Source organism: Bradyrhizobium sp. LA6.8, assembly GCF_040547935.1.
In the GTDB taxonomy this organism is placed as follows: Bacteria; Pseudomonadota; Alphaproteobacteria; order Rhizobiales; family Xanthobacteraceae; genus Bradyrhizobium; species Bradyrhizobium barranii.
The window spans coordinates 57672-115342 of record NZ_JBEPQQ010000001.1 but is presented as its reverse complement, the minus strand read 5'-3'; the positions used below and the strand labels follow the sequence as shown (position 1 = coordinate 115342).

51 protein-coding genes (2 of these 51 cut by a window edge) are annotated in these 57671 nt (G+C 65.3%); 35 read left to right on the top strand and 16 right to left on the bottom strand.

The window, feature by feature from the left end; all coding sequences use genetic code 11:
- Together ABIA90_RS00490 and ABIA90_RS00485 are read right to left on the bottom strand one after the other, a co-directional pair.
- On the bottom strand, nt 1-637 hold the 5' portion of the coding sequence (locus tag ABIA90_RS00490; protein ID WP_354116897.1) for a glycosyltransferase family 87 protein. The gene continues 647 nt to the left of window position 1, outside the view; 637 of the gene's 1284 nt are visible here — the first part of the coding sequence; its start codon is at nt 635-637; its stop codon lies off the left edge, out of view.
- A 234-nt stretch (nt 638-871) separates the two neighbouring features.
- A complete protein-coding gene (locus ABIA90_RS00485) occupies nt 872-2497 on the bottom strand; it encodes a helicase HerA-like domain-containing protein (RefSeq protein WP_063984592.1) in 1626 nt (541 codons plus the stop codon).
- Nucleotides 2498-2845: 348 nt separating this feature from the next.
- Here ABIA90_RS00485 and ABIA90_RS00480 point away from each other — a divergent pair, with 348 nt between their 5' ends.
- The 16 genes from ABIA90_RS00480 to ABIA90_RS00405 all read left to right on the top strand — a co-directional run bounded on the left by ABIA90_RS00480 (nt 2846) and on the right by ABIA90_RS00405 (nt 17927).
- Nucleotides 2846-3211: a hypothetical protein gene (locus tag ABIA90_RS00480; RefSeq protein WP_063984593.1), complete on the top strand. Its 366-nt coding sequence runs from the start codon at nt 2846-2848 to the stop codon at nt 3209-3211.
- 24 nt (nt 3212-3235) lie between these two features.
- Nucleotides 3236-3643 carry a DUF4332 domain-containing protein gene (locus ABIA90_RS00475; RefSeq protein ID WP_071915663.1) on the top strand — a complete coding sequence of 136 codons (408 nt, stop codon included), beginning with the start codon at nt 3236-3238 and terminating at the stop codon, nt 3641-3643.
- 229 nt (nt 3644-3872) lie between these two features.
- Complete coding sequence (folP, locus tag ABIA90_RS00470; RefSeq protein WP_354116896.1) at nt 3873-4733, top strand: dihydropteroate synthase; 861 nt, start codon at nt 3873-3875, stop codon at nt 4731-4733.
- Nucleotides 4730-5098: a dihydroneopterin aldolase gene (gene folB, locus ABIA90_RS00465; protein WP_008553485.1), complete on the top strand. Its 369-nt coding sequence runs from the start codon at nt 4730-4732 to the stop codon at nt 5096-5098. The genes folP and folB overlap by 4 nt, the downstream gene beginning before the upstream one ends.
- A gap of 1 nt (nt 5099) precedes the next feature.
- A complete protein-coding gene (folK, locus tag ABIA90_RS00460) occupies nt 5100-5591 on the top strand; it encodes a 2-amino-4-hydroxy-6-hydroxymethyldihydropteridine diphosphokinase (protein ID WP_354116895.1) in 492 nt (163 codons plus the stop codon).
- An 85-nt stretch (nt 5592-5676) separates the two neighbouring features.
- Nucleotides 5677-7548, top strand: coding sequence for a methylmalonyl-CoA mutase family protein (locus ABIA90_RS00455; protein WP_354116894.1), 1872 nt, complete (start codon nt 5677-5679; stop codon nt 7546-7548).
- A complete protein-coding gene (locus ABIA90_RS00450; protein WP_063984598.1) occupies nt 7545-8009 on the top strand; it encodes a GFA family protein in 465 nt (154 codons plus the stop codon). The genes ABIA90_RS00455 and ABIA90_RS00450 overlap by 4 nt, the downstream gene beginning before the upstream one ends.
- 24 nt (nt 8010-8033) lie before the next feature.
- On the top strand, nt 8034-10190 hold the full coding sequence (scpA, locus tag ABIA90_RS00445; protein ID WP_354116893.1) for a methylmalonyl-CoA mutase: 2157 nt from the start codon (nt 8034-8036) through the stop codon (nt 10188-10190).
- Between the two features lie 37 nt (nt 10191-10227).
- Nucleotides 10228-10524 (top strand): nucleotidyltransferase family protein, encoded by a 297-nt coding sequence (locus tag ABIA90_RS00440; RefSeq protein ID WP_354116892.1) that lies wholly within the window; start codon nt 10228-10230, stop codon nt 10522-10524.
- Between the two features lie 32 nt (nt 10525-10556).
- On the top strand, nt 10557-11330 hold the full coding sequence (locus ABIA90_RS00435) for an RsiV family protein (RefSeq protein WP_354117605.1): 774 nt from the start codon (nt 10557-10559) through the stop codon (nt 11328-11330).
- A 131-nt stretch (nt 11331-11461) separates the two neighbouring features.
- Nucleotides 11462-12454 (top strand): tripartite tricarboxylate transporter substrate binding protein, encoded by a 993-nt coding sequence (locus tag ABIA90_RS00430; RefSeq protein WP_354116891.1) that lies wholly within the window; start codon nt 11462-11464, stop codon nt 12452-12454.
- A 198-nt stretch (nt 12455-12652) separates the two neighbouring features.
- Nucleotides 12653-13147, top strand: coding sequence for a tripartite tricarboxylate transporter TctB family protein (locus ABIA90_RS00425; protein WP_354116890.1), 495 nt, complete (start codon nt 12653-12655; stop codon nt 13145-13147).
- Between the two features lie 4 nt (nt 13148-13151).
- Nucleotides 13152-14663, top strand: coding sequence for a tripartite tricarboxylate transporter permease (locus ABIA90_RS00420; RefSeq protein ID WP_085403858.1), 1512 nt, complete (start codon nt 13152-13154; stop codon nt 14661-14663).
- A gap of 51 nt (nt 14664-14714) precedes the next feature.
- Nucleotides 14715-15704: a methylmalonyl Co-A mutase-associated GTPase MeaB gene (gene meaB / locus ABIA90_RS00415; protein WP_354116889.1), complete on the top strand. Its 990-nt coding sequence runs from the start codon at nt 14715-14717 to the stop codon at nt 15702-15704.
- Nucleotides 15701-16357 carry a pyroglutamyl-peptidase I gene (locus ABIA90_RS00410; protein WP_354116888.1) on the top strand — a complete coding sequence of 219 codons (657 nt, stop codon included), beginning with the start codon at nt 15701-15703 and terminating at the stop codon, nt 16355-16357. The genes meaB and ABIA90_RS00410 overlap by 4 nt, the downstream gene beginning before the upstream one ends.
- A gap of 199 nt (nt 16358-16556) precedes the next feature.
- Nucleotides 16557-17927: a TIGR03808 family TAT-translocated repetitive protein gene (locus tag ABIA90_RS00405; protein WP_354116887.1), complete on the top strand. Its 1371-nt coding sequence runs from the start codon at nt 16557-16559 to the stop codon at nt 17925-17927.
- Between the two features lie 28 nt (nt 17928-17955).
- Here ABIA90_RS00405 and ABIA90_RS00400 read toward each other — a convergent pair whose 3' ends face one another.
- From ABIA90_RS00400 to ABIA90_RS00385, 4 genes are all read right to left on the bottom strand, one after another.
- Entirely contained in the window at nt 17956-18681 is a 726-nt protein-coding gene (locus tag ABIA90_RS00400; protein WP_502916612.1) for a TIGR03809 family protein, read from the bottom strand.
- Nucleotides 18682-19162: 481 nt separating this feature from the next.
- A complete protein-coding gene (locus tag ABIA90_RS00395; protein WP_354116886.1) occupies nt 19163-20878 on the bottom strand; it encodes a S8 family serine peptidase in 1716 nt (571 codons plus the stop codon).
- A gap of 15 nt (nt 20879-20893) precedes the next feature.
- A complete protein-coding gene (locus ABIA90_RS00390) occupies nt 20894-21583 on the bottom strand; it encodes a hypothetical protein (protein WP_063984606.1) in 690 nt (229 codons plus the stop codon).
- A complete protein-coding gene (locus ABIA90_RS00385) occupies nt 21580-22149 on the bottom strand; it encodes a sigma-70 family RNA polymerase sigma factor (protein ID WP_008140099.1) in 570 nt (189 codons plus the stop codon). The genes ABIA90_RS00390 and ABIA90_RS00385 overlap by 4 nt, the downstream gene beginning before the upstream one ends.
- Before the next feature lie 433 nt (nt 22150-22582).
- Between ABIA90_RS00385 and ABIA90_RS00380 the strand changes: the two genes are divergently transcribed.
- Both ABIA90_RS00380 and ABIA90_RS00375 read left to right on the top strand, forming a co-directional pair.
- The gene (locus tag ABIA90_RS00380) at nt 22583-23740 is read left to right on the top strand and encodes a GGDEF domain-containing protein (protein ID WP_085403863.1); all 1158 of its coding nucleotides are present in this window, start codon (nt 22583-22585) and stop codon (nt 23738-23740) included.
- Between the two features lie 63 nt (nt 23741-23803).
- The gene (locus ABIA90_RS00375) at nt 23804-24907 is read left to right on the top strand and encodes a DUF2336 domain-containing protein (protein WP_354116885.1); all 1104 of its coding nucleotides are present in this window, start codon (nt 23804-23806) and stop codon (nt 24905-24907) included.
- 11 nt (nt 24908-24918) lie between these two features.
- On the opposite strand, the gene ABIA90_RS00370 is transcribed toward ABIA90_RS00375, so the two are convergent.
- Both ABIA90_RS00370 and ABIA90_RS00365 read right to left on the bottom strand, forming a co-directional pair.
- Entirely contained in the window at nt 24919-25557 is a 639-nt protein-coding gene (locus ABIA90_RS00370; protein WP_085403865.1) for an NrsF family protein, read from the bottom strand.
- Nucleotides 25558-25559: 2 nt separating this feature from the next.
- The gene (locus tag ABIA90_RS00365; protein ID WP_028146986.1) at nt 25560-26105 is read right to left on the bottom strand and encodes a sigma-70 family RNA polymerase sigma factor; all 546 of its coding nucleotides are present in this window, start codon (nt 26103-26105) and stop codon (nt 25560-25562) included.
- 289 nt (nt 26106-26394) lie between these two features.
- Between ABIA90_RS00365 and ABIA90_RS00360 the strand changes: the two genes are divergently transcribed.
- From ABIA90_RS00360 to ABIA90_RS00340, 5 genes are all read left to right on the top strand, one after another.
- A complete protein-coding gene (locus ABIA90_RS00360) occupies nt 26395-27030 on the top strand; it encodes a hypothetical protein (RefSeq protein WP_354116884.1) in 636 nt (211 codons plus the stop codon).
- Nucleotides 27031-27192: 162 nt separating this feature from the next.
- Entirely contained in the window at nt 27193-27972 is a 780-nt protein-coding gene (locus ABIA90_RS00355) for an enoyl-CoA hydratase (protein WP_354116883.1), read from the top strand.
- Nucleotides 27973-28160: 188 nt separating this feature from the next.
- Complete coding sequence (locus tag ABIA90_RS00350; protein ID WP_094184354.1) at nt 28161-29591, top strand: TolC family outer membrane protein; 1431 nt, start codon at nt 28161-28163, stop codon at nt 29589-29591.
- Nucleotides 29592-29616: 25 nt separating this feature from the next.
- Nucleotides 29617-30174: a P-loop NTPase family protein gene (locus ABIA90_RS00345; protein WP_354117603.1), complete on the top strand. Its 558-nt coding sequence runs from the start codon at nt 29617-29619 to the stop codon at nt 30172-30174.
- Nucleotides 30175-30225: 51 nt separating this feature from the next.
- On the top strand, nt 30226-31188 hold the full coding sequence (locus ABIA90_RS00340; protein WP_247308324.1) for an amidohydrolase family protein: 963 nt from the start codon (nt 30226-30228) through the stop codon (nt 31186-31188).
- Nucleotides 31189-31208: 20 nt separating this feature from the next.
- Here the strand turns inward: ABIA90_RS00340 and ABIA90_RS00335 are convergent, their stop codons facing one another.
- The 3 genes from ABIA90_RS00335 to ABIA90_RS00325 form a co-directional block, all read right to left on the bottom strand.
- Nucleotides 31209-34325 carry an efflux RND transporter permease subunit gene (locus ABIA90_RS00335; protein ID WP_354116882.1) on the bottom strand — a complete coding sequence of 1039 codons (3117 nt, stop codon included), beginning with the start codon at nt 34323-34325 and terminating at the stop codon, nt 31209-31211.
- Nucleotides 34326-34354: 29 nt separating this feature from the next.
- Nucleotides 34355-35599, bottom strand: a complete 1245-nt coding sequence (locus ABIA90_RS00330; protein ID WP_166098692.1) for an efflux RND transporter periplasmic adaptor subunit — start codon at nt 35597-35599, stop codon at nt 34355-34357.
- 151 nt (nt 35600-35750) lie between these two features.
- Nucleotides 35751-37157, bottom strand: coding sequence for a CoA transferase (locus tag ABIA90_RS00325; RefSeq protein ID WP_354116881.1), 1407 nt, complete (start codon nt 37155-37157; stop codon nt 35751-35753).
- Between the two features lie 113 nt (nt 37158-37270).
- On the opposite strand from ABIA90_RS00325, the gene ABIA90_RS00320 reads away from it, so the two are divergent.
- Both ABIA90_RS00320 and ABIA90_RS00315 read left to right on the top strand, forming a co-directional pair.
- Nucleotides 37271-37558, top strand: coding sequence for a hypothetical protein (locus ABIA90_RS00320; RefSeq protein ID WP_085403970.1), 288 nt, complete (start codon nt 37271-37273; stop codon nt 37556-37558).
- Between the two features lie 176 nt (nt 37559-37734).
- Entirely contained in the window at nt 37735-38505 is a 771-nt protein-coding gene (locus ABIA90_RS00315; protein WP_354116880.1) for an SDR family NAD(P)-dependent oxidoreductase, read from the top strand.
- Between the two features lie 320 nt (nt 38506-38825).
- Here ABIA90_RS00315 and ABIA90_RS00310 read toward each other — a convergent pair whose 3' ends face one another.
- From ABIA90_RS00310 to ABIA90_RS00300, 3 genes are read right to left on the bottom strand one after another with little or no spacing between them, the layout of a single operon-like run.
- The gene (locus ABIA90_RS00310; RefSeq protein ID WP_354116879.1) at nt 38826-42200 is read right to left on the bottom strand and encodes an error-prone DNA polymerase; all 3375 of its coding nucleotides are present in this window, start codon (nt 42198-42200) and stop codon (nt 38826-38828) included.
- A complete protein-coding gene (locus ABIA90_RS00305; protein WP_354116878.1) occupies nt 42197-43783 on the bottom strand; it encodes a Y-family DNA polymerase in 1587 nt (528 codons plus the stop codon). Before ABIA90_RS00305 ends, ABIA90_RS00310 begins: the two co-directional genes overlap by 4 nt.
- Nucleotides 43686-44468 carry an ImuA family protein gene (locus tag ABIA90_RS00300; RefSeq protein ID WP_354116877.1) on the bottom strand — a complete coding sequence of 261 codons (783 nt, stop codon included), beginning with the start codon at nt 44466-44468 and terminating at the stop codon, nt 43686-43688. The genes ABIA90_RS00305 and ABIA90_RS00300 overlap by 98 nt, the downstream gene beginning before the upstream one ends.
- 163 nt (nt 44469-44631) lie before the next feature.
- Between ABIA90_RS00300 and ABIA90_RS00295 the strand changes: the two genes are divergently transcribed.
- The 3 genes from ABIA90_RS00295 (at nt 44632) to ABIA90_RS00285 (ending at nt 49046) form a co-directional block, all read left to right on the top strand.
- Nucleotides 44632-45867 carry a putative DNA modification/repair radical SAM protein gene (locus tag ABIA90_RS00295; RefSeq protein WP_208085722.1) on the top strand — a complete coding sequence of 412 codons (1236 nt, stop codon included), beginning with the start codon at nt 44632-44634 and terminating at the stop codon, nt 45865-45867.
- Complete coding sequence (locus tag ABIA90_RS00290) at nt 45867-47309, top strand: UdgX family uracil-DNA binding protein (protein WP_354116876.1); 1443 nt, start codon at nt 45867-45869, stop codon at nt 47307-47309. Before ABIA90_RS00295 ends, ABIA90_RS00290 begins: the two co-directional genes overlap by 1 nt.
- Nucleotides 47310-47417: 108 nt before the next feature.
- A complete protein-coding gene (locus tag ABIA90_RS00285) occupies nt 47418-49046 on the top strand; it encodes an inorganic phosphate transporter (RefSeq protein ID WP_028146969.1) in 1629 nt (542 codons plus the stop codon).
- 73 nt (nt 49047-49119) lie between these two features.
- On the opposite strand, the gene ABIA90_RS00280 is transcribed toward ABIA90_RS00285, so the two are convergent.
- A complete protein-coding gene (locus ABIA90_RS00280; RefSeq protein WP_063984624.1) occupies nt 49120-50292 on the bottom strand; it encodes a M20 aminoacylase family protein in 1173 nt (390 codons plus the stop codon).
- 211 nt (nt 50293-50503) lie between these two features.
- Here ABIA90_RS00280 and ABIA90_RS00275 point away from each other — a divergent pair, with 211 nt between their 5' ends.
- The 6 genes from ABIA90_RS00275 to ABIA90_RS00250 all read left to right on the top strand — a co-directional run bounded on the left by ABIA90_RS00275 (nt 50504) and on the right by ABIA90_RS00250 (nt 56037).
- On the top strand, nt 50504-52123 hold the full coding sequence (locus tag ABIA90_RS00275) for a GMC family oxidoreductase (protein WP_354116875.1): 1620 nt from the start codon (nt 50504-50506) through the stop codon (nt 52121-52123).
- Nucleotides 52124-52135: 12 nt separating this feature from the next.
- A complete protein-coding gene (locus ABIA90_RS00270) occupies nt 52136-53017 on the top strand; it encodes an alpha/beta fold hydrolase (RefSeq protein ID WP_354116874.1) in 882 nt (293 codons plus the stop codon).
- Nucleotides 53018-53277: 260 nt separating this feature from the next.
- Nucleotides 53278-54219 carry a metallophosphoesterase family protein gene (locus ABIA90_RS00265; protein ID WP_063984627.1) on the top strand — a complete coding sequence of 314 codons (942 nt, stop codon included), beginning with the start codon at nt 53278-53280 and terminating at the stop codon, nt 54217-54219.
- 39 nt (nt 54220-54258) lie between these two features.
- Complete coding sequence (locus tag ABIA90_RS00260; RefSeq protein WP_028146964.1) at nt 54259-54582, top strand: cupredoxin domain-containing protein; 324 nt, start codon at nt 54259-54261, stop codon at nt 54580-54582.
- A 142-nt stretch (nt 54583-54724) separates the two neighbouring features.
- Nucleotides 54725-55273, top strand: coding sequence for a sigma-70 family RNA polymerase sigma factor (locus ABIA90_RS00255; protein WP_028146963.1), 549 nt, complete (start codon nt 54725-54727; stop codon nt 55271-55273).
- On the top strand, nt 55270-56037 hold the full coding sequence (locus tag ABIA90_RS00250; RefSeq protein ID WP_063984628.1) for an anti-sigma factor family protein: 768 nt from the start codon (nt 55270-55272) through the stop codon (nt 56035-56037). Before ABIA90_RS00255 ends, ABIA90_RS00250 begins: the two co-directional genes overlap by 4 nt.
- 95 nt (nt 56038-56132) lie before the next feature.
- Here the strand turns inward: ABIA90_RS00250 and hpnO are convergent, their stop codons facing one another.
- Nucleotides 56133-57524, bottom strand: a complete 1392-nt coding sequence (hpnO, locus tag ABIA90_RS00245; RefSeq protein ID WP_028146959.1) for an aminobacteriohopanetriol synthase HpnO — start codon at nt 57522-57524, stop codon at nt 56133-56135.
- Between the two features lie 141 nt (nt 57525-57665).
- Between hpnO and ABIA90_RS00240 the strand changes: the two genes are divergently transcribed.
- On the top strand, nt 57666-57671 hold the start of the coding sequence (locus ABIA90_RS00240) for a DUF2147 domain-containing protein (protein ID WP_354116873.1). It continues 657 nt past the right edge of the window; the window shows 6 of its 663 coding nt (coding positions 1-6); it begins with the start codon at nt 57666-57668; its stop codon lies off the right edge, out of view.

The window sequence follows — 57671 nt, the reverse complement described above, 5'->3', positions numbered from 1 at the left end:
CGAAGCCGCGGATCGGTGCAGGCACGACATAGAGAAGGATGCCGGTGAAAGCGACCGTCGCGACGGTGGCCGCCCACTTCCTGCGCCAGATCAGATAGGGCAGCACCGCGATCGGAAACACCTTGATGGCGGTGGCGAGCGCGAACAGGAAGCCTGCGAGCCAGGAGCGCTGATGCTGCAACGACCAGAAGCCCCACAGCATCATCGCCAGCAGCACGAGGTTCGGCTGGCCGAGGTCGAACATGTCGAACACGAAGGTCACGGTGACCATGGCCGGCAGCGCTTCGAGCCACGGGCCGGGCCTGCGGCCCGATCCCGTCATGGCATTGGAGAAGTTGCCCGTGTACCACCACGCCACCACGTTCAGGATCGACAGCACGACATAGAGCGGGATCTTGCCGAACCAGCTCGGGATCGCCAGCAGGATCGCCGGCAGCGGTGGATAGATGAATTCGAAATACTCGCCGATCTCGTCGGGATAGAGCGCCCCGCCGTGGAGGACCTGCTGTCCGGCCCAGTACCACAGCCCATAATCCTTGGTCTTGCCGTGGCCGAATATCTCGGGAACGAGCACGTCGGCGGTCAGGAGGACGCAGCAGATCAGGAAGAGCAGATCGAGCGGCGCACGTAGCGACAAGGCTCTGTGCGGGCCAAGTTTGTCTGATAGATTCGGTGATGTCACATTATGTCCCGTCGGCAACAAATAGCACGTAGCAGACCGACGGACGCTTGGAGAACCCCCCTCACCTGAATTTATGGTGTTCGGCCTCGCCCGGCGTGCGGGGCAATCGCATCCAAATACTCGCGAGATTTCGTCATGCCCGGGCTTGACGCAGTGGAGGCTTTAGTGCCTCAAATCCGGCTTCCCTGCCTACCTTCGCAGCAGCCCGCCGAGCGCGCCTCGCACCAGGGTGCGGCCGATCGAGCCACCGAGCTGGCCGGCGACCGATTTGCCGAGATTGGCCGCCATCCCCCCGATCACCTGGTTGGTGACCGATCGCGTCACGTCGCGCGCAATGACCTGGCCCGCGGACAGGCGGCCGCGCTTGACGTTGGTGCCGAAGATGGTGCCGACCATCGAGCCGATCTGGCCGAGGATGCCGCCACCACCTCCGTCGGCCGCACCGGCATCGGCAGTCGCGGCCGTGCCGGCAATCCGCTTCTGGATCATCTCGTAGGCGGATTCGGCATCGACAGCGGTGTCGTATTTGCCCTTCACCGGGCTCGCATCCATGATCGCCTTGCGCTCTTCCGGCGTGATCGATCCGATGCGGGCCGATGGCGGCCGAATCATGACACGCTCGACCATCGTCGGCGTGCCGTTGCCTTCGAGGAAGGACACCAGCGCCTCGCCCTTGCCGAGCTCCATGATCACCTTGGCGGTGTCGAGCTTCGGGTTGGGCCGGAAGGTCTGGGCCGCTGCGGCGACCGCCTTCTGGTCGCGCGGGGTGAACGCACGCAGCGCATGCTGCACGCGGTTGCCCAATTGCCCGAGCACGCGGTCGGGCACGTCGACGGGGTTTTGCGTCACGAAATAGACGCCGACGCCCTTGGATCGGATCAAACGCACCACCTGCTCGATCTTGTCCATCAACGCCTTCGGCGCGTCGTTGAACAACAGATGTGCCTCGTCGAAGAAGAACACCAGCTTCGGCTTCGGCAGGTCGCCGGCCTCGGGCAGCTCCTCGAACAATTCTGACAGCATCCACAGCAGGAATGTCGCGTAAAGCCGTGGACTCTGCAGCAGCTTGTCGGCAACAAGGATGTTGACCATGCCGCGGCCGTCGCGGTCGGTCTTCATGAAGTCCTTCAGCGTCAGCGCCGGCTCGCCGAAGAATTTGGTGCCGCCCTGGTTTTCCAGCACCAGAAGCTGGCGCTGGATGGTGCCGACGGTGGCCTTGGTGACGTTGCCAAAACCCTGAGCCTCCTTCTTGATGTCGGCAAGCGGGCTTTCCTCGGCGTCCGCCCCCTTCTTGCCGGCATCCGGCACGATGGCATCGAGCAGCGCGCGCAGATCCTTCATGTCGATGAGGGTCAGCCCGTTGTCGTCGGCGACGCGGAAGGCGACGTTGAGCACTCCTTCCTGCACGTCGTTCAGGTCGAGCATGCGCGCGAGCAGAAGCGGCCCCATCTCCGTGACGGTCGCCCGCACCGGATGGCCCTGTTCGCCGAACACGTCCCAGAACACCGTCGAGAACTGGTCGGGCTGGAACGTCAGCCCCATCTCGGTGGCACGCTTGACAATGAAATCCTTGGCCTCGCCGACCTCGGAGATGCCGGAGAGGTCGCCCTTGATGTCGGATGCGAAGACCGGAACGCCGGCGCGCGCAAATCCTTCCGCCATGACTTGCAGCGATACCGTCTTACCGGTCCCGGTTGCACCCGTGACGAGGCCGTGGCGATTGGCAAGCGCCAGCGTCAGCCATGCCTGCTCGTCTCCCTTGCCGACGAAGATCTTGTCGTCGGTGTCGCCGAGCTTGCTGTCCTGTGCGGTCATGCTTCTCTCTGATCTCTCTGCCGTGTTTCGCCTATTGAAACTCGAATGCACCTGCTCCGTAGTTTAACGCATGTCGCGTGCGGATTAAAACCGTTCAACGCGCCCCGAGCATGCGACATTGTCGGAAACATACCGCCGACATCAGCCGAAAGTAGGAATGACGCGTTCGCACCGCGGCAATTTTTCGCTGAATCCATCTCCACTCTTGCATCGTTGCAACACTTTTCGCGCCTTCGAGAGTGAATCGGAACCTTGCGTACGTTCATCGCTTGTATTTCACATCGCTCCGGATCAAGATCATTTCGGAAGCAATACTCGGGCATGCAAACCGGCTGAGGGGCGGGCCTTATGGACGAGCTGATCGGGCGGCTGGCGTCGAACGCCAGCATAGATGGTGCTGTGGCTGAAAAGACCGTCGGCATTATCCTGGGCTTCCTCCGCAGCGAAGGTCCTTCCGAGAACGTCGAAGCGCTGATCGATCAGATTCCCGGTGCAGAAGCGGCGATAGAAGCGTCCAGGAGCGGCGGCGGACTGTCGCGGCTGATGGGCGGCGGCCTGATGGCCGTCGGCACGCGCCTGATGGGCCTGGGACTTGGCATGTCCGAGATTCAGAACGTTGCCCGTGAACTTTTCCGCTACGGCCGAGACAAAATCGGAGCGGATCAGATGGGCAAGATCATCGCGGGGACGCCGGGCCTCAGCCAGTTCGCCTGAGCGACGCTTTTCATATCGAGTATCATGACATATCCGATCTCCGAGATTGAGGGCCTGCCAGCCTTTGCCGCCAACAAATTGAAGGCGCAAGGAATCCGCACGACCGACGCGCTGCTCGAGGCGGCCTCAACCGTGAAGGGTCGCAAGGCGCTCGCCGCCAAGACCGGCATCAGCGAGCAGCAGTTGCTGGAATGGGCCAACGTCTCCGACTACATGCGCATTCCCGGGATGGGCCGGGCCAAGGTCGGCCTCGTCCGCGCCGCCGGCGTCACCACCGTGCGCGAGCTCGCTTATCGGAATCCGGCACGGCTCGCCCAGAGCATGCGGGAAGCCAACGTGAAGAAGAAGCTCGTCCGCATCCTGCCCTCGGAAAAATCGGTCGGCGACATCATCGCCAAGGCGAAGAAGCTGCCGCCGAAGATTACGTATTAGGGCATCTCCCTCGGCATACGACCTGCCGCGTTAGCTCTCGGTGTCATACCCCGCGAAGGCGGGGTATCCAGTACGCTGCGGCTCCTCCGTATCACCGCACGGCCTCGGAGTACTGGATTGCCCGCTTTCGCGGGCAATGACAGTGGAGGCGATCGATGCTCCGCGAACACATCGACATTCGCCACCTCCCACCTTGAATCCCCCCTCCCCGACCGCTAAAGCGGGCCGCATGAATGCCTCGCCCTCCCCATCCGTCCGGCCGGCCGGCTCGGCCGGGCCCGACGTGCTGCGGACGCTGCTGGAGCGGCCGATTCCGGCAGTGATGGGCGTGCTCAACGTCACCCCGGATTCCTTCTCCGATGGCGGCGAGTTCATCGCGCCGGAGCTGGCGCTTGCGCGGGCGCGGGCGATGATCGAGGCCGGCGTCGACATCATCGACATCGGCGCCGAGTCCACCCGGCCCTACACGGGCGCCCGGCCGGTGACGGCGGCGGACGAGCTGGCGCGGCTGAAGCCGGTGTTGTCAGGCGTGGTGGCGCTGGGCGTGCCCGTGTCGATCGACAGCATGAAGGCTGAAGTCGTGGCCTTTGCGCTCGACCAGGGCGCTGCGATCGCCAACGACGTCTGGGGCCTGCAGCGCGACACCGGCATGGCACAGCTCATCGCCGCGCGCGGCGTCCCCGTCATCGTCATGCACAACCGCGAGACCGTCGATTCCGCCATCGACATCGTCGCAGACATGAAGGCGTTCTTCCTGCGCTCGCTCGATATCGCCGCCAAGGCCGGCATTGCGCGCGAAAAAATCGTGCTCGATCCCGGCATCGGCTTCGGCAAGACGGCCGAGCAGAGCATGATTGCGCTGGCGCGGCTGCGCGAATTCGACATGTTCGGCCTGCCGGTCCTGGTCGGCGCTTCGCGCAAGCGCTTCATCGCCTCGGCGTCGCCCTCGGAGCCGAAAGAACGGCTCGCCGGCTCGATCGCCGCGCATCTGATCGCCGCACAGCGCGGCGCCAAAATCATCCGCACGCATGACGTCGCCGAGACCTTGCAGGCCCTGCGGGTCGCGAACGCAATCGAGAGCAAGCAATGACCGATACGATCTTCGTCACCGGCCTGTCGATCCACGCCCGCCACGGCGTGATGGATCACGAGACCGAAGTCGGCCAGCGCTTCGTCATCGATCTCGAGCTCTATACCGATTTGTCGGAGCCGTCGCGTAGCGACCGGCTCGCCGATACGGTGTCCTACGCCGAAGTCGTGGCGACCACGACGGCGGCGTTCAAGAATACAAATTACAAGCTGCTGGAGCGGGCGGCCGGCGCGGTCGCCGATGCCATCCTGTCGCATTTCCCGCGCATCCGCGCCGTGAAGATCACCGTGCACAAGCCGCATGCGCCGATCGCCGCGATCTTCGACGACGTCGGCATCATGCTGACGCGCTCGCGGCATCCCTGAGATGGCGAGTGTGCTCATCGCCCTCGGCGGCAATGTCGGCGATGTCCGCGCGACGTTCCGGAAGGCGATCTCGCACATCTGCGGCATGGCGCAAGCCGCGCTGATCGCGCGCTCCTCGGACTATGCGACGCCGCCCTGGGGCGACGAGAACCAGGATCCCTTCATCAATGCCTGCGTCGAGATCGAGACCAGCCTCGATCCGCATGCGCTCCTGTTCGTGATGCAGAAGGTCGAGCAGAAATTCGGCCGCACACGGAACAAGGAGCGGCAATGGGGCCCGCGCACGCTCGATCTCGACATGATCGCCTATGACGATGTGTCGCTACACAAGCCCGACCTGACCTTGCCGCATCCACGCCTGTTCGAGCGCGCCTTCGTGCTGGTGCCGCTGGCTGAAATCGCGCCCGACCGCGTGATCTCAGGCATACGTGTGCGTGACGGGCTTGCCAGCGTCTCGACGCAAGGCATTGAGCGGCTTCCGGATACCGGTTAACCAAAAACAACCGTTTGCAGCGACGGCCGGCCGTGGCAATTTCGCCTGCGAACGAACAACAAGATTTTTGGGAGCCCTTGGCCGTATGACCTCCGTGACTGACGACCTGCCGCTGGCGGCCGATTTTCCCAAGGCGACCGTCGACGACTGGCGCAAGCTGGTCGACGGCGTGCTGAAGGGCGCGCCGTTCGAGAAGCTGGTCGGCAAGACTTATGACGGCCTCAAGATCGACCCGCTCTATCCGCGCGCCAGGGGCGTTGCGCCCGTGGTGGGACGGCCTGCCGCCGCGCCGTGGCAGATCATGCAGCGGATCGACCATCCCGATGCGGCGCTCGCGAATGCGCAGGCGCTGACCGATCTCGAAAATGGCGCGACGGGTCTCGCACTGGTGTTCGCCGGCGGCAGTGGCGCTCACGGGTTCGGGCTGGAACCTTCGGCCGATGCGGTCGCCAAGGTCTTCAAGGATATTCATCTCGATGCCGGCATCGGCATCGAGCTCCAGATCGGTCCGCAATCGCGGATGGCGGCGATCCATGTCGCGGAATATGTGAAGAGCAACGGCCTTGATCCCTCCGCCTGCAACATCCGCTTCGGGCTCGATCCGCTCGCGGCCGGCGCGGCGTGGGGTCACAGCCCCTACACATGGGACGAGATCGTTCCGGCCGTCACCGGCGCCATCAAGGGGCTCGCCGCGCTCGGCTTCACGGGACCGTTCGCATCCGCCGACGGGCGCGTGATCCACGATGCCGGCGGCTCCGAGGTGCAGGAGCTCGCGTTCGTGCTGGCCTGCGGCGTCGCCTATCTGCGCGCGATCGAAGGTGCCGGCGTTCCGCTGGAGCAGGCGCAGGGAATGATCTATGCGCGGCTCTCTGCGGATGCCGACCAGTTTTTGACCATGGCAAAATTCCGCGCGCTGCGGCTGCTGTGGGCGCGCATCGAGACGGCGTGCGGGCTGACGCCGAAGCCGCTGTTCATTGCCGCCGATACGGCCTGGCGCATGCTGACGCAGCGCGATCCTTACGTGAACATGCTGCGCGCGACCATCGCGACATTTGCGGCCGGGCTCGCCGGCGCCAATGCGATCACCGTGCTGCCGCATACGCTGGCGCTCGGGCTGCCCGATCCGTTCGCGCGGCGCGTAGCGCGCAACACGCAAGCCCTGCTGCTGGAGGAAAGCAACCTCGCCAAGGTCAGCGATCCCGCCGCCGGCGCAGGCGGCATCGAGACATTGACCGCACAGCTTTGCGACGCCGCCTGGGTGCTGTTCCAGGAGAGCGAGAAAGCCGGCGGCGCCTTCGCCGCGCTTCAGCAAGGTCTGTTCCAGAGCAAGGTCGCGGCCGCGCGAAAGGCGCGCGACGCCAACATCGCAAAGCGCCGCGACGTGCTGACAGGCGCCAGCGAGTTTCCCAACCTGCATGAGCGCGAGACGGCCGTGCTGACGGCAACGCCGGTCGCGCTCGCGCCTTACGGCGAGCAGAAATACAAGTTCGACGCGCTGCCGCCGATCCGGCTTGCGGAACCGTTCGAGGCGTTGCGCGACAAATCCGATGCGGCGCTGAAGGCGCGCGGTGCGCGGCCAAAGGTGTTTCTGGCCAATCTCGGCACGCCCGCCGATTTCACGGCGCGGGCGACCTTTGCCAAGAGCTTGTTCGAGGCCGGCGGCATCCAGGCAATCGACAGCGAGGGCTTTGCCGATCCGGCCAAACTGGGCGCCGCGTTCAAGGCCTCCGGCGCCGAGCTTGCCTGTCTTTGTTCCAGCGACAAGGTCTATCCGGAACACGCCGACGCCGCGGCGAAGGCCCTGCAAACGGCGGGCGCGCGACATATCTATCTGGCAGGCCGTCCGACCGATGCCGAGGCGGCGCTCCGTGCGGCCGGCGTCACGGGTTTTGTCTTCGCCGGAGGCGATGCGCTTGCGACACTGCAAGACGCCTACCGACGGATGGAGCAGGCATGAGCGAGGCGGGCAAACCAGTTTTCACCGGCGGCTGCCAATGCGGCGCGGTGCGCTTTGCGATTTCGGCAACCCCCAACAGGGTTTCGATCTGCCATTGCCGGATGTGCCAGAAGGCGAGCGGCGCGCCGTTCGCGTCCTTCGCCGACATCAACCGGACGGATTTCGCCTGGAGCAAGGGGCAGCCGGCGTTCTTCCGCTCCTCCTCGATCGCTGATCGCGGCTATTGCGCCGCCTGCGGCACGCCGCTGAGCTTTGGCCGCATCGACGGCGACCGGATCGAGATCATGACCGGCGCCTTCGACCGGCCCGACCAGTTGGTGCCGACGCGCCAATACGGAACTGAATCCCGCCTCGGCTGGGTGGTCGGAATCTCCAATTTGCCGAGCCAGACCACGCAACAGAATTACGGACCGGAGAAGATGGCGACCATCGTCAGCCATCAACATCCGGATCATGATTGAGCGTCTAATGATATGGTTGAAACCATGAGCCGCATTCCTGATTTCGCCGACGTCGCCTTCGAGCGCATCGCTACCGCCGCGCCGACCGGCAATGCTGAGCCGTGGCTGACGCCCGAGGGCATTCTGGTGAAGCCCGCTTACGGCGAGGCCGATCTCGCCGGGCTCGATTTCCTCGAGACCTATCCCGGCATCGCGCCTTACCTGCGCGGCCCCTACCCGACCATGTATGTCAACCAGCCCTGGACTGTCCGGCAATATGCCGGCTTCTCCACGGCGGAGGATTCCAACGCGTTCTACCGCCGCAATCTCGCGGCCGGACAGAAAGGCCTTTCGGTCGCCTTCGATCTCGCCACCCATCGCGGCTATGACTCAGATCATCCGCGCGTCGGCGGCGACGTCGGCATGGCCGGCGTTGCCATCGATTCCATCTACGACATGCGCACGCTGTTTGCAGGCATTCCGCTCGACCAGATGAGCGTGTCCATGACCATGAACGGCGCGGTGCTGCCGATCCTCGCGCTCTATGTCGCGGCCGCAGGCGAACAGGGCGTGGCGCCAGAAAAGCTCTCAGGGACGATTCAGAACGACATTCTGAAAGAGTTCATGGTGCGCAACACCTACATCTACCCGCCCGCGCCCTCGATGCGGATCATCTCGGACATCTTCGCCTACACCTCCTCGAAGATGCCAAAGTACAATTCGATCTCGATCTCCGGCTATCACATGCAGGAGGCCGGCGCGACGCAGGATCTCGAGCTCGCCTATACGCTGGCCGACGGCGTCGAATATCTGCGTGCCGGTCTTGCCGCCGGCCTCGACGTCGACCGCTTCGCGCCGCGCCTGTCGTTCTTCTGGGCGATCGGCATGAACTTCTTCATGGAAGTCGCCAAGATGCGCGCCGCGCGCCTGCTCTGGGCGAAGCTGCTGAAGCCCTTTAACCCGAAGGACCCGCGCTCGCTCTCGCTGCGCACGCATTGTCAGACCTCGGGCTGGTCTCTGACCGCGCAGGACGTCTTCAACAACGTGATGCGCACGACGGTGGAGGCGATGGCGGCCACCCAAGGCCACACCCAGTCGCTGCACACCAACGCGCTCGACGAGGCCCTCGCCTTGCCGACCGACTTCTCGGCGCGCATCGCCCGCAACACCCAGCTCTTCCTGCAGCAGGAGAGCGGCACCACCCGCATCATCGATCCCTGGGGCGGCTCGTATTATGTCGAGCGGCTGACGCGCGATCTCGCCGCGAAGGCGTGGGGCCACATCCAGGAGGTCGAGGAGCTTGGCGGCATGGCCAAGGCCATCGAGGCCGGCGTGCCAAAGCTGCGCATCGAGGAGGCCTCGGCCAAGACGCAAGCCCGGATCGATGCCGGCAAGCAGGCGGTGATCGGCGTCAACAAGTACAAGCCGACGGATGAGGCTCCCATCGACATCCTCAAGGTCGACAACACCAACGTCCGCCGCCTCCAGATCGACAAGCTGACGCGGCTGAAATCCGAGCGCAACCAGACCGACGTCGACGCGGCGCTTGCCGCGCTGACGCGCTCGGCCGGCGAAGGCAACGGCAATCTGCTCGCGCTCGCAATCGACGCGGCACGGGCGAAGGCGACCGTCGGCGAAATCTCGGACGCGATGGAAAAGGTGTTCGGCCGGCACCGCGCCGAGATCAAGTCCATCACCGGCGTCTACAAGCGGGAGGCGTCCAGCATGGGTAACCAGGTCGAGAAGGTTCAGGCGCTGATCGACGCCTTCGAGGAGGCGGAAGGCCGCCGGCCGCGCATCCTGGTCGCCAAGATCGGCCAGGACGGCCACGACCGCGGCCAGAAGGTGATTGCCTCGGCCTTCGCCGACATCGGCTTCGACGTCGACATCGGGCCGCTGTTTGCAACTGCCGACGAAGCTGCGCGGCAGGCGGTCGAGAACGACGTCCACATCCTCGGCGTCTCCTCGCTCGCCGCCGCCCATCTCACCGCAGTGCCTGAACTCAAGGCCGCGCTGAAGAAACAGGGCCGCGACGACATCATGATCATCATCGGCGGCGTGGTGCCGCCGCAGGATTACGACGCGCTTTACGCCGCCGGGGCCGAGGCGATCTTCCCGCCTGGCACGGTGATCGCGGAAGCCGCCGAGGAGCTGATCCGCAAGCTGAATGCCCGGCTCGGGCATAGCGAGGCGGCGGAGTAGATGGTACGCTGGCCGCATCACCGGCCGGATTGTCTCCATGACACGTGATGAGGTCATCGCTGCGATACGCCAGAACGCTGATGCCATCAAAGCCAAGGGCGTGTCCAAGCTCGCCATCCTGGGCGCGCGGGCCGGCGACGATTATCACCCGCACAGCGACATCGATGTCCTGGTCGAGGTCGAACCGGAGGCCTCTTTCTCGCTGCTCAACCTGATCGACGTCGAGCAGATCATCGAGGATGCGACCGGCTTGCAGGCGCAGGCGACCGTCCGGCGCTCCGCCTCCCCCCACTCTGCGCAGCAGATCGCAGACGATATCCTCGAAATATTCTGACGCTCACGTAAGGAGCACTCCCCTTGAAGTTCATGATCGGTTTGAGCGTCGCCATGGCGCTTAGCGCAACGTGCGTCATCTCCGCCCTCGCCGCGGACCCCAAGCCCGACGCCGTTGTCAAGACCAAGAGCATCGACGCCCGCGTCTTCCTCGACGACAGGATCAAGGCGGATGCAACGCTGGCGGCGGATTGCCTGGCCGAAGGCAGGAAGTGGCTCGAGAAGAACGCGGCCGAGGCCGCCGCCTCGCGCAAGGAAGATCCGCAGTTCTTCAAGGACGGCGGCTGGGATTTCGAGCGCAAATATGCGATCCGCTCCGTTGTTGCAGATCGCTATGTCAGCGTCCTGCGCAACGACTACATGGACACTCATGGCGCGCATCCCAACTCGGACGTGAACACGATCCTGTGGGACAAGAGCGAGCACAAGCGCATCTCGATCCGCCCGTTCTTCACCGAGACCGCCGACAACGGGGCGACCATGAAGGCGATGGTGAAGGCCGTGATCGCTTCGCTGAGAGTCGAGAAGAAGAAACGCGACACCAGCGAGACCGCGACCGACGAGTGGTTCAAGAGCGTCGAGCCGAGCCTGCTCAAGATCGGCGCGGTGACGCTCGCGCCTTCAACCGAAGCGGGCAAGAGTTCCGGGCTCACCTTCCACTATCCGCCTTACGCGGTCGGCCCCTACGCCGAGGGCGAATATATCGCCTTCGTGCCGTGGGAAGCGCTGAAGACCTATCTCACGGCGGAAGGCATGCGCATCTTCGGCGGTGCGCGACCGAAGGGCGACGCCGAGGAGCCGCAGTGATGATGTTTTGAGCAGCGACACGTTGCTCACAGCGCTGTGGTAGCGCTACCTTGCAGCGGCGCCGCAAAGCCGACTAGAATGCCTTCATTGACAAGAGCGCCCGGTGTCACGGGCGCCGCTGGGAGGCATTGATGTCCAAGATTTCGCGCCGCACTTTTGCGGCCTCTTCCGCCGCGATTGCCGCATCCGCCGCATTCGGTCTCACACCCGCGCGCGCACAGGCGTATCCGGCCCGGCCGGTCACCGTGATCGTGCCCTGGGGCGCCGGTGGCGGCACCGACGCGACTGCGCGCATTGTCGCAGCCCTTCTGGAAAAGGATCTCGGCCAGCCCTTCAACGTGGTCAACCGCACCGGCGGTTCAGGCGTGGTCGGCCATAGCGCGATCGCGACCGCGCAGCCGGACGGCTACACGATCGGCATGCTCACCGTCGAAATCTCGATGATGCACTGGCAGGGCCTCACCGAGCTGACGCCGAAGAGCTACACGCCGCTGGCGCTGATGAACGAGGACCCGCCCGGCATCCAGGTCTCCTCCTCCTCGCCCTACAAGACGGTGAAGGAGCTCGCCGAAGCCATCAAGGCGGCGCCTCCCGGCAAGTTCAAGGCGTCGGGCACCGGCCAGGGCGGCATCTGGCATCTCGCGCTGGTCGGCTGGATGCAGGCGATGGGCCTGCCCGCCAACCAGGTCGCCTGGGTGCCGTCGAATGGCGCTGCGCCCGCGATGCAGGATCTTGCCGCCGGCGGCCTCGACCTCACCACGTGCTCGGTGCCGGAGGCGCGCGCCATCATCGAGGCGGGCAAGGCAAGGAGCCTTGCCATCATGGCCCCGGCGCGCAACCCGATCTTCAAGGACGTGCCGACGCTGAAGGAGGCGATGGGCATCGACTACGCGACCGGCGCCTGGCGCGGCATCGGCGCGCCGAAGAACCTGCCGCCTGAGATCGCAACGAAGCTCACCGCGGCGCTGAAGAAGGTCTACGACTCCGCCGAGTTCAAGGACTTCATGAGCAACCGCGGCTTCGGCACGGTGTGGGGCGATGCCGGTCAGTTCGCGAGCTTCATGGACAACGGCGACGCCCAGATGGGCGAGGCGATGAAGGCCGCCGGCCTGAGCAAGGCGTGATCCGCACCTGCGATGCTCTGATCGCCTCTCCCCGCTTGCGGGGAGAGGCCGGAATGCGCGCGAAGCGCGGATTCCGGGTGAGGGGGACTCTCCACGAGTCCAATTCTCACCTTCCCCGCGGAGAGCCCCCCTCACCCCACCCCTCTCCCCGCGCGCGGGGAGAGGGAGAGGGAGAATACCTCGCATAGGATTCTCGTCATGCGTCTTCCCGACTCCGTCACGGGATCGTTTCTCGTCGTGCTCGGCGCGGCGGCTGCCTATGGCGGCTGGATCCTGCCGCCGGTGCCGGGGCAGCCGGTCGGCCCCAACGTATTTCCGCTCGTGATCGGTGTCGGGCTCGCGCTGTGCGGGCTCGCGATCGTGTTCGGCATCGGCCATTCCTTCGAGGAGGAGGAAGAGCTGGTCCCACTCGAGGACGGCCAGGTGGCGGCTGCGCCGCCGCCGCAGAGCAAGCTCTACGGCCTGCGCGCCCTGCTGCCGCCGGCGCTGCTGCTGTTCTACGTCGCCGCCGCCGACCGGCTCGGCTTCATCATCACCGCGGCAATCATGGTCTACGTCACCTCGACCGCGCTCGGGGCGAAGTGGAAGCTGGCGCTGCCGCTCGCGGCGCTGTCGCCCTTCGCCATCCACCTCATCTTCGGCAAGCTGCTGCGCGTGCCGCTCCCCGCTGGCCTGTTGCCGACGCCCTGGTGATCCCATGCTCAAGACCCTCATTGAAGCGTTCGCGCTGATCTCCACCTGGGAGGTCATCATCGCGATGTTCGCAGCCTCCGTGTACGGCCTCGTCATCGGTTCGCTGCCGGGCCTGTCGGCGACGATGGCGACAGCCCTGCTCGTCCCCGTCACCTTCTACCTCTCGCCGATCGCGGCAATCGCGACCATCGTCGCGGCCTCCTCGATGGCGATCTTCTCGGGCGACATCCCCGGCGCGCTGCTGCGCATTCCCGGCACCCCCGCCTCGGCCGCCTATGCCGACGAGGCCTACGCCATGACGCGCAAGGGCCAGGCCGAGCTGGCGCTGGGGGCCGGCGTCTGGTTCTCCGCCGTCGGCGGCATTGCCGGTGTGCTGTCGCTGATGATCCTGGCGCCGCCGCTCGCCGAGATCGCGCTGTCGTTCTCGACCTTCGAATATTTCTGGCTGGCGCTGCTCGGCCTGATGTGCGCCACTTTGGTTGCGCGCTCCTCGCCGGTGAAGGCGATCGCGGGCATGTTCCTCGGCTTGCTGGTGTCCTGCATCGGTATCGAGAATCCCGGCGGCGTGCCGCGCTTCACCTTCGGCATCACCGATTTGTTCGGCGGCATCGAGCCGATCCCGGCGCTGGTCGGCGTGTTCGCGGTGGCGCAGGTGATGCGCGCGATGCTGACGCCCGAGCCGCCGCCGCTGCCGCGACGAAAATTCGGAAGCATCATGGCCGGCCAGTGGAAGCTGACCAAGAAGTATCACTGGCAGATGACGCGCGGGAACATCATCGGCATCATCATCGGCGTGCTGCCCGGCGCCGGCGCCGACATGGCCGCCTGGGTCTCCTATGCGATGTCGAAGCGCTTCTCGAAGGAGCCGGAGAAATTCGGCACCGGCCACGTCGAGGGCCTGGTCGAGGCCGGCGCGAGCAACAATGCCAGCATCGCCTCGGGCTGGGTGCCCTCGCTGCTGTTCGGCATTCCCGGCGACACCATCGCCGCGATCGCGATCGGTGTGCTCTACATGAAGGGCCTCAATCCCGGCCCGACGCTGTTCACCGAGAAGGCGTCGAGCATGTACGCGATCTACCTGATGTTCATCATCGCGAACATTTTGATGATCCCGCTCGGCATCGCCATGATCCGGATCGCCGCCTACATCCTGCTGGCGCCGCGCTCCGCCATCATGCCGATCATCATGCTGTGCTGTGCGGTCGGCTCGTTCGCGATCGGCAACAACATGTTCGGCGTCGTCACCGTCGCCGCCTTCGGCATCATCGGCTACGTGATGGAGGCCAACGGCTATCCGGTGGCCGCGATGGTGCTCGGCATCGTCATGGGCACCATGGTCGAGCAGGCCTTCGTGACCTCGCTGATCAAGTCCGACGGCAGTATCCTGCCGTTCTTCGAGCGGCCCGTCGCGGCGATCCTCGCCGCCATGGCGATCGGCGCGCTGCTCTGGCCGGTGCTGGTGTGGGTCTGGCGCAAGGTGAAGCCGGTGCAGACGGCAGCGGCAACGACTCGGTGATATCGGGCGAGCGGCCCTCGCCTGCCTCGGCGGGGCGTTGTAAAGCAGGGCATGACTGAGAAGAAGGCCTCGCTGGACATCAAGACCCTCGCCCGCGACTTGCGCGCCGGCAGTCGCGCGGCGCTCGCCCGGGCGATCACCCTGGTGGAGAGCCGGCGCGGGGACCATCAGGCGCTGGCGCGCGAGTTGGTGCAGATGCTGCTGCCCGACACCGGCAAGGCGGTTCGCGTCGGCATCACCGGCTCGCCCGGCGTCGGCAAGTCCACCACCATCGACGTGCTCGGGACGTACCTGATCGAACAGGGCAACAAGGTCGCGGTGCTCGCGGTCGATCCGTCCTCGGCGCGCAGCGGCGGCTCGATCCTTGGCGACAAGACGCGGATGGCGCGGCTGTCGGCCTCCGACGACGCGTTCATCCGTCCCTCGCCATCGTCAGGCACGCTCGGCGGCGTCGCCGCCAAGACGCGCGAGGCCATGCTGTTGTGCGAGGCCGCCGGCTTCGACGTCGTGCTGGTCGAGACCGTCGGCATCGGCCAGTCCGAGACCGCAGTCTGCGACATGACCGATTTCTTCCTCGCGCTGATGCTGCCGGGCAGCGGCGACGAGCTGCAAGGCATCAAGAAGGGCCTGGTCGAGCTCGCCGACATGATCGCGATCAACAAGGCCGACGGCGACAATCTCAAGCGCGCCAACATCACTGCCGCCGACTATCGCGGCGCACTGCATATTTTGGCGCCGCGGTCCGAGCATTGGCACCCGCCGGTCGAGACCTATTCGGCGCTGACCGGCGACGGCATCGCAAAACTCTGGCAGAAGGTTCTGGATCACCGCAAGGCGATGAACGCGTCCGGCGACTTCGCCGCACGGCGGCGCGAGCAGCAGGTGAAATGGATGTGGTCGATGCTGGAGCAGCGCATGCTGGCGCGGCTGCGCAGCGAGGCGTCGGTGCGGACAAAGGTCAGGAAGATCGAGGCCGAGGTGGCCGAAGGCCATCTCACGCCGGCACTCGCCGCCGAGCAGATTTTGGAATTGCTGCAATGAGCGAAAAGCTCCGCATTCTCCTCACCGGCTTCGGACCGTTTCCCGGCGCGCCCTATAACCCGACCCAGCCGCTGGTCGCGCGGCTGGCGCAATTGCGCCGTCCGGCGCTCGACGATGTCGCGCTCGCGAGCCACATCTTCCCGGTCACCTATTCCGCGGTCGACCGGCAATTGCCTGATGTGCTCGCGAAGGAGAAGCCGGATGCGCTGCTGATGTTCGGCCTCGCCGCGCGCACGCCTTACCTCCGCATCGAGACCCGCGCGCGCAATGCCGTCACCATGCTCTGGCCCGATGCCGCCAACACCCGCTCCAGCAAGCGCGGCATCGCCGGCCATGCGGACGCGATGACGTTCGGTCCGCACACGGCAAGACTGCTGCGCGCCGCGCGCCTCACCGGGATCGACGCGCGCGCCTCGCGCGATGCCGGCGCCTATCTCTGCAATTATCTCAGCTGGCGCGCGATTGAGAATGTGAGGGCGGGCGGACCGCAGCTCGCGGCGTTCATCCACATTCCCCTGCTCGCGCGCAGCGGCGCGGTGCGGCGCAAGGGCGCAGCCCGGATTACGCTGGAGGAGCTGGTGGACGCGGGGGAAGCGATGCTGATGGAGCTGGTGGGGCTGGCAAGGAAGAGGCGGAACACTCAGATTTCGTAGGGTGGGCAAAGGCGCGTCGCGCCGTGCCCACCATACATCCGCATTCGTGTAACAATGGTGGGCACGCTACGCTTTGCCCACCCTACGGCACTTTGCTCTGGGTAAACATTTAACCCTACCGCGAACAATCCTCACCGCCCCAGCCACCCTGCGCTACCTAGTCGGTCGCGGACCTCCCGCGTCCGCCGAAGGATGCGTCATGGACCTCAATCGCCGTCATCTCATCGGAGCTTCGACCGCAGGCATCGCGGGCGCCCTCGCCATGCCGGCCGACGCCGCGCGCGCGGCGCCGCTGACGTCCCTGCTCGGCCGCGATGCCACGCAATACGGCGTGCGACCCGGCAGCAGCGAGGACCAGACCCGCGTGCTCCAGCGCGCCATCGACGACGCTGCGCGGGCACAGATGCCGCTGGCGCTGCCACCCGGCATCTACCGCAGCGGATTGCTGCGGTTGCCGAGTGGCGCCCAGCTGATCGGCGTGCGCGGCGCGACAAAATTCGTCTTCACCGGCGGAGCTTCCGCGATCCAGAGCGACGGCTCGGACTCGATCGGCCTGACCGGCATCACCTTCGACGGCGGCAACATCCCGCTTCCGACGCGGCGCGGACTGATCCATGTCCTCGGCGGGCGTGACGTCCGCATCACCGATTGCGAGATCACCGGATCCGGCGGCAGCGGCATCTGGCTCGAGCAGGTGTCCGGCGACATCTCCGGCAACATCTTCACCAACATCGCGGTGACGGCGTTGGTTTCGTTCGACGCGAGAGGCCTCAGCGTCTCGCGCAACACCATCATCGGCACCAACGATAACGGCATCGAGATCCTGCGCACCGCAATCGGCGACGACGGCACGCTGGTCACCGATAACCGCATCGAGGACATCAAGGCCGGTCCCGGCGGCTCGGGCCAGTACGGCAACGCCATCAACGCGTTTCGCGCCGGCAACGTGATCGTGCGCGGCAATCGTATCAGGAACTGTGATTACTCGGCGGTGCGCGGCAATTCGGCGTCGAACATCCACATATCAGGCAACAGCGTCAGCGACGTGCGCGAGGTCGCGCTCTATTCGGAGTTCGCGTTCGAGGCCGCGGTTATCGCCAACAACACGGTCGATGGTGCGGCCGTCGGCGTCTCCGTCTGCAATTTCAACGAAGGCGGTCGCATCGCGGTGGTCCAGGGCAACATCATCCGCAATCTGATCCCGAAGCGGCCGATCGGCACCGCCCCCGACGACGATGCCGGTGTCGGCATCTACATCGAGGCTGACAGCTCCGTGACCGGCAATGTGATCGAGAACGCGCCGTCCTATGGCATCGTCGCCGGCTGGGGCAAATATCTGCGCGACGTCGCGATCACGGGCAATGTGATCCGCAAGGCGCTGGCCGGCATCGGCGTCTCCGTGGTGTCCGGCGCAGGCACCGCGCTCGTCAACAACAACATGATCTCGGAAACCCCGCGCGGCGCCGTGGTTGGGCTCGATCACGCCCGTGCAGTGACGTCGGATCTGTCGGCCGACGGCGCACAGCGCTTCGCACAGCTGATGGTCGGCGGCAATGCGGTGCGGCGGTAGCTGCCGCCCTCATCCCGGCGCCCAAACGCTAGAACGCGTTCCTCAGCAGCGGGTACTTCGCTTGCAGGCCGTCAAGGCTGAAGGTGAATTCGACGACGCGCTCGGGTGCGGCGACGATTTCGGCGGCGGGCGGGGCGAACTGCGGCAGAAGCGTTGCCATTGCAGCAGGCGTGGCGGGGGGCGCCTTCACGGCAGGTGCGGTGAACGCCGCCATTGCGGCAGGCGCGGCGACCGGCGACCTCACAGGGGGTGCGGTGAGCGGCGCCCGCGCAGCGGGAGCCTTGAGCGGCGCGACAGCGGCAGGCGCAGTGAACAATGCCACCGTAGCAGGCGGCGCTCGCGGCGCGAGCGGGGCTTCGGTGATTTCGGCAAGGACCTCCGGCTTGGGCGCGAGCCTGACCGGGACGGCGGTCTCTGCGGCGATATGGACGGCCTTCGGCTGCACGGTCTGTGCCTGTTGGTCGCGCGGAAACACGCGGGGCATGGTCGCCGGCGACCAGCCGAATACGGGCGAGACACTCGCGGCCGCCGCGGCCACGTCACTACCGGTCGCGAGCGCGCGCCAGGTCTGGACGGCGCGCTTGGCTTCCTGGATGTTTTCGAGGAATGCGATCTCGGAGTGATAGCGGCGCCACCGTCCGGTCTCGAACATTTCGGAGAGATGTTCCAGCCGCTGCTCGGCGAGAGCGCACCAGCGTGCCGCAATGTCGCGACCACGCGCCACGTCGCGAACAGCCTCTTGGCGATGTGTCATAAACCAGCCCGTTGGGAGAAAAATACGGACGCGACGCAACGCACACGAATCAATTTAGACGCGACATGAATATTTTGTGGAAAAGTTTTGACTTGTCCAGCAACGACACGCCGGTCGCCGTCAATCACCGTAGTCGTGCGGAGAATTGCTGTGTTTTCGAGTCAAGCTTCGCACAAGCATAACCGGACTGCGGGGCGACTCGCGGACGCCGACAATGGGCGCCGCCACGTTCGCTCAACCGGAAGCTGATCGCGCCGAGCGGTTCAAGAAATCAGACGCCTGAAAAGAAAAGACCCGTCCGGGGGGACAACCGGACGGGTCGAGCCATATGGGCGCTTGGGGTGGATGGGCGCTCGCGCCTGATATGACTTATGGGGAGGGATGACCGCTCCCACATAATTTGGTCGTGGCAGCCGGCTGAACGTTCAATGCGGCGTTCGATTTCTTGGACGTCGCACCGCGCGCAAAGTTGTCGCAGCCGCTATCGCGTCGCCGGCCTATCCGCCTGAGAAATCGTGGATTTATCGCCTGCGCTCGACAGCGAGGGTTGTTCGATCGCGCGGACGCCAGGCTCGTCGCGACGCTTCTCGGCATCTTCACGTTTTGTTGTACCCGACGCAGCCGCAACAGGCGTCGCGCTGTCGACGGGAACGGCCATCACCGCGGCAAACGCGTCGGCCTCACCGTCGCCGAACAGATCATCACGGCCGGGTGAACCGAGGTCGCGCGCGGTCTTCGCCAGCGTCATGCGCAGCGCCTCCGGCTTGAGCGTGTAATTGCGCTCGAGCAGCAGCGCGGCGACGCCCGAGACATAGGCGGCCGAGAACGAGGTCCCCGAGGTCATCTGGTACTTGCCGTCCGGCGCGGGCAGGAAGATGTCGACGCCGGGCGCCGCCAGCGCGATGTAATTGCCGCGGTTGGACGCCGAGAACAGCTTGTCCTGCTGGTCGGTCGCGCTGACCGCGATCACGTTGGGATTGGCGGCCGGATAAAGCGGCGGCGATTTCGCGCCGGCATTGCCAGCGGCCGCGATCAGCACCAGCCCGCGGGCAGCGGCCGCCGCGATGGCGCGCTCGATCACGGCGTCCTTCGGACCGGCAAAGCTCATATTGACGATCTGCGCGCCGTGCTCGGCGGCGTAATTCAGCGAGCGCATGACGATGTAGGACGAGCTCTGGGCTCCGCCCGTCGAGCCGCCAAAGGCGCGGATGGCGATGATGCGCGCCTCGGGCGCGCTGCCCATCAGCTTGGCATGCGCCACGATGGCGCCGGCAATGCCGGTGCCATGGACATGCGGGCCCTCGGCGCTGCCGAGCGCATCAAAGTTGTCGGCGATGGAATGGGCGAGTTCGGGATGTTGGGCGTCGATGCCGGAGTCGATCACGGCAACCGTCACGTTGGCGCCGTGCGCCAGCGTATGCGCTTGCGGCAGGCGCAGCCTGGCCAGCGCATATTGCGCGGGATCGCCCTCGGTCGGCACCGACGATTTCTGATCCTGGAGCACGTAGCGGAAGTTCGGCTGGACCGAGCGCACGCTGCCGTCGGCGGCGAACTCACGCCGCACCGTCTCGGAAGGCCGGCCGTCCGTGATGCGGAACAGGCCGAACGTCGCCCCGATCAGCGGGAAATTCTCGGATGAGACACGCGTCAGGCCGTGGCGACGCGCAAGCTCGTCGGCTTCGGTCGCCGACAGCGCGCCGTCGATCTCGGCCACGAATTCGTTGGCGAAGGTGCGCAAGTCGACGGCGGCCGGCGTGCTGTTGCCCCGCCCCTTGCCGGCGCTCTTCTTGCCCGATTTGCCCGCGCCATCGCCGCCTGCGCCCGGCTGCGCCAGGCATTCGCCGTCGGCGTCGCGATAGGGGGCCGTGCAGGCGGGGTATAGGTTCGGCGAATAGCGCGCATAGGGCAGCACTGGGACCGGTCGCATCCGCGCCGTGGTGGTGGTACGCGGGATAGCAGGGATAGAACGCGGGCCGGGGCCGACGCCGACAGCCCGCGCACCAACACCGGGGCTGACGCGCGCGGCGATGCTGGGAGAGATGGTCGGGGTGCGCGTGGGGACGCTGATCGTCGGCGTGCGCATGATCGCCTGCGCCTGCGCAACCTCGACGCCGAGACCGGCGGCGAGCAGGAGTGCAGCTCCGACCGATGAAGCGTAGGCCCCGGCTCGCGACTTACTCTCGGACTTGCGCGTCATCGGTGCAGCGGCGCCTTACGGCGCCGCGACGGCGAGGTTGACGAACTTCTCGCGCGACATCCTGCCGAGCAGCGAGGCGAGTTCGTCCCGGCCCATCGCCTTGTCGAACTGGAGACGGAACATGCCGCCCTTGGCATCGCCGATGATCGAAGCCTGGTAGCTGTCGAGCAGCGCGGTGATGTCGGCGACGCGCGCCTCGGGCGTGAAGCGCACCAGCGCGCGCGCAGGTGGAGCTCCAAGCTCACGCGTGATCGGCGCGCCGACCGACAGCGAAGCGGTCTCGAAGGTCGCGGGCTGGGTCTTCATCAGCACGGCGCCGATGATGCCGGCCTGGAGCAGCAGCGCGATGGCACCCAGGCTCGCCGACCAGGCCAGCGTACGCGGCGACAGGCTCGAGAAGAAGGTCGCGATGCGCGCCGAGAGCGGCAGCGAACCGACCGGCCGCGCCGGCTCGGCATCGATCGCGGCGAACAGCTTCTGCATCGCCCGCGCCGACGGAGCCCCTAAGCTCTCGTTCAGATGGATGGTCTCTTCGTACTCGCCGCGGATCGCGGCATATTGCTTTGCAAGCGCCGGATCACGCGCCAGCGCTTCCTCGACGCGGCGAGCGTCACGCGCGTTCAGCGTACCGGCGGCGTGCCAGGGCAGTAGCAGTTCAATTTCACTGGGCTCTTGCTCCAGCATCTTTTTGCTCAATGCCATCATGGCCAGCCTCGCTCAACGCCGGCTGCCTTCAGCAGTTCGGCCAGTTTCTTGCGCGCATAGAACAAGCGCGTCTTTACAGTGTTCTCCGGAATACCAACGATTTCGGCCACCTCTTCCACGGATTTCTCGTGGTAGTAGACGAGATCGACGATTTCCCGATGGTCCGGCGAGAGGCCCGTCAGACACTCCCGCAACGCTTCACTGGTATCCTTTTTCTGCACCGCGATTTCCGGATCGTCAGACGAATCCTCGATCGCGTTGGCAGCTTCGTCGTCCAACCCAACGTCCTTCCTGCGCCGGAGCGCAGACAGGGCCTTGAATCGGGTGATTGCCAGCAGCCAGGTGGAAACGGCGGATCGACCCTCGAACTTGCCGGCTTGACGCCAGACGTCGAGAAACACCTCGCTGATGAGGTCTTCCGCCGCCTGCTCGTCCCGCACGAGCCTTAGCCCGAACCTGTAGACCCTGACATGGTGCCGCCCGTACAGCACCTGCATGGCGAGCCGGTCACCTTGAGCGATCCTGGCGATGAGGACCTCGTCCGAAGCCGCCTGTGTCACGCTCAATGCCCGTCTCGCAAAGTTGGTCGGGTCGGCGCGGCGGACGGTTCGACGGGCGGGGCGAAATTCTTCAGCCTACCGCAGTCACACGGGGGTCTGTGTGATCTACCCCACATACGCGAATTTTCCTTTTGCCACCCGCGGCGGTTGGCCGGCTCGCTCGATAACGGTAACATAGTAATGAAGCATTCCCTGCGCAATGCCGTCCGGCGCGGACGGCCCGACATGATGGAACCATAGCAGCCCTGCACGACGTATGTCTCACCAAGCCCTGCTTTGGCTCGACCCCGTCGCCAACGATGCCTAATCGCCGGCAAATTTCCCCGCCGGCCGCTGTCACCCTGTTGCGCGCTGCACCGTTTGGATTCGATTTCGAAGGATACCAAACCTAAAGGCTTGCCGCGTAGATTTTTGGGCGACATTCACCCTTGGCGGGACAATGAGCACGGCCGCGACGACCTTACCGGAGAGGAATGCCGCTGAGGTCGCGGATCTCGTTCTCATGCCCGACGCGGCTGCGCCCGAGGTACGAGCACGCCGGGTCCGGCAACGCCGGCAGATGTATGTCGGCCAGGTCGCAAGCTACTCGCTCGGCGCCTTCGTGCTGCTGATCTATGCCCATGACGGCGTCGTCCCGATGAACGTTCCGTCGCTGTTCTGGGTCGGCGGCCTGATGATCATCGGCATCTTCGTCGTGATGTCGGAAGCCGGCGTCGGCGACAGACACAGCGACCACTATCTCACCGTCTTCCAGATCTCGGCGCACATGGCGCTGCAGTTCATCTTCCTGGTGTCGGTGCCGACCCTCGGCATCGCCTTCATCAGCGTGCTGTTCCTGATCTTCGCCTTCGGCACGCTGCGCATGACCTCGGCGCAGGCTATGTTCACCTGGGCGATCGCGACGACCTGCCTCGCGGCCGTCTTCCTCGCCTCCGACCTGCCGATCGGCATGCCAGTCGCCACGAAGCTCCAGCGGACCGCCTCGATGCTGTGCTTCGTCCTGGTGATCGGCCAGTGCGCCTTCCTCGGCCTGTTCGGTGCCACACTGCGAAAGGTCCTGTACCGGCGCAGCATCGAGTTGAAAGCCGCCTATCAGCGCATCGAGGAGCTCGCCGAGCTCGACGAGCTCACCGGCTCCTACAACCGCCGCTGCATCATGCGGCTGCTCGATGCAGAGGTCGAAAAGTCGCAGCAGGCGTCCGCACCTTGCGCCATCGCGCTGATCGATCTCGACTGGTTCAAGCGCATCAACGACGCCCACGGCCACCCCGTCGGCGACGAGGTGCTGCGCACCTTCGCCATCACCATTTTTGCGAATATCCGCCCGGCCGACTTTTTCGGCCGCTATGGCGGCGAGGAATTTCTGCTGCTGCTGCCGGGCACCGACGGCGGCGCGGCGGGGCGCATGCTCGAGCGGCTGCGCGGCATCGTCGCCGATCTCGACTGGAGCGCATTTTCCCCCGGCATGCGGGTGACGATTTCCGCGGGCGTCGTGACGCTGCGCGACAACGATACTGCCGACACGTTTCTCGCACGCGCCGACAGCGCGCTTTATTCCGCCAAGGCGCAAGGGCGCAACCGAATTGCAACGAGCTGACTAATCCATTTTCTCCTGGCTGCGCAGAAGCCGCAGCCGGACCGAACGCTCCAGGACAGGGCCATGAGATCGAAATCCGACAAACCATCCGAGAACCTGCTTGAGGAATTGCAGACCGCGCTCTCGCACGGCACCGTCGCGCGCCGGGTCGAGGCCCTGCGCCGCGTCACCGATCTCTTCATCAACAATGCGGTGGATTATTCCGACGAGCACATCAGGGTGTTCGACGACGTGTTCCAGTGCCTGATCGAGCAGATCGAGGCCTCGGCGAGAACGCTGCTCGCCAACCGTCTCGCGCCGATCGCCGCCGCGCCGCCCAAGATCATCCGCACGCTCGCGCTCGACGAGGTGATCGAAGTCTCCGGACCCGTGCTCTCGAAATCGGAACGGCTGGACGAGGCGACCCTGATCGAGATCGCGCGCACCAGGGGCCAGGCGCATCTCAAGGCGATCTCGCTGCGGCGGGTGCTGTCGGAAGCACTGACCGACGTGCTGGTGGCGCGCGGCAACGAAGACGTCGTGCAATCGACCGTCAGCAATCCGGGCGCGCAGCTCTCCGAGGGAAGTTTCACCGACCTCGTCACGCGCGCCGAACGCGACGATGACCTCGCCACCTGCATCGGCCTGCGGCCCGACCTGCCGCGCCATCACTACCTGAAGCTGATCGCCAAGGCGTCCCTGAGCGTGCGCAGGAAGCTCGAGGCCGCGCATCCGGAACTCGCAGACGAAGTGTCCAGCGTGGTCCAGGAAGCGACCCAGCGGGTCCGCGCCGCCGCCATGACCAGGCAGACCGAAATGGCGCGCGCGCTGGTGAGATCGCTGCACGAGGACGGTCGTCTCAACGAGTTTCAGGTCACCAGCTTCGCCGAGCAGGGCAAGTTCGACGAGACCAATGCAGGGCTGGCGGCGCTCGCGGGCGTCGCGGTCGAGACCGCCGAGAACATGATGATCGAGAGCCGCAACGAGGGCGTGATGGTCCTCGCCAAGGTCGCGGGCATGCAATGGTCGAGCGTCCGCGCGATCATCGCCATGCGAGAAAAGCTCTCGGGCGGCTCGAAGACCGACATGCTGACGCTGCGCGATGCCTACGAGGCCCTGCGCTCATCGACCGCGCAGCAGGTGCTGCGCTTCCACCGCATGCAGCAGGGCACGACGCCGGCGGCGTGAGGCCGCCGCCGCTAGTAGCGCAAGACTTTCGAACCCGCGTAGGCGCCGATCGCGGTCACGAGCGCCGTCGCGATCGTGTACCAGGTCGCGACGAACAGCGGCGAGTCGTCGGTGCAGTGCGAGGCGTAGAGCGTTGCGGCAAGGCCGGCCGACAGCAGGCCGGCGAGCGCGCCGGCGAGTGCAGGATGCGACGGCGCGCCGTGGCGCAGGCCGAACAGCGCGCCCGCAAGCAGCGGCAGCGACATCGCGGGGATCGCGAGCATGCACACCCGGGAGTTCTTGCCCACCAGCCGCATCGTCATCGGCATCGCCGGGGCCATCATGGTCTCGCCGCCGATCGCAACCGCAAGCAGGCCGACGGGAAGCAGCAGCAGCCAGCCCCAGCCGCGCATCAAGGCTTCGGGCCGTGACAGATGCAGGCTGACGATGATCGCGGGGATCGCAAGCGACAGCGTGACCGCGAACTTCGTGTCGAAGAACGGATTATGCATCGCGGTCATCACGTCGGGCCGCACGCCAAGGAAGCTGGCGAAGATCAGGATCGAGAACGGTGCCGCCACCAGCAGCGCCATCGTCAACACGGCGCCGACGCGCGGCGCGCGATGGGCGTTGTCGGCCGCAAGCGAGCGAATGAGTTGATCGGTATCCATGACTAGTGGTCCCGCAGTTTGGCAGTCAGCGCCGCAAGTCCGCGATGCAGCGCGACCCGCACCGCACCCTCGCTCATCGAAAACTTTGACGCCGTGTCCTTGATCGAAGCGCTGTCGACGGCGATCGACTGCAGCACGTCGCGCTGGCGCTGCGGCAGCGTGTCGAGTTGCGTTGCGACCTCGGCCGCCGAGGCCGTCTCCTGCGGTGCCTCGCCCGGCAGCGTCTCGGCGAAATCGTCGATGTTGACGAAGACCCGCCGGCCCCGCCGGCGGAGCGCATCGATCAGCTTGTTGCGCCCGATTGCAAACAGCCACGGGGCGAAGGGGGCTTCGCTGTCCCAGGTGTGCCGCTTCAGATGCACCGCCAACAAAATCTCCTGCACGATATCCTCGGCCTGGTCGGGAGGCTGCCCGGCCCGCGCCAGACCCCGCCTCGCGGCAGCGCGCAGCACAGGCGTGACCGCCTTCAACAGGCGATGATACGCCGCATCATCCCCTGCCATGGCCGACCGCATCAGGCCGGTCCACTCGTCCTCACGTCCGCGCACGCGCCCTCACCATGCAATTCGGCAGCTCTTTCAGTTTGTTACGCCGGCACCAGAAAGATCACGACTTCGTGATCTGCGCCGTGCCTCGCCACGCGATGCGGCCGTCGAAACCCGCGACGGCTCATAACACCGATCGGTCCCGTCCGCATCCGGCGGCCGGTTGCGAGGCGGTGGTTTGCCCCGCTTTTGCCCGGGATAGCCCGAAGATTCCCATTTTTTGCCCCGCTGTGGTCACGCCCCAGGGGCTCTGTTCGGTCCCGGGACAGGCGGAATTGGGGAGATCGTCAACATGATGAAAGCCAGCGGGCGCGCCGCACTGATTCTTCTTGCCGGCCTTTTCGTGCTGGTCGGAGCCGCTGCACAGGCGGCACCGAGTTCAGCCGCAAGCAGCAAATCGGACAGCGCGAGCAACCAGGCCGACGCAGACAAGCCGAGCAAGCAGCGGCGCCATGCATCGCGCCACCGCGACAGCGGCAAGACGGCACAGAAATCCGACGACAAGGCCGACAAGAAGGACGGCGCGGCGAAGGCCGAAAACGACGTGCCGGCCTTGAGCCAGATGCCGCCGGCAGTCGCCAACGCCAACGCGCAGATCGCCGCAGCCGATACGCCGACGGCTGCCGCAGCCTCCGCGTTGACCGGCCGCGCCAACGACAACGTCCAGGCTGCAGCCGATAATACCACCGCGCCGAATGACGAGGCTCAGGTGGTGGCGCCCGATCAGCTCAACGACATCGACCGCGCCCTCCAACAGGACCCGCCGGCACAGAAGGCGGTGATCGCCGCAACCGACGCGCGGCCGGCGCCGGTGATGGCGAGCAGCCACAGTTCGGCCTGGGACCAGAGCTCGCTAATCGGCAAGATCTTCATCGGCGTCGGCACGCTGCTGACGCTGGCGTCTGCCGCACGCATGTTCTTCGCTTGATGCTTGGCCTGATTTTTGGCCTGATTTTGGGGTGAGGGACCTCGTCCGGAACGCGCGTCTCGCCGCGCGTTCCGGACGGCCTCGTTCCGACAGCTTTTCGGCCCTTGAAGCCCACCGCGCCAGCGGGCACATTGCCCGCCCAATCAAACGCGTGGGTGGAGCATGAGTACGTTCGAACACATCATCGTCGAGAGCAAAGGCGCGGTCGGCATCATCAAACTGAACCGGCCGAAGATGCTCAATGCGCTCTCCTTCGGCGTGTTCCGCGAGATCGCCGCGGCCGTCGACGATCTCGAGGCCGATGACGCCATCGGCTGCATCGTCGTGACGGGCAGCGAGAAGGCCTTTGCCGCCGGCGCCGACATCAAGGAGATGCAGCCGAAAGGCTTCATCGACATGTTCTCCGAGGATTTCGCCGCGATCGGCGGCGACCGCGTCGCGCGCTGCCGCAAGCCGACCATCGCCGCGGTCGCGGGCTATGCGCTCGGCGGCGGCTGCGAGCTCGCCATGATGTGCGACTTCATCATCGCCGCCGACACCGCCAGGTTCGGGCAGCCCGAAATCACGCTCGGCACCATTCCCGGCATCGGCGGCACCCAGCGCCTGACCCGCGCGATCGGCAAGTCGAAGGCGATGGACCTCTGCCTCACCGGCCGCATGATGGATGCGGCGGAAGCGGAGCGCTCAGGCCTCGTCAGCCGCATCGTGCCCGCCGACAGGCTCATGGACGAGGTCATGGAAGCCGCCGAGAAGATCGCATCGATGTCGCGGCCCGCCGTCGCCATGGCCAAGGAAGCGGTCAACCGCGCCTTCGAGACCACGCTCGCCGAAGGCATGAGCGTCGAGCGCAACCTGTTTCACGCGACCTTCGCGCTGGAGGACCGCTCCGAGGGCATGGCGGCGTTCATCGAGAAGCGCAAGCCTGTCAACAAGAACCGGTAATGCCCGCGAGCGGTCAGGCTGGTGTAAGGCTTCGCCGCCCTGGTGCAGAAACCCTGTGACGCACCTGCAACAAGCACGGAATAGATGGGGGTTTTCCCCGCGGCAGTTTGCCTGCGGGACCCCGGCTGGTTAAACAGTTAAGAGGCCACCGTCGGCGGGGGCGGACAGCCGGGGTTTAGCAGGATTACATGATTGGGCGTGCCGCCAGAGTTGGTCGCGTGATGACGCGGCATCGATCGGGCGTGGGTCCTGTGCTTGCGACATGGACCACGCTGGCGCTCTGTTGCGCCCTGCCCTCCGCCGCATGGGCGGAAGCCCTGCCGGAGGCGCTCGCCAAGGCCTACCAGACCAACCCGCAGCTCAATGCCGAGCGCGCGCGGCAACGCGCCACGGATGAAAACGTGCCGCAGGCGCTCGCAGGCTACCGGCCGCAGATCGTGGCAAGCCTCAGCGCCGGCCTGCAATCGGTGCGCAATTTGCTGCCCGACAACACGATCCAGACCGCCAATCTGAAGCCGTGGATCATCGGCGTCACCGTGACGCAGACCCTGTTCAACGGGTTCCGCACCGCCAACAGCGTCCGCGCTGCGGAACTTCAGGTGCAGTCCGGCCGCGAGGCTCTGCGCAATGTCGGCCAAGGCGTGCTGCTCGACGCGGTCACCGCCTACACCAACGTGCTGGCCAACCAGTCACTGGTCGAGGCGCAACGCTCCAACGTCGCGTTCCTGCGCGAGACGCTCGCCGTCACTCAGCGCCGCCTCAACGCCGGCGACGTCACGCCGACCGACAGCGCCCAGGCCGAGGCGCGGCTCAGCCGGGGGCTCGCCGATCTCAACGCCGCGGAAGTCGCGCTGGCGGTGAGCCAGGCGGTATACGCGCAGGTGATCGGCAATGCGCCATCGCAGCTTCGGCCCGCCGAAGTTGTCGACCGCTATCTGCCGAAGAGCCGCGAGGATGCTCTGACGACGGCGATCCGCCAGCATCCAGCGGTGATGGCGGCGGGCTTCGACGTCGATGTCGCCTCGACCAACATCCGCGTCGCCGAGGGCGCGCTGCTGCCGAGCGCCAGTCTCCAGGGCAGTGCCAGCAAGAGCCGCAGCAACGACCCGACGCTGAGCACCATCGCCGAAGACCAGGCCTCGATCGTCGCCAACGTCACCGCGCCGATCTACGACGGCGGCCAGGCCGCCGCACAGACCCGACAGGCCAAGGAGATCACGGCGCAGAGCCGGCTCGTACTCGACCAGGTCCGCAACCAGGCGCGCACGGCGGCGACCAGCGCCTGGGTCGCCAATGAGGGCGCCAAGATCACGGTCTCCGCGTCCGAGTCGGAGGTGAAGGCGGCGACCGTCGCGCTCCAGGGCGTGCAGCGCGAGGCCGCCGGCGGGCAGCGCACGACGGTCGACGTGCTGAACTCGCAGGCCGATCTGATCCAGGCCAAGGCCCGCCTGATCGGCGCCCTGCGCGACCGTGTGATCGCCTCATACACGCTGCTCAGCGCCGTCGGCCATCTCGACGTCAAAACGCTCAGCCTCAACACGCCGGACTATCTGCCCGAGGTGCATTACCAGCAGGTCCGCGACGCCTGGCACGGCCTGCGCACGCCGTCGGGGCAGTAGTTTCAAATCGTCTGGCCTGATGCCGATGAAGAGCTGCCGCATCCATCTGATGGGAGCTTCGGGCTCCGGCGTGACGACGATCGGTCGCGCACTCGCCGGCCGGCTTGCGCTGCCGCATCACGACAGCGACGATTATTTCTGGCTGCCGACCGTGCCGCCCTACCAGACGACGCGCCCCGCCGCGGAGCGCCTGCGCCTGATGCGCGAGATGTTTCTGCCGCGCCGCGACTGGGTGCTGAGCGGAACCGTCACCGGCTGGGGCGACGAGATCGTCCCGTTCTTCGATCTTGTCGTCTTTGTGACGACGCCGCGCGAGCTTCGCTTGCAGCGCCTGCGCGGCCGCGAGGCTACGCATTTCGGAGCTGATGCCGTCGCACAGGGTGGCTGGCGTCATGAGGAGACGGAGTCGTTCGTCGAATGGGCCTCGCGCTACGAAGCCGGCGATCGCGAGGGCCGCAGGCTCACAAAAGATGAAGCCTGGCTCGCGGTCCTGCCCTGCCCGGTCGTGCGCATCGACGGCTCACGCCGGCTTGCGGATCTTGTCGAGCAGCTATGCAGCGAAGCGGAGCGGTTACCCGGCTGATGTGATATTGTTCCGGTCCCACCTCAAAAATAACGAAGCAGGGAGAGAACCATGCTCAACCGACGCAGCGTCCTGCTTGCCTCCCTTGCCGCCGGAGTAGCCATGACCAACAAAGCTCACGCCCGTGCGGCGCAGCCCGCGACGCCGGTCGATTTCGACGTTCCGGCCCATGCCTGCGACTGCCACACGCACATCCATGGTGACGTCGAAAAGTTTCCGTTCTTCGCCGGGCGCGTCTATACGCCGGAACCGGCAAGCCCCGAGGAAATGGCGGCGCTGCACAAGGCGCTGCATATCGAGCGCGTGGTGATCGTGACGCCGAGCGTCTACGGCACCGACAACTCCTCCACCTTGTTCGGCATGAAGGCGCGCGGCGCGACAGCGCGCGGGGTCGCCGTGATCGACGACAAGACGACGGAGGCCCAGCTCGACGCGATGCAGGCGGACGGTTTTCGCGGCAGTCGCATCAATCTCGCCACCGGCGGCGTCAGCGATCCGAATGTCGGCCGCGCGCGTTTCTCGGCCGCCGCCGAGCGCATGAAGGCGCGCGGCTGGCACGTGCAGCTCTACACCACGCTGCCGATGATCTCGGCGATCAAGGAGCTCGTGCTGGCTTCGCCCGTGCCGGTCGTGTTCGACCATTTCGGCGGCCTCGAGGCGTCGCTCGGACTGGAGCAGCCGGGATTCTCCGACCTGATCGCGCTCGTCAAATCCGGCAAGGCCTATGTGAAGATCTCGGGAGCCTATCGCTCGTCGAACCTCGCGCCCGACTATCAGGACATGGTGCCCTATGCCCGCGCGCTGATCGCGGCGAACCCGGACCGCATCGTCTGGGGCACCGACTGGCCGCATCCGGATTCCAGCCCCGTCGAGGGACGCAAGCCCACCGACATCGCGCCCTTCTATCAGATCGAAGACGGCCGGCTCCTCAACCAGCTTCCCGTGTGGGCGCCGGATGCGGAGGTGCGCAAGAAGATCCTGGTCGACAATCCGGCGCGACTCTACGGATTCTGAGCCGCGGCGGCCGCCTGCGATCAGCGCGCGCGGCGGGAGAAGAAGGAAATCAGGACCGGCAAGGTCACCAGGATCACGACCGGCGCGAGCATCATGCCGGTGACGACGACGACGGCGAGCGGCTTCTGCACCTGCGAGCCGATGCCTTCCGACAGCGCCGCCGGCAGCAGGCCGACGCCGGCAACGACGCAGGTCATCAGCACCGGCCGGAGCTGCAACTCGCCGGTGCGTATCACCGCGCTCACGCGGTCCATGCCCTCTTCGATGAGCTGGTTGAACTGCGACAGGATGATGATGCCGTCCATGACCGCGATGCCGAACAGCGCGATGAATCCGATCGCGGCGGAGACGCTGAAGGCGGTGCCGGTGATCAAGAGACCGAGCACGCCGCCGAAGATCGCCATCGGGATCACGCTCATGGCAAGCAGCGTGTCGGTCATCGAGCCGAAATTGAACCAGAGCAGCACGCCGATCAGCGTCAGCGAGATCGGCACCACGATCGACAGCCGGCGGATGGCGTCCTGGAGATTGCCGAACTCGCCGACCCAGTCCATGTGCGAGCCGGGCGGCAGCTGCACCTGCTCGGCGACCTTCTGTTGCGCCTCGCGGATCGCGCTGCCGAGGTCGCGCTCGCGCACCGAGAACTTGATCGGCAGATAGCGTTCCTGCTGCTCGCGATAGATGTAGGCGGCACCGGAGACGAGGCTGATGGTGGCGACCTCGCTCAGGGGAATCTGCGTGACGGTGCCGTTGGGGCCAGGCGCGCCGATGCGCAAATTCTGGATCGCCTCGGCGCTCCTGCGATATTCCGGCGCGAGGCGGACGATGATCGGGAAGTGACGATCGGAGCCCGGCTCGTAGAGATCGCCCGCGGTATCGCCGCCGATCGCGACCTTGATGGTGGCGTTGATGTCGCCGGGCGCGAGCCCATAGCGCGCGGCCTTGGCACGGTCGATGTCAATCTGAATGGTCGGCTGCCCGAGCGAGGTGAACACCGCAAGGTCGGTGACGCCTTGCACGGTCGCCAGCACCGACTTGATCTTGTTGGCGGTGTCGGTGAGCGCCTGGAGATCGCTGCCGAACAGCTTGATCGAGTTCTCGCCCTTCACGCCCGAGACGGCTTCGGAGACGTTGTCCTGGAGATATTGCGAGAAGTTGAATTCGACGCCGGGGAAGCGATCGTCGAGCTGCTTCAACAGCTGCGCGGTCAACTCTTCCTTGTCGTGCGTTCCCGGCCATTGGCTTGCGGGCTTGAGGGGGGCGAAGAACTCGGCGTTGAAGAAGCCGGCAGCGTCGGTGCCGTCATCGGGGCGGCCATGCTGCGACACCACGGATTCCACCTCGGGCCGGGCACGGATCAGCTTGCGCATCTCGTTGACGTAGGTGTTGCCTTCCTGGAGCGAGATGGTCGGCGGCAGCGTGGCGCGGATCCAGAGATTGCCCTCTTCCAGCTTGGGCAGGAATTCGAGGCCGAGCAGGCGGCTGAGCGCCACCGTCATCAGCACGAGACCGACCGCGCCGCCGAGCATGATGCCGCGGTTGGCGACGGCCCAATTCAGCACCGGCATGTAGATCCGGTGCAGGATCCGCATGACCCTCGTCTCGGTCTCCTCGAGATGCGCAGGCAGAATGATCGCGGACAGCGCCGGGGTAACCGTGAAGGTCGCGAGCAGCCCGCCGGCGAGCGCATAGGCATAGGTGCGCGCCATCGGCCCGAAGATGTTGCCCTCGACGCCGGACAGCGTGAACAACGGCAGGAACGCCGCGATGATGATGGCGGCGGCAAAGAAGATCGAGCGCGACACGTCGGCGGCGGCGCTGAGGATGGCGTGGCTCTTCATGCCGAACAGCGTCTCGGGCGACATCTGCTCGGATTCCGACACCGGCGTGGTCTGCGTCAGGCGGCGGAAGATCGCTTCCACCATGATGACGGTGGCGTCGACGATGAGGCCGAAATCGATCGCGCCGACCGACAGCAGATTCGCGGATTCCCCGCGTAGCACCAGGATGATCACGGCGAAGAACAGCGCGAACGGAATGGTGGCGCCGACGATCAGCGCGCTGCGGAGATCGCCGAGGAACATCCACTGCAACAGTACGATGAGCAGGATGCCGACCACCATGTTGTGCAACACGGTGTGGGTGGTGAGTTCGATCAGGTCCCCGCGATCGTAGATGCGCTCGATGCGCACGCCGGGCGGCAGGATGCTGGAGTTGTTGATGGTTTGAACGAGCTGGTGGACGCGCTTGATGGTTGGCGAGCTTTGCTCACCGCGGCGCATCAGGACGATGCCCTGCACGATGTCGTCGGAATCGTCGATGCCGGCAATGCCGAGACGGGGTTTTTGGCCGACAGTGACGGTGGCGACGTCCTTGACCAGCACCGGATTGCCGTTGGTCTGCGAGACCATGGTGTTGGCGAGGTCGTCGATCGAACGGATCAGGCCGACGCCGCGTACCACGGCCGATTGCTGGCCGATATTGACGGTGTTGCCGCCGACATTGACGTTGGAGTTGCTGACCGCCTGGAGCAATTGCGGCAGTGTCAGGCCGTTGGCGACCAGCTTGTTGAAATCGACCTGGAGCTCGTAGGTCTTGCTCTTGCCGCCCCAGCCGGTGACGTCGATGACGCCGGGCACGGCGCGGAAGCGGCGCTGCAGAATCCAGTCCTGGATGGTCTTGAGATCGAGCACGCTGTAGTTCGGCGGACCGACGAGGCGGTAGCGGAAGATTTCGCCGATCGGGCTGAGCGGCGAGATCTGCGGCTGCACATTGCCAGGCAGCGGCGCGAGCTGCGCCAGGCGGTTCAAGACCTGCTGCTGCGCCTCGTCATAGGTGTAGGCGAAGGAGAACTGGAGCTTGATGTCGGAGAGGCCGTATAGCGAGATGGTGCGGATCGTCGTGAGGTTCTTCAGACCCGCGACCTGGGTCTCGATTGGAATCGTGATGTAGCGCTCGATCTCTTCCGCCGACAGGCCCGGGCTCTGCGTCACGATGTCGACCATCGGCGGCGTCGGATCGGGATAGGCCTCGATGTTGAGCTGGTTGAACGCGATCAGGCCGCCGATCAGCACGGCGAAGAACATCCCGACCATCAGGAAGCGCCGGTTGACGGCAAGGGCGACGAGACGATCCATTCAGGTCTTCAATTTTCTTGGGTCGTCGATCAGCTACCGGACGCCGCGCGGTCGATGAACAGGCTGCCCTTGGTGACAACCTGCTCGCCTGGCTTCAGATTGCTGGTGACCTCGACGAAATTGCCATTGATGAGGCCGGTCTTGATCTGGCGCAGCTCGACCGACTTGTCCTCGCGCGCGACCCAGATGCGGACCTTGTCGGCCTCGTAGATCAGCGCCTGCTTCGGCACCGCCGGCGCGGCACGGTCGCCGGCCGAATAGATCGTGACGTTGGCAAACATCTCCGGCTTGAGCAGGCCGTCCTTGTTGTCGATGGTCGCGCGAACCAGCAGGCGGCGCGTGTTGGGATCGATGGCGGCGGCGACGTAGTTGATCTTGGCGGTCAGGGGGTGGCCCGGCAGCGCCATCACGTTGACGCTGATGTCCTGGCCGATGCAGACGGCGGCCGCATCGCTCTCGCGCACGAAGGCGGTGAGCCAGACCGTGGAGAGGTCGCCGATCACGAACACCGGATCGCTGGCGCCGGAATTGACGTACTGGCCCGGACCGATCTTGCGCTGCACGACGGTGCCGGAGATCGGCGAATAGATCGTGATCTCCCGATCGATGACGCCCTTGTCCTGGAATGCCTTGATGGTCTCGTCGGTGAAGCCGAGGATGCGCAGCTTGTTGCGCGCGGCTTCCAGCGCCGTCCCCGAGGAGCGCACGTCGTTCTGCGCCTGGACCTGGGTCGTTTCGGCCTGCTGATAGTCCTTCAGCGGAATGGCGCGGCCCTCATAGAGGTCCTTGGCGCGCCTGAACTGGATGTCGGCAAGATCGATCGCAGACTTCGCCTTGTTCTGCGAGGTCATCGCAGCGATGAAATCGTTCTGGGCCTGCACGGTGTCGGCGGCCTCGATCGTGAACAGCGGTTGACCTTGCTTCAGCATCTCGCCCGGCTTGGCGAGCAACTTGGTCACCCGGCCCGCATAGGGCGAGAACACCGGCGTCGAGCGATCCTCATCGACCGCGACCTTGCCCTCGGTGACATATTCGGCCCGGAAGGTCTTGGCCTTGACCGGCTCGATCGTCAGCGTCGCCCACTCGGACGGCGTCGGCGTGAAATTCTGCGCATTCCTGCGCGACTGGCTGGAGACCTCGGAGTGGCTCTTTTCCTTGGCCCCCGCACGCAGGAAGCCATAGGCACCGGCGCAGGCGAGTGCCAGTAAAACTACGGATGTGATCACCCGTTGTTTTGTAAACACCTGCAATCGCTTGGTATTTTCAACTACCATGGGGCCCGGTCAAGTCTGCGACGATCTCGGCAGACGCCTGCCTTATCGGTCGCGCTAATAGTGCTGAATTGGGATTTCAAACAACCTAAAAAACGCCAGCCAGCTTTCCGTTTGCGTTAAAATATTGCATCGCGTCAGCTTCACGTCAGTTTCAAGCCGGCCACTGTGGCGGATGACTGCCGAGCGGCATCGCCGGGCGGCTCCATCGCGCCGGCGTGGTCGACAGCAGCGCAGAATGGCGCACCGCCTTCAACGTGCCGAAGCCAGATGGCATGGGCTCGATGAATGCAGCATGTACGGCCTCGCCCGTAAGATCCGGGGTATCCAGGCCGCCATCGAGCCGGCCGAGATTCCACAGCCAGCGTCCGGTCTGCGCCAGCGACACGCGCACGTGCCAGCTCCCGCCCTCGCGGGCCTGGCGCGCCTTGGCCATCATCGCACCGAACGCCATCAGATAGCCGGTGGCATGGTCGAGCATCTGTGCCGGCAATTCCTTGGGACCGTCGATGCCCGCGGCCTGCCCCTCGGCGTGGTTGAAGCCCGTCGTGGTCTGCACCAGTGAATCGAAACCGCGCCGCTCCGCCCAGGGGCCGGCATGGCCATAGGCCGACAGCGTGACATAGACGATGCCGGGATTGATGTTCGCTGCATCCTCCGGCGCGAACCCGAGGGCTGCGAGCGCTCGCGGGCGATAGCCTTGCGAAAAGATGTCCGCGCCCTTCACCAGCTCGCGCAGCTGCGCCCTGCCCGCCTCGCTCTTCAGCTCGACCAACGCGGTGAGCTTGCCGCGGCCGGTGTCGATGGTGAGCCAGGGAATGGCTGGCAGCTCCGGCCCCGAGACGAGCAGCACATCCGCGCCGTGCGCGGCGAGCGTGCGGCCGGCAACGGGGCCCGCGATGACGCGCGAGAGATCGAGCACGCGCAGGCCGGAAAGCGGACGATCGCCGTTCGACAATCCCTGCGGCCACGGCTTTGGCGGGGCCTCGCCGATCTTCTCGATCGAGACCAGCGGCAGTTCGGCGAGCGCGCGCGCCTGCGGCAGCGCGGACCATTCGTCGTAGGAACGCATCAGGGCGACGACGCCGCCCGCGGCATAGGCCGCAGTTTCAAAATCCTCGCCCTTCCATTGCATCAATGCGGCCTGAACCTTGTCGCGCTCGGGCTCGCAGCCGAGCACGTTGCAGACGGCGTCGCGATGATGCGGGAAATTGGTGTGGCAACGGACGAAGCGGTTGTCGCCGGTTTTGTAGACGCCGGCGATGGCGTCCCAGGCTGGCGGCGGCGGCTTGTCGTCGAGGCGCAAATAACGCTCCGAACGGCATTCGGCGACGGCGTGGCGCATGTCGACGGAGACGTCCTGCGTCTCCCCGCTGCGCAGTCTCCAGATTTCGGCGGCGGCAAGACCGGCGGCGGCGATCGTCGTCTGTCCGGCGACGGCGACGCGAAACGAGGACGGAATCTGCGGCTCCTCGCCGGTCAGCCGGACGCGTTCGAGCGCGGCCTTGTCGCCGCCGATGGAGGTCCAGAGATCCCTAAGAATATCGGCGGGGCTTTGCATGACCGCTTCTCTCTCTTTCAGATTTAAGCATGATCCTTTCGGAAATCCGCTGCGCATTTTCTGGATCATGCTGTAGTTTTCGCGACCATGTCATGATCGCAGAAAGGAATGCAATGGCCGCCGTAGATCCCCTCACCGCAGGCGCCGTGTTCATCGCAACGGCGGCCACCGACGCAGTCTATGTCATGTTCACCTCGGCCGTGATCGCGCGCAAGCGCGTGCCGGCGGCGAACTGGAGCGCGGTCTGGTACCTGCTCTCCTCCTACGCCGTGATCAGCTACACCGAAAACCCGTTCTATGTCGCTTTCGCGGCGATCGGCTCGTGGGCCGGCGCCTACGTCTCGCTGACCTTCCTGCACCGCCCGCCCGGCGGCCCGCCGGTGGGGGCGGCACCGGAGTGAGGGAACCGCCTCTCCGCGTCGTCATTGCGAGGAGCCCTTGCGACGAAGCAATCCAGACTGTCTCGGCAGATGCCTTTCTGGATTGCTTCGCTACGCTCGCAATGACGAATTGGAGAGTTCAGCATGTCTCCTGAAACGGCTACACTCTTTGCATCAACAAAAAGGAAAACCAAACAATGGATCTCGGTCTCAAAGGCAAGAACGCCATCGTCCTCGGCGGCACGCGCGGCATCGGGCGGGCGATTGCGGCGACGCTGGCCGGTGAAGGCGCCAACGTCGCGGTGTGCGCGCGCAACGCGGATCAGGTTGGGGCGACCGTCACTGAACTCAAGGCAAGCGGAATCCGCGCCAGCGGCGGACCGGTCGACGTCACCGACGGCGCGGCGCTGAAATCCTGGATCGAGACCGCGGCAAAGGAGCTCGGCGGCGTCGACCTGCTGTTCGCCAATGCCGGCGCGATGGCGCAGGGCCACGATGCAGCATCCTGGGAGCAGAACTTCCGGCTCGACGTGCTCGGCGCCGTGCATGCGTTCGACGCCGCGCGGCCGTTCCTCGAGACCAGCGGCGAAAAGAGCGGCGATGCCGCCTTCGTCATCATCTCCTCGATTTCGGCGGCGCAGGCCGATCTCGCCAGCTCCTACGGCCCGATCAAGGCGGCGCTGATCCACATGGCCAAGGGATTGGCGCGGCAATACGCCAAGAAGAAGATCCGCGTCAACGTGGTGTCGCCCGGCACCGTCTATTTCAAGGGCGGCGTCTGGAACGTGATCGAGCAGAAGATGCCGGAGCGCTACAACGACGCGATGAAGCGCAACCCGACGGGCCGCATGGCAACGCCGCAGGAGATCGCAAGCGCGGCGGTGTTTCTGGCAAGCCCGGTGTCGGGGTTCACCACGGGCTCCAATCTCGTCGTGGACGGCGCGATCTCGAACCGGGTGAATTTTTAGAGCGGGTACGCTGTCGTCGCCCGGCTTGACCGGGCGACCCAGTATTCCAGAGACGGCTCGGCTAGTGCCGAGGGGCCGCAGCGTACTGGATACCCCGCTTGCCGCCTACGCTAAAGCTTCGGCGGCCCTGGACCTCAGCCCCGGCGAAGCCTTGGCGTAGCCGGGTCGCGGGGTATGACACCGAGAGTGTGACACGGCCCGGTTCAACAAGCTCGTCATTGCGAGCGCAGCGAAGCAATCCAGAGTCTTTCCGCGGGCGGCAGTCTGGATTGCTTCGCTGCGCTCGCAATGACGGTGTGGCGACATTCTGCGTCACACCCTCAATGAAAATCCCGCGATGGCGGCAGGATGCGGACGTTGCGGGGGTGGCGGATTTTTTGCGCCGGCATATCCGCGTGGGCGCGGGGATCGTCGTTGAGGGGCTCGATCAGGTCGGCGCCTGCCGGCACCGGATGCTTGCGGCTCAGCGCGTCGTTGGCAAGACCGACCAGATCGTGCGAGCGGTCGACCATGCGCTGGGCGATGAGATGCGTCACCTTTTCGGGGCTGCTCTGGATATAGCCCTCGACCAGGATGAGGCGCGCGCCCATCACCTCCTTGCGGTACTGCTCCATGATCTTGGGCCACACCACGACATTGGCGATGCCGGTCTCGTCCTCCAGCGTCATGAACACGACGCCGCTGGCGCTGCCCGGCCGCTGCCGCACCAGCACCACGCCGGCGCAGCGGACGCGGCGCCGCTCGTTCTCATGGCTGACGTCCCTGCAGGCCACCACACGCTCGCGCGAAAACATCTCGCGCAAAAACTCCATCGGATGGCCCTTCAGCGATAGCCGGATGGTCTGGTAGTCCGCGACCACCTGCTCGGCCCGCGGCATCTCCGGCAATGGTTTTGCGTGCTCGTCCGGCTGCTCGCGCGCGGTCGCGGCTTCGAACAGCGGCAGCGGCACGTCGTCGGGCAGCCGCCGCACCTGCCACAGCGCCTCGCGGCGATCGAGGCCGAGTGAGCGGAACGCGTCGGCGTCCGCGAGCAGGATCAGCGCCCGCTTGGGCAGGCCGGTGTCGCGGGCGAAGTCTTCAAGCGAGGTGAAGGGACCGCTGTTGCGGGCGTCGATGATAAGGTCGGCCCAGTCTTTCTGAGTGACATATACCTTGCGTTGCCGTTTCGCCTGCTCCTCTTTGAGGAACTCCTCATCGGGATCGAGCCAGTGAAAACCATCGATCTGGCGGAAGCCGAGGCGCACGGCGCAGTATTTGCCGCTCCCCTCCTCCAGCGTGTTCTGCGCAAAGCTGTAGGATACGTCGATGTCGCGTACCTCGACGCCATTCTTGCGGGCGTCGCCGACGATCTGCGCTGGCGCGTAAAAGCCCATGGGCTGCGAGTTCAGCAGGCCGCAACAGAACGCGTCAGGATGATGATGCTTCAGCCATGAGGAGATGTAGACGAGCTGCGCGAAGCTCGCGGCATGGCTCTCTGGAAAACCGTAGGAGCCAAAGCCCTTGATCTGGTCAAAGCAGCTTCTGGCGAAGTTGGGATCGTAGCCGCGCGCGACCATGTTGCCGATCAGCTTCTCCTCGTATTGGCCGATGGTGCCGACATTGCGGAAGGTCGCCATCGAGCGGCGCAGGCCGTTAGCCTCCTCGGAGGTGAACTTTGCTGCTTCGATCGCGATTCGCATGGCCTGCTCCTGAAACAGCGGCACGCCCTTCGTCTTGTGCAGCACCTTGTAGAGCTCATCCGCGGGACCATGCTCGGGCGATGGCGAGGGATAGGTCACTTTCTCGATCCCGTTACGCCGTCGCAAATAGGGATGCACCATGTCGCCCTGGATTGGCCCCGGCCGCACGATCGCGACTTCGATGACAAGGTCGTAGAAGGTCCGCGGCTTCAGGCGCGGCAGCATGTTCATCTGCGCGCGGCTCTCGACCTGGAACACGCCGAGCGATTCCCCCGCACACAGCATGTCGTAAACCTTGGGATCGTCCTGCGGGACACTCGCCAGCACCCAGCGCTGTCCCTTGTGCTCGTCGATCAAATCAAAACATTTCCGGATGCAGGTCAGCATGCCCAGCGCGAGCACGTCGACCTTCATCATGTTGAGCGCGTCGACGTCGTCCTTGTCCCACTCGATGAAGGTGCGGTCGTCCATCGCGGCGTTGCCGATCGGCACATAGGTGTCGAGCCGGTCCTGGGTGAGCACATAGCCGCCGACATGCTGGGAGAGATGGCGCGGGAATTCGATCAGCTCGGTCGCAAGCTCGACCGCGAGGTTGATCATGGGATTGTTGGGATCGAGCCCGGCCTGCCTGACCTGCATGTCGTTGAGGCCCTTGCCCCAGCTTCCCCAGACGGTGTCGGCGAGCGCGGCGGTGACGTCCTCGGTCAGGCCCAGCGCCTTGCCGACGTCGCGGATGGCGCTGCGTGGACGGTAATGGATCACGGTGGCGATGATCGCGGCGCGGTGGCGGCCGTAGCGGCGATAGACATATTGCATCACCTCCTCGCGCCGCGAATGCTCGAAATCGACGTCGATGTCAGGCGGCTCCAGCCGCTCCTTGGAGATGAAGCGCTCGAACAGGAGATCGACGCTGGTCGGATTAACGGAGGTGATGCCGAGCACGTAGCAGACCGCTGAGTTCGCCGCCGATCCCCGCCCCTGGCACAGGATGTTCTGGCTGCGCGCATAATGCACGATGTCGTGCACGGTGAGGAAGTAGTGCGCGTATTTCAGCTCTGCGATCAGCGCGAGCTCTTTCTTCAGGGTCGCGCGAAGCTTGTCATCGATGTTGCCGCCGAAATATGTCTGCACGCCCGCCCAGGTCAGATCCTCCAGATGCCCTTGTGCGGTCTTGCCTCGCGGCACCGGCTCGTCCGGATACTGGTATTTGAGCTGGTCGAGCGTGAAATCGATCTTGCCCGCAAAGCGCATGGTCTCCGCGATCGCCTCGGGAAAATCTCGGAACAGCCGCGACATTTCGCGTGGCGTCTTCAGGAAGCGCTCGGCATTGGCTTCGAGCTTCCGTCCGACCGCCTCGATCGTGGTCTTTTCCCGGATGCAGGTCAGCACGTCCTGAAGCGGACGGCGGCCGGGATCGTGATAGAGCACCTCGTTGGTCGCGAGCAGCGGCACGTTTGCCTTGGCGGCGAGATCATCGAGCCGCGCCAGGCGGCGGCGGTCGTCGCCGCGATAGACCAGGCTCGCCGCCAGCCACACGCCCTCGGCGCGGCTGTCCTTAAGCTTGGCGAGAACATCCAGCGCCTGCGCGGGCTCGAAGCGATGCGGCAGCGTCAGGACCAGGAGCTGGCCCTCGGAAAACTCAAGAAGGTCGGCAAAAGTGAGATGGCATTCGCCCTTCTCGATCCGCGTGATGTCGTCGCCGCGCTTGCCCCTGGTGAGGAGCTGGCACAGCCGGCCATAGGCGGCGCGGTCACGCGGATAGACCAAAATGTCGGGCGTGCCGTCGATGAAGACGATGCGCGCGCCGATCAGCAATTTCGGCTTGTACAGCACCTTGTCATTGTCGAGCTCCTTGTAGGCGCGCACCACGCCGGCGAGCGTGTTGTGGTCGGCGATGCCGATCACGGGAATGCCGAGGATGCTCGCCTGATGCACATAGGCGCGCGGATCCGAGCCGCCGCGCAGGAAGGAGAAGTTGGTGGTGATGCCGATCTCGGCATAAGCGGGCGTGGTCATGCGAAGAGGCCGTGCACATACCAGTTGGGAGGAATGGGTTTGCCTTCGTCGTCGAACACCTCTCCTTCGTAAAGACCGTCGCGAAAGATCCAGAAGCGCAGGCCTTCGGCATCCTCGATGCGGAAATAATCCCGCGTCAATTGCTTGCCGTCCTGCCGCCACCATTCCATCGCGATGCGCTCGGGCCCTTCCACCCGCACCACCGCATGCAGCGCGCGGCGCCAGGTGAACTGATGCGGCGGGCCGTCGGGCACGGTCGCGAACGGCACCTTGATCGGCTCCGGTCTGTCGAACAGCCGCAGGGGGCGCAGCGGCGGCTCGCTCTCGGCGCGCGCCGGCCATTCGGCCTGCATGGCCGCGGCGAGATGGTGCTGGGCAGGCGCGGCCAGCACCGCACATTCGGGGATATGGGTATCCTCAGGCAAATGCACGACGACGCGCTTTCCGCCGATCCGCGCGGCGATGCGGTCGATCAGCGCGGCGAGCTCGTCATTGTCGTGGACATGGGCGTCGAGATCGCGCTGCTCCTGCACCACGATCTCGGTGCGGCTCGCCGACAGCCGCACCATGTCGAAACCAAAGCCGGGATCCAGCGGATCGGCGAGCGCATCGAGACGTTCGCGAAACAGCCGGTCGATGACTTTGCTTTGCGTCACCGGCCGCCCGGTCTCGACCATGATCGCGCGCACCACGCCGTCGGTGCGAAAGAAGGCGGCTTCCAGGCGCCGCGCACCTTTGCCCTGTTTCTCCATCGACGCGATCAGCGTATCGGCCAGCCGCGACAGCGTCATCGCGATCATGGTGTCGGTGGCGATCGGTTCGGCAAAGCGCTTCTCCACGATGTAATCCGGCAGCGGTTTGCGCGGATTGATCGGGGCATCGCCATGCCCCTGCGCATGCGCGAGCAGCGTCGAGAACCGCGCGCCGAACCGCGCCGTGATCTCATGCGGCTCGCGCGAGGCGACATCGCCGATGGTTTTCAGGCCGGCGCGGCGCAGACCAGTGGTGATGGCCTCGCCCGCACCGAGCGCGGACACCGGCAGCCGGCTGATCGCCGCCGCCTCCCCGCCATCGGCGACGATGGTGCCGGAGGCCTGCCGCGTCAGCGTGCGCGCGCAGACCGAGGTGCCGGCGATCGCCGCGCTGACGGCAAAACCCTGACGGGCGAGCGCGCGGACGAAGGTCTGCAACAACGCAGCCTCGCCGCCGAACAGATGCGCGCAGCCGGTGATGTCCAGAAACAGCCCGTGCGGCGGATCGAGCGCCACCAGCGGCGTGAAGCGGTCGCACCAGTCGGCGACGTCGCTGAGCGTCTTCGCATCGGCCACGACATCGGCGTCGAACACTTTCAAGTCCGGACACATCGCCCGTGCATTGGCCAGGGGCTGGCCGATGTGCAAGCCGAGGCGCTCGGCGGCTTCATTGAGCGCATGGATCACCAGCGCATTGTTGTCCTTGATGACAACGATGCTCGGATCATTGGCCTTACCCAGCGCGCCGAAGAACCGCTGAATCCGATCGATGGGCAGGCGCGGCAGCCACAGGCTGAGGATACGCCGACGGTTCACTGAACTGGCACTCATCACATTTCCATTCCATGATCCACCGGCCGCACGGGCCATGACGATTGCGCAAGAGCTCCGCATCGAAGCGCGGCGAGCCCCAGGCACTCCATGCCGGGCCCGGCGGCGAATGCGCCGCGCGCAGCATCCATCGCGTCTCCGCGGTCGAGGGCAGCGGCTGCGCGGCCATCCGCAACATCAGGCCGGTGACACCGGAGCCTTGCGCGGCCAGTGTCAGCTTGCGGCTCGCCACGAGATCGAACTGCCGCGTCTCACCCCAGAGCTCGAGCACGACGGCGCCGAGCGCGTCGCAGGCGAGCGCATCGGCCGAGGTCCGCAACGCGCTCTCGACATCGGCGGCGCGCACCATCACCACGCGGCGCGGATCGAGACCGATCTCGGCAAGCCCGCTCATCGACAGCGCGCCGGTCTCGAGTTCCGAAAAATCCTGCCGCACCCACAGCAGCGGCCGGCGCCGCGAGACACGCCCCGCAAGCCCCATGACAAAACCCGTCGCAGCGGTTCCCTGCCGGCCCTCGCAAAACACCTCGTGGATCACCGCGCGCGCGAGCCCGCCCTTCAGCGCGCTGTCGACCTCGCCGTGGCCGAGCGCGACGCGATCGTGCTGATGCACGACCTCCGCCGTCTCGATGCGCTCGATCTGGCCGCGCAAGGTCGCAAGCGCGTTCATCCGTGCGCCGCTCATATACGCCGCTCCTTCAGAGGTGATTGCCGAGGTTCTCAAAAATAAGAACCTGCGGCTGGCTCATTTGTTCATGATATGTTCTAATATAAAGCTAACAGCGGCCGGGGAGTCAATCGAATTGGTGCTCATCCGGATTCGTAAGCTGAATCAAAGGGATTCCACGATGGACGTACAACGCAAGCTGGAGATTCTGGCTGATGCCGCCAAATACGACGCGTCGTGCGCCTCCAGCGGTACCGAGAAGCGGGATTCCAGCGATGGCAAGGGCATGGGCTCGACCGCGCCGGGCATGGGCATCTGCCATTCCTACGCGCCGGACGGACGCTGCATCTCGCTGCTCAAAGTGCTCCTGACCAACGCCTGCAATTACGACTGCCTTTATTGCGTCAACCGCGCCTCCTCCAACGTGCCGCGTGCCCGCTTCACCATCGACGAGGTGGTCAAGCTCACGCTCGACTTCTACCGGCGCAATTACATCGAGGGCCTGTTTCTCTCCTCCGGCATCATCCGCAGCCCCGACTACACCATGGAGCAGGTGGTCAGCGTCGCGCGCAAACTGCGCGAGGAGCATCACTTTCGCGGCTACATCCATCTCAAGACCATTCCCGAGGCCGACGACGCGCTGATCGCGGAAGCCGGCAAATATGCCGATCGCCTCTCCATCAACATCGAGATGCCTGAGGAGACGAGCCTGCAGCAATACGCGCCGGAGAAGGACGTCCGCGCGATCCGCCGCACCATGGGCCGGCTGCGGCTGAAGCTCGACGAGGCCGAGGAAAACCGCAGCACAAAGACGAAGGCCAGGCCGCAGCGCTTCGCACCCGCCGGACAGAGCACACAGATGATCGTCGGCGCCGACACGGCCTCTGATCACACCATTCTCCACACCAGCGCCAATCTCTACGGCTCCTACAGGCTGCGGCGCGTCTATTACTCCGCCTTCAGCCCGATCCCCGATGCCAGCCGCGCTTTGCCTCTGGTACAGCCGCCGCTGCTGCGCGAGCACCGGCTTTACCAGGCCGACTGGCTGATGCGGTTCTACGGTTTCGACGTTGCGGAGATCGTTGATGACAGCGCGATGCTGCCGCTCGACATCGATCCGAAGCTCGCCTGGGCGCTGCGCCATCGCGACCGCTTCCCGCTCGACGTCAACCGTGCCAGCCGCGAGGAGTTGCTGCGCGTGCCGGGCTTCGGCACCAAGGCGGTCGAACGCATCATCGCGACGCGGCGCACCACCACGATCCGCCTCTCCGATCTCGCGCGGCTGCACGTGCCCCGCAACAAGGCGCTGCCTTTCATCGTCCTCAGCGATCACCGCCCCGCGCCGCATCGCCTCGACGAGGCGCGGCTGATCGAACGGTTCAAGCCGAAGGCAACACAATTGGGGTTTGGCTTCTGATGCAGTACATCACCCTCGACAATCAAACCGATTTCGACGGCTGGCGCAAAGCCGCACGCAGCCTCGTGCTTCATCATGTGCCGCCAACCGATGTCACCTGGACCGTGCAAGGCGGCGAAGCCGAGCTGTTCGCACCGCCCGCGCCGTCTCCGATACTTGAGGTGAACGACGGCACCTTCAATGTCTCGGCAAAATTCGTCGATCTCGCCAAGGCCGCGATCCTGCATCGCGACGGCGAGCGCTTTGCGATCCTCTATCGCCTGCTCTGGCGCTTGAAGGACAATCACGATCTCATCGAGGTCGCGACCGATCCCGATGTCGCGCAAGTCACGGCGATGGCACGAGCGGTTCATCGCGACGAGCACAAGATGCATGCCTTCGTGCGATTCCGCGAGTTCGGCCGCGAACGCGCGGCGCATTACGTCGCCTGGTTCGAGCCGGAGCATTACATCGTCGAGCTCGCCGCACCGTTCTTCGCCAAGCGCTTCGCCGACATGCCCTGGTCGATCCTGACACCCGATCTGTGTGCGCATTGGGATGGCCACGCGCTCTCGTTCACGTCGGGCGTGAGCAAGAACGAAGCACCCGGCGAAGACCGGCTCGAGGAAACCTGGCGGCGCTACTACGCCAGCATCTTCAATCCGGCGCGGCTGAAGGTGAAGGCAATGCAGACGGAGATGCCGAAGAAATATTGGAGGAACCTGCCCGAGGCGTCGATCATTAAGCCCTTGATCGAGGATGCCGAGCGCATGACCGGCGCCATGATCGCCAATGCTGCAACCGATCCGCACAAGCCCCAGAAGCGGCCGGAGGCTCCGATGCCACGCAAGCTGGCTGCCGACGATCTCGAAGCGCTCCGCGAGGAGGCCGCGCATTGCCGCGCCTGCCCGCTCTACAAGGACGCGACGCAGACCGTGTTCGGCGAGGGCCCGAGAGATGCGACCATCATGCTGGTCGGCGAGCAGCCCGGCGACAAGGAAGACCTCGCCGGCCACCCCTTCGTCGGCCCGGCCGGCCAGATGCTCGACCGTGCGCTTCAGGAAGCCGGCGTCGACCGCAACAAGGTCTACGTCACCAACGCGGTCAAGCACTTCAAATTCGTGCCGCGCGGAAAGATCCGTCTGCACCAGAAGCCGGCGACGCCGGAGATCCGGGCGTGCCGGCAATGGTACGAGCGGGAAGTTTCGGTAATCCAGCCCGAGCTCATTGTGGCAATGGGCGCCACCGCCGCGCAGAGCGTGTTCGGCAAGATCACCCCGATCGGCAAGACCCGTGGCCGGCTCATAGACCTGCCCGACGGGCGCAAGGCGCTGGTGACAGTGCACCCGTCCTATCTGCTGCGACTGCCCGATCCGGAAGCCAAAGTGCTGGAATATCAGCGCTTTGTCGAAGACCTGAAGATTGCCGCCGGTTTGCAGAAGAAAGCCGCACGCGCCGCCTAAATACTGGCAAATACTGGAGGGAAAGCGACTTTACGACGCAGCTGTCATCCAGCCTTCAAATCCATCGCGGACAATAGCCCTTCAAATTAGTTAAGGGGGCGTCCAAAAATGACAGATGTTGCATTCGACCGTGCGGTAGGCGATCCGACGCCTGTCCAGCCGGCTTCCAGGCCAAATCTCGACAAGGGTTTTAACCCGCTAACGATGATCCTGTTCTTCGGCATCCTTGCCGCAGGCCTGCTGTTCGTTGCCTACAGCATCTATGTCGACGTCAACGCGACCGGCACGAAGGTGACGACCTTCCTGCCCTACATCCTCTTGTTCGTCGCGCTGCTGATCGCGCTCGGCTTCGAATTCGTCAACGGCTTCCACGACACCGCCAACGCGGTGGCGACCGTGATCTACACCCATTCGCTGCCGGCTGAATTCGCGGTGATGTGGTCGGGCTTCTTCAACTTCCTCGGCGTGCTGCTGTCCTCCGGCGCGGTCGCCTTCGGCATCGTCTCGCTGCTGCCGGTCGAGCTGATCCTCCAGGTCGGCTCCAGCGCCGGCTTCGCCATGGTGTTCGCACTCTTGATCGCCGCGATCATCTGGAACCTCGGTACCTGGTATTTCGGCCTGCCCGCCTCCTCCTCGCACACGCTGATCGGCTCGATCATCGGCGTCGGCATCGCCAATGCCGTCATGCGCGGCCGCGACGGCACCTCGGGCGTCGACTGGAGCAAGGCCACCGAGATCGGCTACGCGCTCCTGCTGTCGCCGCTGTTCGGTTTCATCTGCGCCGCCGTGCTGCTGCTGCTGCTCAAGTTCATCGTGCGCAACCCTGCGCTCTATGCCGCGCCCGAAGGCAACAAGGCGCCGCCGCTCTGGATCCGCGGCCTGCTGATCGCAACCTGCACCGGCGTCAGCTTCGCCCACGGCTCGAACGACGGCCAGAAGGGCATGGGCCTGATCATGCTGATCCTGATCGGCACCGTGCCGACCGCTTACGCGCTCAACCGCGCGCTGCCGGAGAGCCAGGTCGCCCAGTTCCAGAAGGTCTCGGAGGCAGCCTCCAAGGTGATCGCGGCCAAGGGCGCCGGTCACTCGATCATCGGCGATCCCCGTCCTGCGGTGACGCAGTACATCACCTCGCACCACATCAGCGAAGGCACCTACCCCTCGCTGTCGGTGCTGGTGAAGGATGTCGGCGACCAGGTCGCGAAGTACGGCTCGCTCAACAAGGTACCGGCGGAAGTGGTCGGCAACACCCGTAACGACATGTACCTGACCTCGGAAGCGATCCGCTTCCTGATGAAGGACAAGGAAAACGACCTCAACAAGGAAGAGGTCGCGACCTTGAACGCCTACAAGGGCGGCCTCGATAGCGCCACCAAGTTCATCCCGACCTGGGTGAAGGTCGCCGTCGCCATCGCGCTCGGCCTCGGCACCATGGTCGGCTGGAAGCGCATCGTCGTCACCGTCGGTGAGAAGATCGGCAAGACCCATCTCACCTACGCACAGGGCGCCTCCGCCGAGCTGGTCGCCGCCGCCACGATCGGCGCCGCCGACGTGTTCGGTCTGCCGGTCTCGACCACCCACGTGCTGTCGTCCGGCGTCGCCGGCACCATGGCCGCGAACGGCTCGGGCCTGCAGATGGCGACCATCCGCAACCTGCTGATGGCCTGGGTGCTGACGCTGCCCTGCGCGATCGCGCTGTCGGCCACGCTCTACGTGATCTTCTCGCGGATCTTCTGAAGATCACGCGCCTCAAAGACAAAGGGCCCGTGCGATGCACGGGCCCTTTTCGTTTGTGCTTCGGGGGTCGGCGTTAAGACGCCGCGAGCGATTCCTCGACCAGCTTGACCCAATAGGACGTGCCGAACACGATCGCCTCGTCGTTGAAATTGTAGGCGGGGTGATGCAGGCCGGCGCTGTCGCCGTTGCCGCAGAAGATGAACGCGCCGGGCCGCGCTTCCAGCATGTAGGCGAAATCCTCGCCACCCATCAGCGGCGGCATCTCGTGCACATTGGCCTCGCCGGCAACGTTCCTGGCGATGCGCCGCGCCACCTCGGTCTCCGCGGCGTGGTTGTTCACGACAGGGTAGTTGCGCTTGTAGTGCAGGTCGATCTTGGCGCCGGTGATCTGCGCCACGCCCGCCACCACTTCGTGCACGCGCTTCTCGACCAGCTTGCGCACCTCCGGCGACAACGTGCGGATGGTGCCCCTCAACGTCGCAGTCTGCGGAATGACGTTGCGGGCATTGCCGGCGTGGAATTCGCAGATCGAGATCACGGCCGATTCCAGGGGATCGACGCTGCGGGCGACGATCGACTGCAGCGCGGTGATCACCTGCGCGCCGACCAGCACGGAATCGATGCACTTGTGCGGACGCGCGGCATGGCCGCCGAGGCCCTCGATCATGATGTCGACCTCGTCGGTCGCCGCCATGATCGGGCCCGGCCGGATCGCGAACGAGCCGATCGGAATGCCCGGGCCGTTGTGCATGCCGTAGACCTGCTCGATGCCGAAGCGCTCCATCAGGCCGTCCTTGACCATGGCCGCGCCGCCGGCGCCGCCCTCCTCGGCCGGCTGGAAGATCACCACAGCATCACCGGCGAAGTTACGGGTCTCGGCGAGGTAGCGGGCCGCACCGAGCAGCATCGCGGTGTGGCCGTCATGGCCGCAGGCGTGCATCTTGCCCGGAGTCTTGGAGGCGTAAGGCAGGTTGGTCTGCTCGTCGACGGGCAGCGCGTCCATGTCGGCGCGCATGCCGATCACCTTGAGCCCGTCGCCGGCCGGCTTGCTGCCCTTGATCACGCCGACCACGCCGGTCTGCCCGAGGCCGGTCACGACCTCGTCGCAGCCGAACTCGCGCAGCCGGTCCGCAACGAATGCTGCGGTGCGGTGAACGTCGTACAGCAGCTCCGGATGCTGGTGGATGTCCCGGCGCCAGGCCTGAATATCGGGTTGGAGGTCGGCGACGCGGTTCACGATGGGCATGGAGGGTCTCAAGCCTTGTTGGGAATACAGGACTGTCTACCATGCAAGCACCAGTCCACCTAACTCCCGTGGATCGAGGGTCCCCTGTGCTCTCGTCATGGCCGGGCTTGTCACCAGCTTGTCTTGGCCATCCACGTCTGACTATTAGGACGGAAAGCGCGTGGATGCCCCGGACAAGCCCGGGCATGACGCCTGTTTGGGTGGAAGCAGAATGCCGAGGCGCCTCGAAGGTGAGTTTGACTACATTGTCGTCGGAGCCGGCACGGCCGGCTGCATCATCGCCAACCGCCTCTCGGCCGTATCAGGGAATCGCGTCCTCATTCTCGAAGCCGGCGGCGACGACGACTGGATCTGGTTCCACATTCCGGTCGGCTATCTCTTCGCGATCGGCAATCCGCGCTCGGACTGGATGTTCAAGACCGAGGCCGAGCCCGGCCTGAACGGCCGCTCGCTGGCCTATCCCCGCGGCAAGGTGATCGGCGGCTCATCGGCGATCAACGCCATGATCTCGATGCGCGGACAGGCCGCCGATTACGACCACTGGCGCCAGCTCGGCATGACCGGCTGGGGCTATGACGACGTGCTCCCGCTGTTCAAGAAACTCGAAGATCACTTCCTCGGCGCGAGCGAGCATCATGGCACCGGCGGCGGCTGGCGCATCGAGGCGCCACGGCTGTCATGGGCCGTTCTCGACGCCGTCGGCGACGCCGCCGAGGAGATGGGCATCAAGCGCATTCCGGATTTCAACACCGGCGACAACGAAGGCACCAGCTATTTCCACGTCAACCAGAAGCGAGGCCGGCGCTGGTCGTCGGCGCGCGGCTTCCTCAAGCCGGCGCTGAACCGTCCCAACCTGCGGCTCGAGAAGAACGTGCTGGTCGATCGTCTCATCATCGAGCAGGGCCGCGCCGTCGGCGTGCGCTTCATCCAGAATGGCGAGGTCATCGAGGCGCGAGCCAAGCGCGAGGTGATCCTCTCGGCAGGCTCCATCGGCTCAGTGCAGGTGCTGCATCGCTCCGGCATTGGTCCCGCCGACTGGCTGTCGCCGCTCGGCATCGACATCGTGATGGACAAGCCCGGAATCGGCCGCAACCTTCAGGACCATCTCCAGCAGCGCGCGATCTACAAGGTCGAGGGTGTGCGCACGCTGAACGAGACCTATTACAATTTGTTCCGCCGTGGCCTGATGGGGCTCGACTACGCCTTCCGCCGCCGCGGTCCGCTGACCATGGCGCCGTCGCAGCTCGGCATCTTCACGCGCTCCGATGCGACGCGCGCCCGCGCCAACATCCAGTTCCACGTGCAGCCGCTGTCGCTCGACAAGTTCGGTGATCCCCTGCACCGCTTCCCCGCGATCACGGTGAGCGCCTGCAATCTCCAGCCGACCTCGCGCGGCACCGTGCGGCTGCGCTCGGCGAGCCCGGACGAGAAGCCGATCATCGCGCCGAACTATCTGTCGACCGACGACGACCGCCAGGTCGGCGCCGACGCCATCCGGACCACGCGCCGCCTGATGCAGCAGAAGGCGCTGGCCAAATATCGCCCGAGCGAATATCTGCCCGGTCCCACCGTCGGCGACGACGATGCCTCTCTCGCCAAGGCCGCCGGCGACATCGGCACCACCATCTTCCATCCCGTCGGCACCGCGAAGATGGGCGCGGCGAATGATCCGATGGCGGTGGTGGACGAGCGCTTGCGCTTCTACGGCCTGAGCGGCCTGCGCATTATCGACGCGTCGATCATGCCGACGATAACGTCAGGCAATACCAACACGCCGACCGCGATGATCGCCGAGAAGGGCGCGACGATGATTTTGGAGGATGCGAAGTAGCATCCTGTCCCCATGATCAATCCACATCGCTTCTCCATCGGCCCCACTGACGCGCAGATCGCGATGCTGCAATGGGGCGAGAGCGGGAGGTCGCCCGCGCTGCTCGTGCACGGCACCGGTTTCGTCGCCGACGTCTGGGACGAGGTCGCGCGCGAGCTTGCATCGAGCTACACCGTCTATGCGCTCGACCGCCGCGGCCACGGCGCGAGCCACAAGCCCGATGCCTATCATTTCCTTGATTATGCCGAGGACGTCTGCCGGGTGATCGATGCGCTCGATCTGCGCGACGTCTACGGCATCGGCCACAGCGCCGGCGCGACCGATCTTCTGCTTGCGGCAAAACTCTTGCCCGGACGCTTCACACGCCTGTTCGTGATGGAGCCGACCGTGATGGACCCGCGCGCGGCGCGGCCCGGGGGATTGCACGAAGAGTCTCTCGCCCGCGTGCAGGGCACGCTGCGCAGGCGGGCCGAGTTCGACAGTGCCGACACGGTGTTCGAGCGCTACCACGCTGCGCCGGCGTTTGCCGATTGGACCGAGACGTCGCTCCGGGCCTATGTCCAACACGGCTTCGTGCCGCTGGAGAATGGCCGGGTTCGGCTTTGCTGCACGCCCGAGATCGAATTCGCAATCCTGCGTCCGATCTACGAGGCGATGGAGCAGGTCTATGTCGGCGATGTCCGCGGCAATCCGTTTGTCTCGCTCACCGAGATCGACTGCCCGGTGCGCGTCACCACTGCCGAGAAGTCGGGACCGATCTACAAGGAGATGGCGTCACGCGCCGTGTCGCTGATTCCGCGCGTCAGCACGATGATCTTTGAGGGCGCCGGGCACTGCGTGGCGCAGGAAGTGCCGGAACGCGTGGTCGAGGCCGTGCGGGAATTCGCGAAATAAGTCTCGCGCCCCGGACGCGCTGCAGCGTGCAACGCTGCTGCGCAGAGCCGGGGCCCAGACAACCCGAGCCGCGTGGGTCCCGGCTCTGCGGCGCACCGCCATAACACGTCGAAGACGCGCGTGAACGCGCTTTTGGGCGCTGCACCGCGTCCGGGACACGAGATCCCCACCTCACGAAAACGTCATCGTATCCGGGAATAAGCCTCCCCCTCCCTCAATCACCTCCCCGAAGCCCAATTCCGGGCGAGAGGAGACGTGCGATGAGCGGACACGATCACGGGGACGGCGTCAGCCGCCGCAAGGTGCTGGAATGCATGACCTGGGCCGGCACCGGGGTGCTCTGGACCATCACGGGCGGCGTGCCGCGCTCGCTCGGTATCATCGATTCCGCGCAGGCCGCCACGGCAGCCGCGCCCGGCATGACCTTCCTCCAGATCAGCGACAGCCATGTCGGCTTCGACAAGCCGGCGAACCCCAACGCGCTCGGCACGCTGGAGGAGGCCATCAACAAGATCAACGCAATGCCGGCAAAACCCTCCTTCATGATCCACACCGGCGACATCACGCACCTGTCGAAGGCCGCCGAGTTCGACAATGCCGACCGCATCATCTCGCAGAGCAAGCTCGACGTGCACTACGTGCCTGGCGAGCATGACTTTCTCGACGAGGAGGTGAAATTCTATCGCGAGCGTTACGGCCGCGGCACCAAGGGTGCAGGCTGGTATTCGTTCGACGCCGGCGGCGTACACTTCATCGGCCTCGTCAACGTCGTCGACCTCAAGGGCGGCGGTCTCGGCAATCTCGGCGCCGAGCAACTCGCCTGGCTCGAGGACGATCTGCGCGGCAAGTCGAAATCGACGCCGATCGTGCTGTTCGCGCACATCCCGCTCTGGACGGTCTATCCCGAATGGGGCTGGGGCACCGAGGACGGCGGCCGCGCGCTGGAACACGTGAAAGGCTTCGGCTCCGTCACCGTGCTGAACGGCCATATCCATCAGGTGATGCAGAAGGTCGAGGGTAACGTCACCTTCCACACCGCGCGCTCAACTGCGTTCCCGCAGCCCGCGCCGGGGACCGCGCCCTCGCCCGGACCGATGAAGGTCGAGGACGCAAAGCTGCGCGGCATGCTCGGCGTCGCCAGCATCAACTTCAAGCAGAACGAGCAGCGGCTCGCGATCATCGACACGCCGCTGCAGGGTTGATCCAAGATTGAACGGAAAAAGGCTGAACGGAAGCTGACAATGAAAACACTCAATCGCCGCGACTTCGGTGTCGCCGTGGTCGCGGCCATCCTGTTGCCCGCAACGACGGCCCGTGCCGACGACATGGAAGTGCATATCGACAATTTCGTTTTCCAGCCGGCCGAGTTGAAGATCAAGCTCGGCACCACCGTGACCTGGACCAACCGGGACGACATCCCCCACACCGTGGTGTCGGCCGGCAAGTTCAGGTCCAAGGCCCTGGACACCGACGACAAGTTCTCGTTCACCTTCACCAATGCGGGCGACTACAAATATTTTTGTTCGTTGCACCCGCACATGACGGGGATGATCAAGGTTGAGTAACGTCTCAAACCAAGGCATCAACGTCTTGCCCGGCCGGTGGTCCCACGCCGGCCGGGCTCGTGTGCCTTCCGTCACACACGGGGACGAAACAAACAGGGACGAAACAACGCGACGCGCAGAACAAGAGGCAAAGCGAGGAGCGATGCCCGCCAACGACGATTTGCAGAAGGCGCAGCGCTTCCGCGAAGCCGCGCTGCCCTATCTCGACGACGTCTACACGCTCGCGCGCTATCTGCTGCGCGATGCCTCCGACGCCGAGGACGCGGTGCAGGAGTGCTATCTGCGCGCGCTGAAGCACTTTGACAGCTATCGCGGGCCGGCGATGAAGCCCTGGCTGTTCGCGATCCTGCGCAACGTCTGCAACGCCGAATATGCGCGGCGCGCACACAGGCCCAGCGCGATCGAGGATACGCCCGGCGCCGCCGAGCAGACGCCGATCTGGCAGGAGAGCGAGGCGAGCCCCGAGACCGAAGTGCTGCGCAGCCGCGATGCCGGCGCCATCCGCAAGCTGATCGACGCGCTCGCCGAACCGTTCAAGGAAACATTCGTGCTGCGGGAGATCAACAACCTGTCCTATCGTGAAATCGCCGAGGCCGTCGGCGCCCCCGTCGGCACCGTGATGTCCCGCCTCGCCCGCGCCCGCGCCATGCTGCGCGCGGCCTGGACGGCGGAAGAGGAGCACTCGAGATGACCTGCGACGAAGCAAAAATCCTGCTTCACGCGCTGCTCGACAACGAGCTCGATGCCGGCCACGCGCGAGAGGTCGAAGCCCACATTGCCAGCTGCCCGGACTGCGCCGCGGAGTTTGCCGCACAACGCGAGATGCAGCGCGTGCTCGCCGACACCGATTTGCGCTATGCCGCGCCGGCTAGCCTGCGCGCCCGGATCGAAGCCTCGCTGCCACAGCCGCAGCGCCGGCAACCGACCCGCCGCTCCGTGCTGCGCGGCTTTGCGATGGGCTCTGCCGTCTCCGCGCTCGCCGCCTCCGGCGTCGTCGCCGTGGTGCTGCGCCAGGACGACCAGCAGCGCATCCTGTCGGAGGTCGTCTCAGCGCATCTGCGCTCGCTTCAGGCCGGCCATCTCATTGACGTGGTCTCCACCGACCAGCACACCGTGAAGCCGTGGTTCAACGGCAAGCTCGACGTCGCCCCGCCCGTGATCGATCTCACCGCGCAAGGCTTCACGCTGGTCGGCGGCCGGCTCGACTATATCGACGCCCGCGCCATCGGCGCCGTCGTCTACAAGCGCCGGCAGCACGTGATCAATCTGTTCGTATCGCAGACATCGAACGCGGAATATCGCGCGCCGAAGACCGAGACCATGCAGGGCTTCAACTGCCGCCGCTGGGGCAATCGCGGCCTGAACTTCTGGGCCGTCAGCGATATCGGCGCCGACGAGCTCGCCGAGTTCGTCGACAAGTTCGAGGCGGCGATGAAGGCGAATGTGGAGGGGTAGCTGGCGGAGCGAAGCAATCCAGCCCGCATCCGCAGAGGGATACTGGATTGCTTCGCTTCGCTCGCAATGACGATTGCTGAGATAGATCGGCGAATTTACGCCGACCGCCGCACCGCGTTGTCCACCAGCGTCTTGCCGAGCGACCAGATCGCGCCGGGGACCTTGTGGCTGCCGGCGATGACGTCGTCGAAGGCGCGCTCGATCCAGCCGCAATCTTCCTCGGTGATGGTGAGCGGCGGCAGCAGCTTGATGGTGTGGCTGCCGTGACCGGCGACTTGCGTGAGGATCTTGTGGTCCTTGAACAGCGGCACGGTGATAAGCTGGCAGAACAGGCCCTTGTTGGCAGCTTCCAGCACGTTCCAGGACGCCCGGAGCCGCAGCGACTTCGGCGGGCCGAACTCGACGCCGATCATCAGGCCCTTGCCGCGCACTTCCTTCATCAACTCGTAGCCGGGCACCATGCGCGTCAGCGCGAGGCGCAGCTCGGCGCCACGCTTGGCAGCGGACTCGATCAGCTTCTCGGACTCCATGACGTCGAGCGTCGCGATGCCCGCGGCCATCGCCAGATCGTTCTTGGAGAAGGTGGAGCCGTGCACCACCGCGCGGTCCATCTGGTTGAAGATCTTGTCGAAGATGCTCTTGCGCGTCAGCACGGCGCCAACCGGCACGTGGCCACCGGACAGCGACTTCGACAGAAGCACCATGTCGGGCTCGACGTTCCAGTGCTCGACCGCCAGAAAGCGGCCGGTGCGGCCCATGCCGGTCTGGATCTCGTCGGCGACGAACAGCGTGCCGTATTTCTTGCAGAGCGCGGCAGCACCCGGCAGGAACTCGTCGGTGGGCATGTTGACGCCCTTGCCCTGGATCGGCTCGACGACGAAGGCCGCAACCTCGCGCGAGGCCAGCGCCTTTTCGAGCGCGGCGAGGTCGTTGAACGGAATCGAGGTGCAGCCCGGCAGCAGCGGCTCGAAGCCGGTGCGGAAGTTCGAATCACCCGTCAGCGACAGCGCGCCGTAGGTCAGGCCATGATAGCCGTGGGCGCAATAGACGATGCCGGGACGGCCGGTGGCGCCGCGCGCGAACTTGATCGCGGCTTCGACGCATTCGGCGCCGGAATTGGCGAAGAACGCCTTGTCGAGATAGGGGACGTATTTCAGCAGCCGCTCGGCGAGCACGCCGGCGAGCACCGAGACGTCGAACTGGACCAGATTGGGCAGGTCGGCATCGAGCACGCTCTTGAGCGCCTCGCGCATGACAGGGTGATTGCGCCCGATCGCGAACACGCCAAAGCCGGACAACAGGTCGAGATAGCGCGCCCCCTCGCGATCGTAGAGGTACTGCCCCTGCCCCTTCTGGAAGCCGACATCGTAGCCGATGGTCTTGAGAACCCGAACGAACTGTTCGTTCAGATACCGATTATGCAGGGTGCTGCGCTGGGCCTGACGGTCCGCGAATAGCTGAGACATGTCTGGATTTGGGCTGTGCATCCGCTACATACTTCGCTTGAGGGCCGGCTCGTCAACTGAAAAGGGACCGTTACCGAAAACGGTCTGTGCGGCCTTTTGCCCTTTTTCGGACCATCTTCGCAAGCACAGCTTTAAACCATGTTGCACTGCCAAGGAACTATCATGCGT

Coding starts and splice junctions, on each gene's coding strand:
- ABIA90_RS00485 (WP_063984592.1), bottom strand. CDS start 2,497: ATGACCGCACAGGACAGCAAGCTCGGCGACACCGACGACAAGATCTTC.
- ABIA90_RS00480 (WP_063984593.1), top strand. CDS start 2,846: ATGGACGAGCTGATCGGGCGGCTGGCGTCGAACGCCAGCATAGATGGT.
- ABIA90_RS00475 (WP_071915663.1), top strand. CDS start 3,236: ATGACATATCCGATCTCCGAGATTGAGGGCCTGCCAGCCTTTGCCGCC.
- folP (WP_354116896.1), top strand. CDS start 3,873: ATGAATGCCTCGCCCTCCCCATCCGTCCGGCCGGCCGGCTCGGCCGGG.
- folB (WP_008553485.1), top strand. CDS start 4,730: ATGACCGATACGATCTTCGTCACCGGCCTGTCGATCCACGCCCGCCAC.
- folK (WP_354116895.1), top strand. CDS start 5,100: ATGGCGAGTGTGCTCATCGCCCTCGGCGGCAATGTCGGCGATGTCCGC.
- ABIA90_RS00455 (WP_354116894.1), top strand. CDS start 5,677: ATGACCTCCGTGACTGACGACCTGCCGCTGGCGGCCGATTTTCCCAAG.
- ABIA90_RS00450 (WP_063984598.1), top strand. CDS start 7,545: ATGAGCGAGGCGGGCAAACCAGTTTTCACCGGCGGCTGCCAATGCGGC.
- scpA (WP_354116893.1), top strand. CDS start 8,034: ATGAGCCGCATTCCTGATTTCGCCGACGTCGCCTTCGAGCGCATCGCT.
- ABIA90_RS00440 (WP_354116892.1), top strand. CDS start 10,228: ATGACACGTGATGAGGTCATCGCTGCGATACGCCAGAACGCTGATGCC.
- ABIA90_RS00435 (WP_354117605.1), top strand. CDS start 10,557: ATGATCGGTTTGAGCGTCGCCATGGCGCTTAGCGCAACGTGCGTCATC.
- ABIA90_RS00430 (WP_354116891.1), top strand. CDS start 11,462: ATGTCCAAGATTTCGCGCCGCACTTTTGCGGCCTCTTCCGCCGCGATT.
- ABIA90_RS00425 (WP_354116890.1), top strand. CDS start 12,653: ATGCGTCTTCCCGACTCCGTCACGGGATCGTTTCTCGTCGTGCTCGGC.
- ABIA90_RS00420 (WP_085403858.1), top strand. CDS start 13,152: ATGCTCAAGACCCTCATTGAAGCGTTCGCGCTGATCTCCACCTGGGAG.
- meaB (WP_354116889.1), top strand. CDS start 14,715: ATGACTGAGAAGAAGGCCTCGCTGGACATCAAGACCCTCGCCCGCGAC.
- ABIA90_RS00410 (WP_354116888.1), top strand. CDS start 15,701: ATGAGCGAAAAGCTCCGCATTCTCCTCACCGGCTTCGGACCGTTTCCC.
- ABIA90_RS00405 (WP_354116887.1), top strand. CDS start 16,557: ATGGACCTCAATCGCCGTCATCTCATCGGAGCTTCGACCGCAGGCATC.
- ABIA90_RS00400 (WP_502916612.1), bottom strand. CDS start 18,681: ATGACACATCGCCAAGAGGCTGTTCGCGACGTGGCGCGTGGTCGCGAC.
- ABIA90_RS00395 (WP_354116886.1), bottom strand. CDS start 20,878: ATGACGCGCAAGTCCGAGAGTAAGTCGCGAGCCGGGGCCTACGCTTCA.
- ABIA90_RS00390 (WP_063984606.1), bottom strand. CDS start 21,583: ATGATGGCATTGAGCAAAAAGATGCTGGAGCAAGAGCCCAGTGAAATT.
- ABIA90_RS00380 (WP_085403863.1), top strand. CDS start 22,583: ATGAGCACGGCCGCGACGACCTTACCGGAGAGGAATGCCGCTGAGGTC.
- ABIA90_RS00375 (WP_354116885.1), top strand. CDS start 23,804: ATGAGATCGAAATCCGACAAACCATCCGAGAACCTGCTTGAGGAATTG.
- ABIA90_RS00370 (WP_085403865.1), bottom strand. CDS start 25,557: ATGGATACCGATCAACTCATTCGCTCGCTTGCGGCCGACAACGCCCAT.
- ABIA90_RS00360 (WP_354116884.1), top strand. CDS start 26,395: ATGATGAAAGCCAGCGGGCGCGCCGCACTGATTCTTCTTGCCGGCCTT.
- ABIA90_RS00355 (WP_354116883.1), top strand. CDS start 27,193: ATGAGTACGTTCGAACACATCATCGTCGAGAGCAAAGGCGCGGTCGGC.
- ABIA90_RS00350 (WP_094184354.1), top strand. CDS start 28,161: ATGATTGGGCGTGCCGCCAGAGTTGGTCGCGTGATGACGCGGCATCGA.
- ABIA90_RS00345 (WP_354117603.1), top strand. CDS start 29,617: ATGAAGAGCTGCCGCATCCATCTGATGGGAGCTTCGGGCTCCGGCGTG.
- ABIA90_RS00340 (WP_247308324.1), top strand. CDS start 30,226: ATGCTCAACCGACGCAGCGTCCTGCTTGCCTCCCTTGCCGCCGGAGTA.
- ABIA90_RS00335 (WP_354116882.1), bottom strand. CDS start 34,325: ATGGATCGTCTCGTCGCCCTTGCCGTCAACCGGCGCTTCCTGATGGTC.
- ABIA90_RS00330 (WP_166098692.1), bottom strand. CDS start 35,599: ATGGTAGTTGAAAATACCAAGCGATTGCAGGTGTTTACAAAACAACGG.
- ABIA90_RS00325 (WP_354116881.1), bottom strand. CDS start 37,157: ATGCAAAGCCCCGCCGATATTCTTAGGGATCTCTGGACCTCCATCGGC.
- ABIA90_RS00320 (WP_085403970.1), top strand. CDS start 37,271: ATGGCCGCCGTAGATCCCCTCACCGCAGGCGCCGTGTTCATCGCAACG.
- ABIA90_RS00315 (WP_354116880.1), top strand. CDS start 37,735: ATGGATCTCGGTCTCAAAGGCAAGAACGCCATCGTCCTCGGCGGCACG.
- ABIA90_RS00310 (WP_354116879.1), bottom strand. CDS start 42,200: ATGACCACGCCCGCTTATGCCGAGATCGGCATCACCACCAACTTCTCC.
- ABIA90_RS00305 (WP_354116878.1), bottom strand. CDS start 43,783: ATGAGTGCCAGTTCAGTGAACCGTCGGCGTATCCTCAGCCTGTGGCTG.
- ABIA90_RS00300 (WP_354116877.1), bottom strand. CDS start 44,468: ATGAGCGGCGCACGGATGAACGCGCTTGCGACCTTGCGCGGCCAGATC.
- ABIA90_RS00295 (WP_208085722.1), top strand. CDS start 44,632: ATGGACGTACAACGCAAGCTGGAGATTCTGGCTGATGCCGCCAAATAC.
- ABIA90_RS00290 (WP_354116876.1), top strand. CDS start 45,867: ATGCAGTACATCACCCTCGACAATCAAACCGATTTCGACGGCTGGCGC.
- ABIA90_RS00285 (WP_028146969.1), top strand. CDS start 47,418: ATGACAGATGTTGCATTCGACCGTGCGGTAGGCGATCCGACGCCTGTC.
- ABIA90_RS00280 (WP_063984624.1), bottom strand. CDS start 50,292: ATGCCCATCGTGAACCGCGTCGCCGACCTCCAACCCGATATTCAGGCC.
- ABIA90_RS00275 (WP_354116875.1), top strand. CDS start 50,504: ATGCCGAGGCGCCTCGAAGGTGAGTTTGACTACATTGTCGTCGGAGCC.
- ABIA90_RS00270 (WP_354116874.1), top strand. CDS start 52,136: ATGATCAATCCACATCGCTTCTCCATCGGCCCCACTGACGCGCAGATC.
- ABIA90_RS00265 (WP_063984627.1), top strand. CDS start 53,278: ATGAGCGGACACGATCACGGGGACGGCGTCAGCCGCCGCAAGGTGCTG.
- ABIA90_RS00260 (WP_028146964.1), top strand. CDS start 54,259: ATGAAAACACTCAATCGCCGCGACTTCGGTGTCGCCGTGGTCGCGGCC.
- ABIA90_RS00255 (WP_028146963.1), top strand. CDS start 54,725: ATGCCCGCCAACGACGATTTGCAGAAGGCGCAGCGCTTCCGCGAAGCC.
- ABIA90_RS00250 (WP_063984628.1), top strand. CDS start 55,270: ATGACCTGCGACGAAGCAAAAATCCTGCTTCACGCGCTGCTCGACAAC.
- hpnO (WP_028146959.1), bottom strand. CDS start 57,524: ATGCACAGCCCAAATCCAGACATGTCTCAGCTATTCGCGGACCGTCAG.